Here is a 56,366-nt window from a genome sequence, read left to right on the forward strand (position 1 = left end):
GATCGAGGCGAGGATCGAGCGCGGCCTTGGCCAGCGCTGCGACCAAGGCCGCACCGCCGAGCTGTACGTAGGTCGCGGGCATGGTGAGCACGCCTGATCGCCGTGCCAGGTCATAGGGGACCGGGCTGGCGAACAGGCATGCGTCTACTCCTGGTCCGAGTCGCGTGACCTTGTCCGCGGCCTCCTGCTCGTCACGGTAGGCCGCAGCGACCAACCGGCACGGCAGTGGAGCCGCGGCATGCCCCATCAGCATGACTCGCTCGACCAGATCGTGGGGCCCGACCACGCCGATGGTGAGGTCGGGCGTCATGGACCCCGGGCGTGATACTCGGGGCGTTTCTTCGGCCCTCTCGACCAATGTTCGTCCCATCCTGCCGTCCATTGCAGTGCTCTCTTTTGGAACGATCGCTCGCGGGGGCCGTAATGTCACGCCCGACTTTTCCGGAAAGCCGTTCTGTTTGGCCTTGCTGAACGTCGTTTCCGCAGCTCAGGATGGGTTTTTAGGCGGTCAGGAAGGCGTTGAAATCTCTCGCGTAATGTCCGCTCCGAGTGCCCGCATTCGCTCGGCGAGATGTGCGTGCCCGCGATCGATGAGGTAGCCCGACTCGATCACCGTCTCGCCTTCGGCGGCGAGACCGGCGAGTACGAGCGCGATGCCCGAGCGGAGATCGTGTGCGGTCACCACGGCGCCGCGCAGAGGGGTGTACCCGTGCACGGTGGCGCTGTTGTCCTTGACCCGGACGTCGGCGCCCATCTTGTTCAGCTCGCCCGCCAGGGCGAAGCGGCCGTCGAAGATACGCTCGTGGATGTAGCTCACGCCGTTGGCCAGGCAGGCCACGGTCATCATCGGCGACTGCAGGTCGGTCGCGAAGCCGGGATAGGTGTCGGTGATGACGTTGATCGGCTTCAGCTTGGTGTCGGGATGGCTGCGCACGTGCAGCACGGCGCCCTGCGTGGCGAACTCCACGCCCATCTGCTCCAGCTTGTACCTCACCACGCCCAGGTCGAGACCGGTGCCGACGAGGCTGAGGTCGCCCCCGGTGATCGCCGCGGCCATGGCGAACACACCGGCGTCGAGCCGGTCGGGCATCACGGTGTGCTCGACGGCGTGCAGTTCGTCCACGCCTTCGACGGTGATGTAGCCGGTGCCGCCGCCGCTGATCCTGGCGCCCATCTTGGTGAGCATGTCGATCACGTCGAGGACTTCGGGTTCGAGCGCGGCGTTCTCGATCACGGTGGTGCCGTTGGCCAGGGCCGCGGCCATGATGAGGTTCTCGGTGCCGGTGTGCGAGGGCGTGTCGAGGTAGAGGGTGGCCCCGGTCAGGCCGGCCGCCTTGACGTGGATGACCGACTCGCCCTCGTCGACGATCGCGCCGAGGCGCTTGTAGCCCAGGTAGTGGAAGTCCAGGTTGCGGCTGCCGAGGTTGCAGCCGCCGACCCCCTCGACGATGGCCTCGCCGAGCCTGTGCAGCAGCGCGGGCGTGAACAGCACGCTGCCGCGGAAGCGCCTGGCGATCTCGGCGGGCAGCACGGCACTGGACAGGCGGGAGGCGTCGATGACGAGCGTGCGCTCGGCCTCGTGCAGCTCGACCGTGGCGCCGATGGCCTCGGCCAGCTCCACCGCTCGACGTACGTCCTCGATGATCGGGACGTTGCGCAGGACCGTGCGTCCCTTGGCGGCGAGCAGCGCCGCGCCGATCATGGGCAGCACGGCGTTCTTCGCACCCTGGATGAAGGCGGTTCCACGCAGTGCATTGCCACCGCGAACGCGGTAACGGACCATTCGGCGGCTCCTAGGGAAGGTATCGGTCAGGCACGATCGGCCCACAGTAGCCGCTGCGGGCCCCTGACCCAGCCGATTCGCCCCGTGACTAACCGGTAAAGGCCTTGTCAGTGAGCCGCTCGTAGGCTTCGACATATCGCTGTCGCGTGCGCTCGACCACCGTGTCAGGAAGGCGTGGCGGTGGTTCGTCGGAGGATTTGTCCCATCCTGATTCGGCCGAGGTGAGCCAGTCGCGGACATATTGCTTGTCGAATGACGGCTGGGCGTGTCCCGGCTCCCATTGGGCCGAGGGCCAGAACCTGGATGAATCCGGCGTGAGTACCTCGTCGGCGAGCGTCAGCACTCCGTTGGAGTCCCAACCAAGCTCGATCTTGGTGTCGGCCAGCACGATGCCGCGCTCGCGTGCGATCTCGGCGCCGCGCGTGTAGACGGCCAGCGTGATGCGCCGCAGCTCCTCGGCCGTGTCGCGCCCGACCAGCTCCACCACCTGCTCGAAGGAGATCGGCTCGTCGTGCTCGCCGATCGGCGCCTTGGTCGAGGGTGTGAAGATCGGCTCGGGCAGCCGGGAGCCGTCGAGCAGGCCGCCGGGCAGGGCGACGCCCGACACCGAGCCGTCGCGCCGGTAGTCGGCCAGCCCCGAGCCCGCCAGGTAGCCACGCGCCACGCACTCGACCGGAACCATCTTCAGCGGCTTGCACAGCACGCTGCGCGTGTCCGGCCCGGGTGCGGCGATGTGGTTGGGCACGACGTCGGCGAGCTGCTCGAACCACCACAGCGACAGCTGGGTGAGGATCGCCCCCTTGTCGGGGATGTCGGGCTCAAGGACGAAGTCGAACGCCGAGATCCGGTCGGAGGCGACCATGAGCAGCAGGCCGTCTTCGGTCTCGTACAGGTCGCGGACCTTGCCCGAGTGCAGGTGCTTCATCGGGCCGAGACCTCCGCGGCGATGTCGGTGCGATGGTGCGAGCCCCGCAGGCCGATCCTGGACACCAGCTCGTAGGCGTTGGCCCTGGCCGTGCCCTCGTCGGGGCCGGTGCCGACCACACTGAGCACCCGGCCGCCGTCGGAGAGCACGTCGCCGCCCGCCCGCCTGGTGCCCGCGTGCAGCACGTAGGCGCCTGGCACCTGCGCGTCGAGCCCCTCGATCACATCGCCCTTCACCGGGTTCGCCGGGTAGCCCTCGGCCGCGATCACCACGGTGACGGCCGATCCCTCGCGGTAGGTCAGCGGCCCGTGCCCGGCCAGCTCGCCGCTCGCACAGGCCAGCAGCAGCCCGCCCAGCGGCGTGCTGAGCCGGTCCAGCACGACCTGCGTCTCGGGATCGCCGAACCTGGCATTGAACTCGATGACCTTCGGCCCCTTGGCGGTCAGCGCCAGCCCCACGTAGAGCACCCCGGTGTACGGCATGCCGCGTGCGGCGAGTTCGGCGAGCGTCGGATGCACGACCGTCGCCATCACCTGCTCCGACAGCTCCTCCGGCGCCCAGGTGAGCGGCGTGTAGGCGCCCATGCCACCGGTGTTGGGCCCCTCGTCGCCGTCGTATGCGCGCTTGAAGTCCTGCGCCGGCTGCAGCGCCACGGCCGTCGAGCCGTCGCACAGGGCGAACAGCGACACCTCGGGCCCGTCGAGGTACTCCTCGATGACCACACGCTCACAGGCGGCGGCATGCGCGAGCGCCTCGTCCAGGTCGCCGGTCACCACGACGCCCTTGCCCGCGGCCAGCCCGTCGTCCTTGACCACGTACGGCGCGCCGAACTCGGTCAGCGCGGCCAGCGCCTGGGCGGGGTCGGAACACGTGCGGGCCAGTGCGGTGGGCACCCCGGCGGCCAGCATGACGTCCTTGGCGAACGCCTTGGACCCCTCGATCATGGCCGGCTCCCTGGCGGGGCCGAAGCAGGCGATGCCCGCGGCCCGCACGGCGTCGGCCACCCCCGCGACCAGCGGCGCCTCCGGCCCGACGACGACCAGGTCGGCGCCGAGTCCGGCGGCCAGGCCGGTGACGGCGGCCGGGTCGGTCGGGGTGACGGGATGGAGGGTCGCGACCTGCTCGATGCCCGCGTTGCCGGGGGCGCAGTGGAGCTCGGTGACCTGGGGGTCGAGGCTGAGGGAGCGGCACAGGGCGTGCTCGCGCCCGCCGGATCCAATCACTAGAACACGCACGTGCCCCATTGTCGCAGGCCGCCCCGGGCGACGGTCCTGGACCCTTCCGCGGACGGACTGCGGATGGTCATTGACCGGCAAAGTGCGGGAATGCCGGGCAATGTTTGTGAAGTTCTATGAGTCGGGCGAGAGCCCGGAAGAGTACAGTCAAGTGGGTTCCCGGCCCTGTGGTAAGTTGGGTCGGCTTTGCAGTGACCTGTGTGATTGGAGGTGGTCCGGGATGAATCCTGGTGATCCCAGCAGTACCTACACGCGCCCTGTCGTGGCGCGTACCCCCGACCACTCCAATTCGGCAGCCTGATCGTGCATCCACGCCTTTCCTGATTGAGGTGACGTTTCGTCGCGCGTGGATCGTGCCAGGTCGGGCGGAAAGGGACTGCCATGCGCTCGTCCACCCTCTTCCGTCGCATCAACCGCCACCCCGTGCCCAAGCAGCACAGCGCCAGGCAGCTCAGCATGCCCGTGCGTGAGCTGTGCGTGCCGCCGGTCGACTCCGTCGTCGAGTTCGGCGCGTACGTGGGTGGCAAGAAGATCGCTTCAGCCAGCATCGCCGACGCGCTGACCCGCGTCCGCGAGCACAACGCCACCGCCGACGCGGCCAAGGCCTTCGTCTGGGTCGGCCTGCACGAGCCCGCCGCGCCCGAGGTGGAGTGGCTGGCCGAGGTGTTCGGCCTGCACCCGCTGTCGGTCGAGGACGCCGTCAAGGCGCACCAGCGGCCCAAGGTCGAGCGCTACGGCGACTCGCTGTTCATGGTGCTGAAGACCGTCTCCTACGTCGACCACGACCAGCTCACGGCCACCAGCGAGATCATCGCGACCGGCGAGATCATGGTCTTTCTCGGCGCCGACTTCGTGGTGACCGTGCGCCACGGCGAGCACTGCCCGCTGACCGAGGTACGCGAGAAGCTCGAGGACAAGCCCAAGCTGATGAACCGCGGGCCCGCCGGGGTCCTGCACGCCATCGCCGACCACGTCGTCGACCGCTACCTCCAGGTGGCCGACCTCATGCAGATGGAGCTCGAAGAGGTCGAGGCGACGGTGTTCGCGGACGTGAGCTCCCGCGACATCAACCGGATCTACCACCTCAAGCGCGAGATGCTGGAGATGAAGCGCGCGGTGACGCCGCTGCAGGCGCCGCTCGCCGCACTGCCGCAGCGCCGCGTCATCCCGTCGGAGATGCGCGAGTACTTCCGCGACGTCGGCGACCACCTGTCGCGGGTGTGCGAGCAGGTGGAGGCGTCCAACGAGCTGTGCAGCTCGATCCTGCAGGCGGCGCTCGCCCGCTCCAACGCGCTCGCGAACGAGGACATGCGCAAGATCTCGTCCTGGGTGGCCATCATGGCGGTGCCGACGATGATCGCCGGTATCTATGGCATGAACTTCGACCACATGCCCGAGCTCAAGCAGGCGTGGGGCTATCCCCTGGTCCTGGGGGTCATGGTCACGATCTGCACCGTGCTGTACCGGGGCTTCCGCCGCAACGGCTGGCTGTGACCCGGCTCAGAGCGGCCGGTCGCCGGCCGCGACGAGGGGCGGGAGCACGGCCTGGGCGTCGACTCCCGCCGAGACCCACAGGCCGATGACGAAGGCGGCCATGGCTTCGAGCAGTCCCGCACGCTCCAGCCCGCCGCCCGACACCGGATCGGCGCCGACGGCACGCACCAGCGTCGCGGTCAGCGCCAGCGCCTCCTGGTCGTCGCCCACCAGAGGCACCGCCAGCGGCCTGCCGTCGAACACCGGAGGCGTCAGCCGCCACACGTCCTCGTGGCACAGGTTGAACGCCTTCACCACCCGCGCCCCCACGGCCGCCACCTGCTCGGCGACCGACGGCCCGCCCTCGGTCGTCAGTGTGAACGAGCCGAACCTGACGGGATTGGTGATGTCGACCACCACCCGCCCGGCCAGCACACCCCCCAACTCCTCCAGTACGGCAGGCACAACGTCGGCGAGTACGGCCAGCACGCTCACGTCCCCGAAGGCCGCGGCCTGCGCCCTGGTGCCCGCCACGGCGCCGTGCCCGATCCGCCCGGCCAGCGCGGCGGCCTTGCCCGGGGTGTCGCTGCCGACGAGCACCTCGTGCCCGGCCCGCGCCCACTGAGTGCCGAGGGCGTCGGCCATGTTGCCCGCCCCGATGATTCCGATCCGCATTTCTCCTCCAAAGTGCTGTAGAAACGACAGTAGGGAGGCGGATAGGTACCAAATGGTGCCTGACAGGGGGTGCTCGTGTTCGCAGCGGACTGCCGGGGTCGCATGGCGTTCGACCTGATCGGCAACACATGGAACGCGGTCGTCGTCCGGGCCCTGCGCGACGGCCCGAAACGGCCGGGCGAACTCCGCACGGAGATCGGCGGCATCAGCGCCAAGGTGCTCAACGAGACGCTGCGCCGTCTGGAGTACAACGGCCTGGTCGAACGCACGACCTACCGCCAGGCGCCGCCACGCGTCGACTACGCGCTCACCGAGCTCGGCCGTAGCCTGCTCGCCCCCATCGAGGCGCTGGGCGCCTGGGCGTTCGAGCACGGCGACGAGGTCCTGGACGCCCAGGACCGCGCCGAAAGCGCCTAGACCCCCACGGGCCGCATCGGCGCCACCCTGCGGGGTACGGCGATGCCGCGCTCGCGCCACAGCTCGTGCATGCGGTCGGGGTAGTCGGTGACGATGCCCGTGACGCCGAGGTCGATCATCCGACCGGCCAGCGCGGTGTCGTTGACCGTCCACACCACCACCGGCAGCCCGGCGGCCTCGGCCTGACGCATGAGGGCGGCGTCGACCATGACGTGTTCGGGCGAGAGCGTGGTCGCGCCCGCCTTGGCCGCGGCGGCGGGCACGTCGTCGCCCAGGCCGCCGTGCCAGTGCAGGGTGTCGGGCTCGATCAGCGCGTATCGCTGGACCTGCGGCGCGAGTCTGGCCGCGGCCTCGATGACACGCCAGTCGAAGCTCAGCACGGCCGCGCCGTCGAGCCTGCCGTGCCGGTCGAGCTCCTCGACGACGGCCTCGGTGAACTGCACGGGGTCCGGTGTGAGCTCGGGCCGCGTCGGGTCGGACTTGAGTTCGACGTGCAGTCTGACGTTCTCGGCCTCGTAGGCGCCGACGAGGGCGAGCACGGCGCCGAGCGTGGGCATCCTGGTGTCGGGGATCGGCGTCTGGGTGAGCGCGTAGGGGTCGTCGGGGTGGCGCGGCACGCGCACGCCGACGTCGAGCGTGCGCAGCTGGGCGTGGGTGAGGCTGTTGATCGGCCGCCCGACGTAGGGGAAGAGCGGGTCGCCGGGCACGGCGGGCGCGGTGTCGGCGCTGGTCACCGCCGACACGGTGAGGTCGTGGGTGAGCACGAGGCGGCGGTCGGCGGTGAGGGCGACGTCGAATTCGAGCGCGTCGACGCCCAGCTCCATCGTCCTGCCGAGTCCCGGCAGGGTGTTCTCGGGCCACAGGCCTCTGGCCCCGCGATGGCCGTGAAGCTCGACCTGGTGTGGCTGCGTGTGTCGCCGCAGCTCGGCCGCAGGGCCGTGGGTGTCGTCGCGCACACGGGGGACCCTACCTCTGTGCTCCCGCCGTCCCTCGGTGCCACGCCGCCTTGTCGTATGTGAGCTTTGTCGCTTATGCGACCGAGCTGCCCGCCGGGTAGACGTATTCGGCCTGGTCACGTGCCTCGTAGGCGTGCCAGAACTGCTCGGCCACGTCGTCGGGCGTGGTACCGGGGCCGGTGTCGAACTGCACGGTCGTGGCCACATGGGCGACGTGCACGCCCTTGGCGGCCAGCGCCTGGTGCAGGGTCTGGGCGTAGGCGCGCAGGGCCGCGCCGCCGATGCTGAAGTTCGCCGCGAAGTCCAGCGGGTGCACCGAGGTGCCGGCCGTACTGAACAGCAGGGTTCCGGCGCCTCGCTCCAGCATGGCGGGCAGTGCGGGGGTGACGGCGTTGATCGCGCCGATGAGTTGCACGTCGAGTTGTTCCCGGACGTTGGCGGGGGTGAGGTCGAGTGCCGCGTGCACGCCGTTGCCCGGGGCGAGCGTCTTGCTGACCGGCGAGTAGTGCAGCACGTCGACGGGCCCGGCCTGCTTCAGGGCGTCCTCCATGGCGGCGGCGTCGGTCACGTCGGCGCAGTGGCCGTCGGCGGTGACGCCTTCGGAGCGGAGCAGGGCGGTGAGCGCGTCGAGGTTGTCCTGGTTGCGGGAGATCAGGGCGACCCGGAAGCCGGCCTTGCCGAAACGCCTGGCCACGGACAGGCCGAGCTTGGGTCCCGCGCCGACGACGGCGATGGTGGGCATGGAGGAGTCCTTACTTCTGGGAGGAGACAGGGGTGGTGTAGCCGTCGAGGTCGGCGTCGGTGATCGCCCGGCCGGGAAGCGGACTGCCGGGCCGGGCGCGCAGGCCGTCGAGCATGACGTCGAGGAAGCGCCCGGCGACGACCTCGGCGGGTGTGCCGGGCACGCCGGGCTGCGAGACGAGCAGGCTGACGAACAGCGCCACGTCACCGGCGCCCACGTCGGCGCGCATGCTCCCTTCGGCCTGTGCGCCCTTGACCATGTCGTCGACCAGCGTGAAGTAGGCCTTCCGCGCCGCGCCGACCTCGGGACTGGTCTTGAGCAGGCCGGGCAGATCGGCGCAGATCCCGCTGTGCAGCAGGCCGAAGCGCAGGTCCTTCCAGTCGTGCAGGAAGCGGTGCAGCGCGCTCCACGCGTCGGGCCCGGCCGCGACCGCCTCGGTGGCGAGCGCGGTCAGACGTCGGTAGATGTCCAGCGTCGCCGCCTCGACCAGCGACCTGCGATCGGGAAAACGCCGGTACAGCGTGCCCTTGCCGACGCCCGCCCTTCTGGCGATCTCGTCCATCGGGATGTCGTCGCCGCCCTGCGTGCCGAACAGCTCGCGGGCGGCGGCCACGATCTGGTCGCGGTTGCGTTGTGCGTCCGCGCGCATGAACCCTCCTCAAATGGACGATCACCGTCCACTTGACCGTACCGCAAGCGGACGTAATCCGTCCACATACGCCGGAAGGCCCGTGCCGACCGGCACGGGCCTTCCACGGGAAAAGGGTCAGACCAGCGAGCGCAGCTGCACCGTCTGGGTACGGCCGGGCCCGACGCCGATCGCCGAGATCGGGGCCTCGCTCATCTCCTCGAGCGCCCTGATGTACCTCTGTGCGTTGGGCGGCAGGTCCTCGAACGACTTGGCGCCGGTGATGTCCTCCTGCCAGCCGGGGAACTCCTCGTAGATCGGCTTGGCGTGGTGGAAGTCGGTCTGCGTCATCGGGATCTCGTCGTGCCTGACGCCGTCGACGTCGTAGGCGACGCACACCGGGATCGTCTCCAGGCCGGACAGCACGTCCAGCTTGGTGAGGAAGAAGTCGGTGACGCCGTTGATCCGCGTGGCATAGCGGGCGATGACCGCGTCGAACCAGCCGCATCGCCGGTTGCGTCCCGTGGTCACGCCGTACTCGCCGCCCGTGGTGCGCAGCCAGTCGCCCATCTCGTCGGTCAGCTCCGTCGGGAACGGGCCGGAGCCGACACGCGTGGTGTACGCCTTGAGGATGGCGATCACCCGGGTGAGCTTGTTCGGCGGGATGCCCGCGCCCGCGCACGCGCCGCCCGAGGTGGGCGAGGAGGAGGTGACGAACGGGTAGGTGCCGTGGTCGATGTCCAGCAGGGTGCCCTGGCCGCCTTCGAGCAGGATGAACTTGTCCTGGTCGAGCGCCTTCTTCAGCACCAGCGAGGTGTCGGCGATGTGCGGCTTGAGGCGCTCGGCGTAGGCGAGGTACTCCTCGAGCACCTTGTCGGCCTCGATGCCGCGCCGGTTGTAGACCTTGGTCAGGATCTGGTTCTTCTCGCCCAGCACGACCTCGATCTTCTGCGCGAGGATGCCCGGGTCGAGCAGGTCCTGCACGCGGATGCCCATCCGGTAGATCTTGTCGCCGTACGCCGGACCGATGCCCCGGCCGGTCGTGCCGATCTTGGCCTTGCCCAGGTAGCGCTCGGAGACCTTGTCCAGCGCCTTGTGGTGGGGCATGATCAAGTGGGCGTTCGCCGAGATCAGCAGCTTCTCCGCGGAGATGCCGCGTTCGGCGAGGCCGTCCAGCTCGCCCAGCAGCACGCCGGGGTCGATCACGACGCCGTTGCCGATGACCGGCACCACGTCCGGCGAGAGGATGCCGGTCGGCACCAGGTGCAGGGCGTATTTCTGGTCACCGATGACGATCGTGTGTCCCGCGTTGTTGCCGCCCTGATAACGGACCACGTAGTCAACGGCGCCGCCGAGCAGGTCGGTGGCCTTTCCCTTGCCTTCATCGCCCCACTGGGCGCCCAAGACAACGACAGCCGGCATGGTTATCTCTCCCGCACACAAACGAAAACCCCTGGCGCAAGTGCGACAGGGGCTCTTGCGTAGAGAGACTACCCGAGTAGTCGCTTTCCGCCCAAGACCGGGTTACCTGGTCAGCGCGTCGTAGGCCTCCGCGCTGCTGTCCTTGAGGAACTGGATGCACCGCTCGGCCTCGTCCTTCTCGCCGATCGACTGCGCCGCGCGCGACAACGCGAACAGGCAGCGCAGGAAGCCGCGGTTGGGGACGTGCTCCCACGGGATCGGCCCATGACCCTTCCAACCGGCCCTGCGCAACTGGTCCAGCCCCCGGTGGTAGCCGGTGCGGGCGAACGCGTAGGAGGTGACGGCGTGACCGTTGGAGAAGTACTCGTCCGCGAGAGCGGCCCACGCGGCCGGGTAGGCCGGGAAGCGGGCGGCGACGTCTGCGGCCTTGGCGCCCGATTCGAGCGCCTGCCTGGCCTCGGGCAGGTCCGGCAGGTGAGTCGGGGGCGGCCCGGCGAGAAGGTTGTCCATAGACAAGTCATACCCGCCGGGCAGACCCAGGCGCTATGAGATCTTTGTCCCAGCCGACTTCAGGTCCTGGCAGGCCTGCGCCACGCGGGCGGCCATGCCGGCCTCGGCGCTCTTGCCGTAGGAACGCGGGTCGTAGGTCTTCTTGTTGCCGACGTCGCCGTCGACCTTGAGCACGCCGTCGTAGTTGCGGAACATGTGGTCGGCGATCGGCCGGGTGAAGGCGTACTGCGTGTCGGTGTCGATGTTCATCTTGACGACGCCGTAGGAGATGGCCTCGTGGATCTCTTCGAGCAGCGAGCCCGAGCCGCCGTGGAAGACCAGGTCGAACGGCTTGTCCTTGCCGTACTTGGCGCCGACGGCGTCCTGGATGTCCTTGAGCACGCTGGGGCGCAGCTTGACGTGGCCGGGCTTGTAGACGCCGTGCACATTGCCGAACGTCGCGGCCAGCATGTAGCGCCCGAGCTCACCCACGCCCACGGCCTCGGCGGTGGCCAGCGCGTCCTCGGCGGTCGTGTACAGCTTCTCGTTGATCTCGCCGACGACGCCGTCCTCCTCACCGCCGACGACGCCGATCTCCATCTCCATGATGATGTTGGCGCGGTGGCACTTGTCGAGGAGCTCCTTGGCGATCTCCAGGTTCTCGTCGAGGGGTACGGCCGAGCCGTCCCACATGTGCGAGTTGAACAGCGGGTCCAGCCCTCGGCCCACACGTTCGAGCGAGATGTCGACCAGCGGGCGCATGAACCCGTCGAGCTTGTCCTTCGGACAGTGGTCGGTGTGCAGGGCCACGGTGACGGGGAAGTTGGCGGCCACCACCCTGGCGTACTCGGCAAGGGCGACAGAGCCGGTGACCATGTTCTTCACCGTGGTGCCGGACAGGAAGTCGGCGCCTCCGGTCGACACCTGGACGATGCCGTCGCTCTCAGCCTCGGCGAATCCGCGCAACGCGGCGAGCAACGTCTGCGATGAGGTGACGTTGATCGCCGGGTAGGCGAAACCTCCCGCTTTGGCCCGGTCGAGCATCTCGGCGTAGACCTCTGGGGTGGCGATAGGCATGATTCATCTCCCTGAGAAGGACGGCTTCGCGCTGCCCAGTATTCCGGGTACCCGCCGCTCGTGGTAGAGAGCACGCGCAGGAGCCCCTTACAGGTAGGCTTCGGGCCTGATGGACGCGATTAAGAACCTTCTCGACCCCCAGTGGTGGCTCGGCATTCTCGGGCCCTTCGCCACTGTCGGCGTGCTCGGCATCATCTTCGCCGAGACGGGCCTGCTGCTCGGCTTCTTCCTGCCTGGCGACTCCCTGCTGGTCACGGCCGGGATCTTCAGCACGGCCCAGGGCGCGGCCGCGATCCCGGGGTTCCAACCGCTGTCCTTCCCGCTGCTGCTGGTCCTCGCGCCGATCTGCGCCATCGTCGGCGCCCAGCTCGGCCACCACCTCGGCGCCACGTACGGCAGGCGGATGTTCGACCGCCCCGACTCCCGGCTGTTCAAGCAGGAGTACGTCGAGAAGGCGGAGTACTACTTCGAGAAGTTCGGCCCGGCCAGGGCCGTGGTGCTGGCCAGGTTCATCCCCATCGTGCGCACGTTCCTCAACCCGGTCGCCGGCATGCTCGGCATGGACCGCAAGAGGTTCTTCGTCTGGAACGTCGTCGGCGGCATCGTCTGGACCGACGGCCTGCTGATCTTCGGCAGGTTCATCGGCACGCTGGTGCCCAATATCGACAAGTACATCCTGCCGGGCGCCTTCGTCATCATCCTGCTGTCGATCATCCCGATCGTGCGTGAGGTCTTCAAGGCCCGCAAGGAGGCCAAGCGGGCCCCGCAGCCCGGTGGCAAGCACCACCGCGTTCCGTCAAGCAGCGATAGCCAGCGGTAATCCCTTCCGTGTTCCGCCGAGGCGACGCAGGTCAGCCGCTAGTCTCGCGGTGTGGGACGCCACAGGTCTGACCCGATGGGCATCGCCCGCATCGTTCTCGTGGGCCTCGCCGTCGTCGCCATGCTGGCACTTCTCGTCGTCGGCGGGCGCGCGCTGTTCAACTCGCTCGGCTCGGGGCCGGGCCCTTCGGCCGCGCCGTCGGCCGGTGGCTCCACGACGCCGGGGCCGAGCGGCGGCGCCACCGCGAGCGTGCCGACCGTCAGCATCGAGTGCACGGCCACGGTGTGCCCGCTCGTGCTCGTGCGGGTGCCGGGAGGCGACGTGCTGCAGAGCCGCGACATGACCGAGGGCGAGCGGGTGGAGTACTTCGAGCCCGCGCTCGACGTCGTGCTCGACGACGCCTGCACGGTCAGGGTGACCGAGGCCGGCACCCCGCGCCCGCAGGGAGCCTGCGAGCGCCAGGAGTTCACCGTCGAGCGGCCTAGCCGTTGAGGCCGAGGTCGTCCTGCGTGTAGGCCGTGCGGTAGGGCAGACCGGCCTCGGCGATGCGGGCGGCGGCGCCCCTGTCCACGATGGTCGCCACCGCCACGACCTCGGCCCCGGCCTCACGCAGCGCCTCCACCGCGGTCAGCACCGAGCCGCCCGTCGTCGAGGTGTCCTCGACCGCCAGCACCCGGCGGCCCGCGACGTCGGGCCCCTCGATCCGGCGCTGCAGCCCGTGCGCCTTGCCCGCCTTGCGCACGACGAACGCGTCGAGCTTGCGACCCTGCGCCGCGGCGGCGTGCAGCATCGCGGCGGCGACCGGGTCGGCGCCGAGCGTCAGACCGCCGACCGCGTCGAAGTCGAGGTCGGCGGTCGCCTCCAGCATCACCTTGCCGACCAGCGGCGCGGCGGTGGCGTCGAGGGTCACCCTGCGCAGGTCGACATACCAGTCGGCCTCACGGCCCGAGGACAGCACGACCCTGCCGTGCACGACTCCCTTGGCCTTGATCTCGGCCAGCAACTGCTCACGCTCACTCATGCCCACAAGCTTAGGGTCGTGAGCGCGTCGCGATATCGGCGCGGGAGTCGCATCACCTCCACCGTGCCCGCCCGGCGCAGCGCGGCCACGCGTGGTCTGGCCGTCAGGGCCGCCGCCCTGCCCGGGCCGAGCCGTACGAGGGTCTCGCCGCGTGGGTAGACCTCGCGCAGCAGGGCGGCCAGGTCGAGCATGGCGGCCACGCGTCGCATCGGGTCGGCCGGGGTGAGGCACACGGTCACCAGGTGGTGCTCGGTGGCGACGCCCTCGCGGTAGAGCTCGCCGATGCGGGTACGCAGGTAGGCGGGCGAGACCAGCCCGGTCAGCGGGTCCTCGCAGCACAGTTCGGCCATGGGTGCGAAGCTCGCCTCGGTCCAGCCCGCGGCGAACGACCGCACGGCGGCCAGCGGCGGTTCGCCGCCGAACAGCACGGCGAGGTCGGTGATGCCCTCGGCTATGCCCACGCCGGCCCTGGCACGGGCGTCGCCGAGCGCGGTGCAGGCGTGGGTGAGGTCGTGGCCCCTGTGCACGGCTTCCCCCACCCGCTCCACCGCGGGCGTCCACCAGTCGCTGGGCACCGCCCAGCCGGCCTCCAGACTTCTCGTGCGCCAGTGCGCGCACAGCGATCCCGTGATCTCCTCGCTCATCTCCTCCTCCTACTGCGGCCTCCTGACGTGCACATTCACTGGGCACTTTTAAACCCCTCATAGGCAATGACGAGCTTTCGGTTTAGTTATGACGCAGCTTGCGGAATGATTTGCGCGGCAACCCCGCGTAATCGTGAGGTCACTATGAGTGTGGAATCGCCGCAAAGCGATGCTGATCTACTTGAAGCGGTCAGAGGCGGCAATGCCGTCGCTTACGGCACGCTGTACGAACGGCATGTGGCCGCGGCCCGATCCCTCGCCCGCCAGCTCGTCAGGGGCGAGGACGTGGTCGAGGACGTCGTCGCCGAGTCGTTCACCAAGATCCTCGACCTGGTCGGTCGTGGTGGCGGGCCCGAGGCCGGCTTCCGGCCCTACCTGCTGACCGTCGTACGCCGCACGGTCTACGACCGGGGCCGGGTCGAGAGCCGGCAGGTGACGACCGGCGAGATGGAGATCTTCGACCCCGGGGTGCCGTTCGTCGATCCGGCGCTCGCCGGGCTCGAGCGGTCGCTGATCGCCAGGGCCTTCCTGTCGCTGCCCGACCGCTGGCGCATGGTGCTCTGGCACACCGAGGTGGAGAAGGCCAAGCCCGCCGAGGTCGCGCCGCTGCTCGGCCTGTCGGCCAACGGCGTCGCGGCGCTGGCCTACCGGGCGCGCGAAGGGCTGAAACAGGCCTACCTGCAGATGCACCTGGCCGGTGCGCCGCAGCAGGAGTGCCGGCCGGTGCTCGCCAAGATGGGCGCCTACGTGCGCGGCGGCCTGGCCAGGCGCGAGGCCAAGGTGGTCGACGCCCACCTCGCCGACTGCGCCGACTGTCGTGGCGTCTTCTTCGAACTCGCCGATGTGAACCAGGGCATCAATGTCATCGTCGGCCCCCTCATCGCGGGGCCGGTGCTCGGCGCCTATGTCGCGGCACTCGGCAAGGCGGGCACGACGGCGGGCGGCGTGGGGCTGCTCAAGCTGCTCGGCTGGGTGCGCAGGATGCCCAAGAGCCAGCAGGCCGCGGCGGCGGGCACGGCGGTGGTCGCGGCAGCCGTCGCGGTGATCATGCTCGTCTCCGGCGAGACGCCGATCCCGCCGCCCACCCCCAAACCGGCCAAGCCGCCCGTCGCCCTTCCCGTGCCGACGCCCGAGCCGCCACCACCTCCTCCCGACCAGCCGAAACCGGCCAAGGCGAAGCCGCAGCCCGCCCCGGTGCCGCCGCCCGCCAAGCCCAAGGCCAAGTCCAAACCGAAGCCGAAGCCCAAACCGGGCAAGGCCCGGCTGACGGCCACCATCGATCCGCTCGGCTCCCTGGTCAGGGCCCAGCCGGGCATCGTCGGCATCAGGCTGCGCAACGACGGCAAAGGGCCCAGCGGCGAACTCGTGGCCGCCGTCGACCTGCCCCCCGGCGTACGGCTGGTGCCGGGCGGCGGCAGGGGCGGCAACGCGGCCACCGTCGAGCCGGTCGGCACGGTCGACGGCTGGTCGTGCCGGGCGGGCACGGCCGGGGCCAGCTGTGCGCGGGGGCCGTTGGCGGGAGGCAAGGCCACGGCCGTCTTCCTGCGTGTGCTGGTCTCGGCCGCGGCGCCCGAAGGAGCCGGCCCCGCCGTACGCATCACGGCGGGATCGGTCAGGCTCAGGGCGCGCGCGTCGGCCGGGGTGATCGCGGCCGGGGCGCCCGCCAGGTTCGCCACCGACGGCAAGGTAGCCGTGCAGGCGGTGGGCAACACACTGCTCAGCTGTCCGGAGATGCGTGCGGGCTGCGGCGAGACGCGCAAACGCGAAGGCCGCAGGCGTGACAACGACCTGTGGCCGATGCGCCCGTTCGACACCGACGGGGTCGCCTCGACGAAGAGTTCGAGCGCGGCGACGCTCAGCCTGCCCAGGGGCGGCAAGGTCGTGTGGGCCGGGCTGTACTGGTCGGCCTCGGTCGAGGCGGGCGGTTCGATCAAGTTCAGGACGCCGGGCCGCAAGCGCTACACGCTGGTCAGGCCCGACCAGACCATGCTGCGTGCCCTGCCGTCCGGCCCTGCGTACCAGGCGTTCGCGGACGTCACCAGGCTGGTGAGCGAGGCCAGGCCCGGCGGCGAGTGGTGGGCGGCGGACGCGCCGATGGGCCACGGGGTGTCGCAGCACGCCGGGTGGAGCCTGGTCGTCATCGCCACCGATCCCGCCAGGCCGTACAGCCAGGCCGTCGTGCTCGACGCCGCCGCCGTGGTCGGGATGGACGACGGGGTGCTGCGGCTGCCGCTCGGCGGGCTGCACGCCACGGCGGCTCCCGCGCGCGTGGAGCTGGTGACGTGGGAGGGCGACGCGGATCTGCGCGGCGACAGGGCACTGCTCGGCGGCGCGGCGCTCACGCCGGGAGGCGGCGACCGCGACGCGGGCAACGCCTTCGACAGTTCGGCCAACGGAGCCGAAGGTTTGACGTTCGGGGTGGACGTGGACACGTTCAGGGCGGAGCTTGGAGACAGGCCCGTTCTCACCCTGTCGACTCGGAGGGATGTCGTGATGTTCGGAGTCGCAGCCGTCAGTGTGTCGGCGAGGTCGTGACCGTGAACAGGACAAACTGGTACGGTCTGCGTGAATGTTCCGGCAGAACGTCGAGCGAGGGGCGAATCGTCGGGATTAACCCTCGCGCGATCACCTGCTTCATTACCCTGAGAGAGGGCCGCCGAGTCCGGCTCTGACGGTGCAGAGCCAGAAGGTCGGGCCACCTAGAAAGGGGCGGTGTCGCGTGGATCGCTGCGCGCTGTTCGTGGACGCTGGCTATTTGCTGGCCGACGGCGCGATGGCCGTGCACGGCACCCGTCATCGTGAAGCCGTCGCCTGGGACTACCCGGGTCTGTTGCAGTTGATGAGCAACCTGTCGCGTGAGCGCACAGGACTGCCGCTGCTGCGCTGTTACTGGTACGAAGCGACGGTCGAGGGGCGGCGCACGCCCGAGCACGACGCGCTCGCCGACATCCCCGGCCTCAAGCTGCGGCTGTCCAGGATCAGGCCGGGCCGCCGCGAGGGCGTCGACGCCCAGGTGCACCGCGACCTCATGACGCTGGCGCGCAACAGCGCGATCTGCGACGCGGTCGTGGTGAGCGGCGACGAGGACCTGGCCCAGGTGGTCTGCGACGCCCAGGACCTCGGCATCCGGGTCACGGTCGTGCACATCGCGGCCGACGGCAGCTGGGCGGTCTCACGCTCGCTGCGCCAGGAGAGCGACGACCTGATCGAGATCGGCGGCGGCCATCTGCGGCCCTACGTCAATCTGGTCACCGGCTCCTCCGACGCGGTCTCCAACGGGCACCAGCCGACGAGCAACGGTCAGGCGGGCCACGCGCTGAGCAACGGTCAGGCGTCCCTGCCGCCGTCGCCGTCGTCCTCGCGCGGCCAGCAGAGCGGCGCCAACCACATCAACCACCTGGCCAACGCGCCCACCCAGAGCCAGCCGCTGCCGCAGCAGCCCCTGCCGACGCAGACCTCGCAGCCGCTGCAGACCTCGCAGCCTGTGCAGCAGGCGCAGCCGCAGGCACCGGCACAACCGCAGGCCCAGCCGCAGCAGCAGCCGGTGGCGCAGTCGCAGGCACTGCCGTCCCAGCAGCCGCAGTCACTGCAGTCCCCGTCTCTGCCGGCCCCGTCTCTGCAGGCGCAGTCACTTCAGGGGCAGTCCCTGCAAGCGCAGTCGCCTTTGCAGTCGCCGTCGTTGCCGGTCTCGGCCCTGCACTCCGCGCAGTCGTCGCAGTCCGCGCAGGTGCAGCAGCAGAGCCAGACCTCGCAGCCGCAGGTGCAGGCGCAGCTGCCCGCGCCGAGTCCCGCGCCGGTGCCCGAGCACACGCCGCCGCGCAGTCACGCGGCTCCCGCGCTGCCCGCCTATCCGAGCTACACCTCCGAGCCGCAGGGTGGTCACGCCGCGGGCCTGCCGTCGTCGAGCCAGCAGTACCAATCGTCGGCGAGCGCCTACCAGCCCACGCAGCTCGGGCCCTACACCGGCCCGCAGGCCGCGCCCGTCGCCGCGCACAGCGCCTCGACGGGGGCGGCGACCACACTGGCCGATGCGGTGAAGGCCGCGCACAAGGAAGGCCACGACTTCGGCGACTCGGTGGCGCGTGACGCGCCCGCCCTGTGGCTGGAGGCCGTCCTGGCCCGTAAGCCCCGTATGCCCTCCGACCTGGAGGCCAGGCTGCTGCAGGGCTCGTCGCTGCCGATCGACTTCCTCCTGCACGACGAGGTACGCCATGCCCTGCGCCGAGGCTTCTGGGACGCGTTGGAGCGGGCCCGGCGCTAGGCCCTAACGTGGGGCCATGTCCGAAATGCCATCACGCGTGGACCTGTGCCCGCTCACCCATGCCGACCAGGACGAGTTCTGCTCGCTGGTACGCGCCAGCGCCGACCTGTACGGACCCTGGATGCGGCTGCCCGCGACCCCGCAGGACTTCCAGACCTGGATGCACCGCTTCGACGACGGCCTCAACCGGGGCTATCTGATCCGCATCAAGGACAGCGGCGTCGCGGCGGGCACGGTCAATATCAACTCGATCATCCGAGGCCGCTACCAGGGCGCTTCGCTGGGCTATGCGGCCTTCGCTCCTTCGGCCGGACGCGGCTACATGAAGGAGGGGCTCGCGCTGACCCTGCGCCACGCCTTCGACGACCTGCGCCTGCACCGGCTGGAGGCCAACATCCAGCCGGCGAACACGGCGTCCCTGGCCTTGGCGCAGCGCCTCGGCTTCCGCTACGAGGGGCTCTCGCCCGACTACCTCTACATCGACGGGGCCTGGCGCGACCACGAACGCTGGTCGATCACGGCCGGGCCGTCCTGGACGCCCGGCCCCACGCTTCCCGAGGTGTGAGTCGCGCTCAGGCGGTCCAGCTCGGCCGGCGGCCGACATAGCGCAGCAGGGTGGCCAGGGCGTCGTCGCCGGGCTCGGACGCCACGACCGGTGCGAAGGCGAAGGCCCGCAGCGGGTCGACGACGACCTGGGCGGCCGGCATCAGCGCCTCGGCCAGCTCCGCGCTGATCGGCGACGGCTGTCCCGTGGCCACCGCGATGTCCCAGGCGTGCACGGCGGCGTCGAGCGCGCAGGCCCCCACGCCGATCCGCGCGCTCAGTGGCCCCAGCGGCAGCGGCGTCGCCACGGCCTCGGCGTCGGCCGCGACCGTGCCCCAGGCTCGCGCGGTGGTGGTCAGCGCCCGCTCGACGAACGCGACCGGGTCCTCGTCGAGCTTGCCCGAAGGGTCGAACGGGTTGAAGTCGGGGCCGGGCTCACCGGTGATGGCCGAGGCGTAGGCGATCTGGTCGCCGGTCGCGTGCTGGAGCACCTGGGTGAGGTTCCAGTCGGCGCAGGGCGTGGCCAGCTGCCATCCGTCGGCGGGTACGCCGAGGACCGCGGTGCGCAGCGCGTTGTGCGAGGCGTCGAGCACGTCCCACGTGGTGACCTGGTTGTCGCTCATGATGGGGTCCTTCCCTTTGTGGCCCTTGCGGCGTTTGCTGCTGATGCAAGCTTAGCAGAACGGAATGATTTGTTCCACTAAATCCGCGGGCCGTCTGCACGATGGCGGCGGGACCGGAGTCCTGCTGGGGGTGCGTGAAGGACGGTGCCCGGCCTGTGCGGTCGAGGGGCGCAGGGGGTGGCGGGAGCCGTACATGAGCAGGATCAGGACATGAGTGGGGTCAGGCCAGGGCGTCGAAGCCGGAGCGGAGGTGGGTGACGCGGTCGGTCAGGTCGGACAGGGGGGCCGCGAGCGACGGGTCGGTCGAGGTGCGGGCCAGGTCGCGGATGCGGTCGAGCTCCTCCTCGACGGCGGCCAAGCGGCGGGAGAGCTCGGGCAGCACGGCGGCCTGGTCGGTGGCGTTGCCTGGCGGCAGCTCGCCCGACAGGCGCTCGCGCAGCAGGGAGGCCTGCTCGGCCAGGCGCTTGTTCATGTTGTACAGCTCGGAGAAGACCGCGACCTTGGCCCTGAGCACCCACGGGTCGAACGGCTTGGTCAGATAGTCGACCGCGCCTGCCTGGTAGCCGCGGAAGGCGTAGTCGGGCGCGCTGTCCACCACGGTGAGGAAGATGATCGGGATGTTGCGCGTGCGCTCGCGCCGCTTGATGTGCGCGGCCGTCTCGAAGCCGTCCATGCCCGGCATCCGCACATCGAGCAGGATCAGGGCGAACTCCGTGCTCAGCAGGGCCTTGAGCGCCTCTTCGCCCGACCTGGCCCGCACCGGAACCAGGTCGAGTGAGCTCAGGATGGCCTCCAGGGCGATCAGGTTCTCCTCGCGGTCGTCGACGAGGAGGATCTTCGCGCGGTCAGGCACGACGGTTCACACCCTTTCGCTCGGGTCGGCTTCGCTCGGGTCGGCGCGAGTCGCGGCTCACGCCTCTTCGCCCGGGTCGGCCGCTGCCACCCGTCCACGCCCGAGCCAGCCGCGCAGCCGTTCGAGCAGGCGGTCCACGTCGACCGGCTTGGGCACGTAGTCGGACGCGCCCGAGGCGATGCTCTTCTCGCGGTCTCCTCTCATGACCTTAGCGGTCAGCGCGATGATCGGCAGATCGGCGAACTGCGGCATCCGCCTGATCGCCGACGTCGTCGCCCAGCCGTCCATCTCCGGCATCATGATGTCCATCAGGACCAGGGCGACGTCCTCGTTGCGTTCGAGCTGTTCGATGCCCTCGCGGCCGTTCTCGGCGTAGACGACGGTCGAGCCGTGCCGCTCCAGCACGCTGGTCAGCGCGAACACATTGCGGATGTCGTCGTCCACGATGAGGATCTTCGCGCCGGACAGCGGGTCCTCGCCCTGCCAGGCGGCGGTGTCGGCAGGCTCCATCAGCTCGGGCAGCGGCAGGTCGAGCGGCTGCGCCTCGGGCAGCGCCACGATCGGCTCCTCGACCGGCTGCCTGATCGAGGGCCTGCGCACGGCCCCGCCGTCCCGCGCGGCCAGCGGCCCCGCGTAGTTCAGCGGCAGGTACAGGGTGAACGTGCTGCCCTTGCCCAGCTCGCTGTCGACGTGGATCTCGCCGCCGAGCAGCCTGGCGATCTCACGGCAGATGGACAGGCCGAGCCCCGTGCCGCCGTACTTGCGGCTGGTGGTGCCGTCGGCCTGCCTGAACGCCTCGAAGATGACCTCCAGCTTGTCCGGCGCGATGCCGATGCCGGTGTCGATCACCTGGAAGGCGATCATGGAGCCGACGCCGCGCAACGTCTCGTCGTCGTAGTCGACCTCGGCCGGAGCCGGCGTCACACGCAGCCGTACCTCGCCCTTGGGGGTGAACTTCACCGCGTTGGACAGCAGATTGCGCAGCACCTGCTGCAGGCGCTGCTCGTCGGTGCGCAGCTCATGGGGTACGGCGTCGGCGATCTCGACGATGAAGGCCAGGCCCTTGTCCTGGGCCAGCGGTGCGAAGGCCGCCTCGACGTAGTCGACGAGCTTGGGCAGCGACAGCTGCTGCGGATGGATGTCCATGCGCCCGGCCTCGACCTTGGACAGGTCGAGGATGTCGTTGATGAGCTGCAGCAGCGCCGATCCCGCGCCGTGGATCGTGCGGGCGAACTCGACCTGCTGGGAGGTGAGGTTGCCCTCGGCGTTCTCGGTGAGCAGCTTGGCCAGGACGAGCAGGCTGTTGAGCGGCGTGCGCAGCTCGTGCGACATATTGGCCAGGAACTCCGACTTGTAGCGGCTGGAGACCGCGAGCTGCTCGGCCCGCTCCTCCAGCGTGCGCCTGGCCTGCTCGATCTGGAAGTTCTGGATCTCGATGGCCCGGTTCTGCTTGGCCAGCAGCGCCGCCTTGTCCTCGAGCTCGGCGTTGGACCTGCGCAGCTCCTCCTGCTGGCGCTGCAGCTCGTCGGAGCGCTCCTGCAGAGCGCTGGTCAGGCGCTGCGACTCCGTCAGCAGGTCCTCGGTGCGGGAGTTGGCGATGATGGTGTTCATCGTGACGCCGATGGTCTCGACGAGCTGGGTCAGGAAGTCGAGGTGCACCTCGCCGAACGGGGTGAAGGAGGCCAGCTCCAGCACGCCGAGCACCCGGTGCTCGAACAGGATCGGCAGCACCACGATCTGGGCGGGTGTCGACTTGCTGAGCCCGCTGTCGACGGTGATGAAGCCGGGCGGCACGTCGTCGAGCATGATGTGCCTGCCCTCGGCCGCCGCCTGGCCGACGATGCCCTCGCCCATGGCGAAGGTGAGCCTCGGGCTGCGGCCCGATCGCACGCCGTATCCGCCGATGAGGATGAGGTTGTGCTCGCCGCCCGGGTCGACGCCGTAGAAGGCGCCGTAGCGTGCCGAGACCAGCGGGGTCAGCTCGGTCATGATGAGCTTGGCGACCTCCATCAGGTCGCGGTGGCCCTGCATGAGCCTGGAGATGCGGGCCAGGTTGGACTTCAGCCAGTCCTGCTCCTGGTTGGCCCTGGTGGTCTCGCGCAGGTTGGACACCATCGAGTTGATGTTGTCCTTGAGCTCGGCCAGCTCGCCCTGGGCCTGGATGGCGATCGAGCGGGTCAGGTCGCCCTGGGCCACGGCGCTGGTCACGGTGGCGATGGCGCGCACCTGGGTGGTCAGGTTGCCGGCGAGTTCGTTGACGCTCTCGGTGAGGCGCTTCCACGTGCCCTCGACGCCCTCGACCCGGGCCTGGCCGCCGAGCTGGCCGTCCGAGCCGACCTCGCGGGCGACCCGGGTGACCTCGGAGGCGAACGACGACAGCTGGTCGACCATCTTGTTGATCGTGGTCTTGAGCGCGAGGATCTCGCCCTGCGCGTCGACGTCGATCTTGCGGGTCAGGTCGCCGTTGGCGACGGCCGTGGTCACCTCGGCGATGTTGCGCACCTGGTAGGTGAGGTTGTTGGCCATCGAGTTGACGTTGTCGGTGAGGTCCTTCCAGACGCCCGAGACGCCCTGGACCCTGGCCTGGCCGCCGAGCTGGCCTTCGGTGCCGACCTCGCGGGCCACGCGGGTGACCTCGTCGGCGAAGGCGGACAGCTGGTCGACCATCGTGTTGAGCGTGTCCTTGAGCTGGAGGATCTCGCCCTGGGCGTCGACCGTGATCTTGCGCGAGAGGTTGCCCTGGGCCACGGCGGTCGAGACGGCGGCGATCTGGCGTACCTGGCTGGTGAGGTTGTTGGCCATGAAGTTGACGTTGTCGGTGAGGTCCTTCCAGACGCCCGACACGCCTCGGACTCTGGCCTGGCCGCCGAGCTGGCCTTCGGTGCCGACCTCGCGGGCGACGCGGGTGACCTCGTCGGCGAACGAGGAGAGCTGGTCGACCATCGTGTTCATGGTCGACTTCAGCTCCAGGATCTCGCCCTGGGCGTCGACGTCGATCTTGCGGGTGAGGTCGCCGTTGGCGACGGCCGTGGTCACCTGGGCGATGTTGCGCACCTGGTAGGTGAGGTTGTTGGCCATCGAGTTGACGTTGTCGGTGAGGTCCTTCCAGACGCCCGAGACGCCCTTGACCTCGGCTCGGCCGCCCAGTTTGCCTTCGGTGCCGACCTCGCGGGCGACGCGGGTGACCTCGTCGGCGAAGGCGGACAGCTGGTCGACCATCGTGTTGAGGGTGTCCTTGAGCTGGAGGATCTCGCCCTGGGCATCAACGGTGATCTTCTTTGACAAATTGCCCTGCGCCACGGCCGTCGAGACCGCGGCGATCTGGCGTACCTGGCTGGTCAGGTTGTTGGCCATGAAGTTGACGTTGTCGGTGAGGTCCTTCCAGACGCCCGACACGCCCTGGACCCTGGCCTGGCCGCCGAGCTGGCCTTCGGTGCCCACTTCGCGGGCCACGCGGGTGACCTCGTCGGCGAAGGCGGACAGCTGGTCGACCATCGTGTTGACGGTGTTCTTCAGCTCGAACATCTCGCCGACGGCGTCGACCGTGACCTTGCGCGACAGGTCGCCCTTGGCCACGGCGGTGGTCACCACCGCGATGTCGCGCACCTGGGCCGAGACCCTCGACGACATCGTGTTGACCGCTTCGGTGAGGTCGCGCCAGCTTCCCGACATCCCGCGCAGGTTGGCGCTGCCGCCGAGCCTGCCCTCCGTGCCCGCCTCGCGGGCCACCCTCGTCACCTCGGAGTTGAACAGCGACAGCTGCTCCACCATGCCGTTGATCGCCCGTCCGAGACGACGCACCTCGCCTCGTGCCGAGCGGTTCAGGTCGATGCGTTTGGTCAGGTCGCCCTTGGCCACCGCGTCGATGACGTCGGCCGCGCCGCTGACCGGGCTGACCAGGGCGTCGATGAGGCCGTTGACCGACTCGACGTTCTCGGCCCAGGCGCCGACGCCGATGCCGGGGGTCAGGCGTTCGCTGAACCTGCCCTCCTTGACCACCTCGCGGCGGACCCGGTGCAGCTCGTTGGTGAGGTGCTCGCGGCGGTCGGCGACCTCGTTGAGCAGGAGTCTGACCTCGCTCAGCACACCGGGGGGCGCATGCGGCACCCTTCGTCTGAAGTCGCCGTCACGCCAATGGACGAGGGTCTGCAGGATCGGCATGAGGTCGGACTCGGAATACAGTCGTTCCTCAGGCGCAGCCGTGGTCATGGGGCCTCCTTCACTCACGGGGTGCGGCCGCGAGTGATATCAGTCTGTCATGTGACGAGATCGGGTTCTGGCTCTCTGATTTACTCCATAGCTCGACGAAGTGTGGTAGGCACGAAACGATGACTTCTTCATCGCGCGCCGTCCTGGCCGCCAGTTTCGCGCCGGGCGAGAGCGCCGTTCCATCAGCGAGAAGGTTCACGCGGGAAGTGATGACCGCGTGGGCCGCCTCGCCCGTCGTGGCTGCCGCCGAGCAGATCGCCGGTGAGTTGGCGGCTCAGGTGGCCGCCGGGCCTTTCGAGATCGTGTGGAAACACCTGGGCGACGGCGTCCTGGTCGAGTTGCGTGAGCGGACCGCTCCCGCGAGGGAGCCGAGAGCTCCGTCCATCGAGGTCGAGGAGTGGGGAGTCACCTTCGCCGGCGAGTCCCGCGTCCATTGGGCAAAACTCACGCTACCCGGCGCGTCGGACTCCGTGGCGGCCGAGTGGGCCGAGGAGACCGGCAGGGGACCGCTGTGGCTCGGCTTCCTGGCCGACGCCAGCGACCTGCTGGCAGGCACGCTCGACCCCGACATGGTCCCGGCGATCGTCGCGCAGATCGTGGTGCCGAGGCTGTCCACCTGGTGTGCGGTCTACACGGCCGACTCGGGCATCGCGCCGCGCCGCCTGGCCTACCTCTGGCACGCGGACGAGACGCGCATCGACGGCCTGCGCGAGGAGCTCGACGCACTCGACCTGCCGCCGCCCGATCACCGTTCGACCGCGCTGGTGCAGCACGGCGACGCCGGGCAGGTGCTGGCCGTACCCCTGACGGCACGGGGCAGGGCGCTCGGGCTGATGTGCCTGGGGCGCACCGATCGCTTCGCCGACGAGGTCATCCAGTTCGCCGAGGACATCGGGCGCAGGGCGGCGCTGGCGATGGACAACGCCAGGCTCTACGCCCAGCAGGCGGCGGCCAACCGGGCACTGCAACGCAGCCTGCTGCCGCCGCACGAGCCGGAGGTGCCCGGTCTCGACTACGGCGTCGTGTACGAGCCCGCCGGTGAGACCAACGAGGTCGGCGGCGACTTCTACGACCTGTTCAAGGCGGGCGACGACTCCTGGCGCTTCGCCATCGGCGACGTGTGCGGCACCGGGCCGGCCGCGGCGGCCGTCACCGGTCTGGCCAGGCACACGCTGCGGCTGCTGGCCAGGGAGGGCTACGGCGTCGCCGCCGTGCTCGGACGGCTCAACCAGGCCATCCTGGAAGAGGGGGAGCGGGCCAGGTTCCTGACGTTGCTGCACGGCGACATCACGCCCGTGGAGTCCGGCCTGGAGGTGCGGCTGGTGTCGGCCGGGCATCCCGAGGCGCTGCGGCTGCGGCCGAGCGGTGTCGTCGAGGCGGTCACGACGCCGCAGTCGCTGCTCGGCGTCTTCCCCGAGGTGGTGTTCGAGGCCGACACCGTGCATCTCGACCACGGCGACGTCCTGCTGGCCGTGACCGACGGTGTGACCGAGCGCCGCACGGGCGGGCGGCTGCTCGACGACGACGGCGGGCTGGCCAAGCTGCTGTCGGAGTGCGCCGGGCTTTCGGCACGCGCGGTCGCCGAGCGCATCAAGCGCGCGGCCAACGACTTCGCCAGCGAGCCCAGCGCCGACGACCTGGCCATTCTGGTGCTCCGGGCGCGTTAGTCGCGTTCGACCGTGTCCTCCAGCACGATGCGGCCGATCATCGCGTAGTGCGCGGGCCGTCTGGCCTTGAGGAAGAGGGCGAGCACGACGCCGAGCACGGCCACGCCGACGACGATCCACGGGATCGCGGTGAAGAACGCGCTCTCGGCCGCCTCGCCCGCCGCGGCCTCCTGGTTCTGCAGCAGCAGGAGCACCACATAACCCATGGCCAGCCCGCCCGCGAGCGGCGCGACGAGGGTACGCCAGAATCCAGCCGTCTCGGGATGACGACGTCGCACGTGGAAGTACCCGACGACGGAGAAGGAGCACAGCGTCTGCACCACCAGGATGGCCAGCGTGCCCAGCACCGCGAGCAGGGTGTAGAGGTGCAGATAGGGATCCATCCCCGCGAAGAAGAACGCCAGCACGATCACCAGCGAGATACCGGTCTGCGCGAACCCCGCGATGTGTGGCGAGCCGTACCTGGGATGGGTGGCGCCGAGCGTGCGCCGGGTGCCGGGCAGCAGGTCCTCGCGCCCGAGTGCGTACAGATAGCGCGAGGCGCAGTTGTGGAAGGCCATCGCGCAGGCGAAGGACCCGGTCAGGATCAGTACCTTGAACAGCTCGACGGCCCATTCGCCGAGCATCCGGCCGGTCGGGATGAAGAAGATCTCGGCGTACTGCGTGGCCGCGACGGCCGGTGCGTTCCGGCCGTTGGCCGCGACGGTCATCCAGGAGACGAAGGTGTAGAACAGCCCGATGCCCACGACCGAGAGGAGGGTGGCGATCGGGATGATGCGCTTGGGATCGCGCGACTCCTCGCCGTACATGGCCGTGGACTCGAAGCCCACCCACGACCAGAAGCACATGAACAGCCCGAGCCCGACCGCGCCCGAGGCGAGCCCGGTGACCTGGAAGGCGCCCGCCGGGTTCAGCGTCTCGGCCATGAGGCCGTCGGGCCCGCCGCCGTGCAGCAGTGTGGTGAGCGCGACCAGCCCGAGCATGAGGATCTCGGTGACCAGGAACACGCCCAGCACCTTGGCGGTGAGGTTGATGTCGAAGTACGTGAGCACGGCGTTGAGCGCCAGCCCGAACAGGGCGAACCACAGCCAGTGCACGTCGACCCCGGCCAGCGAGGCGAAGGTGTCGTGCGCCGAGTAGGCGAAGAACCCGATGATCGACGCCTCGAACACCACATAGGCCATGGTCGCCAGCAGTCCGGCGACCATACCGGGCACCTGGCCCAGGCCGTGTGAGATGTAGCCGTAGAAGGCGCCCGCCGAGGTGATGTGCTTGGCCATCGCCGTGTAGCCGATGGAGAACACGGTCAGCACGGCCGTGGCGACGAGGTATCCGGCGGGCACGCCGAGGCCGTTGCCGAAGCCGACGACGATCGGCACGTTGCCCGTCATCGCGGTGATGGGGGCGGCCGTGGCGACGGCCATGAAGATGACGCCGACGAGGCCGACGGCGTTCTTCTTGAGCCGGTCGACCTTCTGGAGCGGGTCGACGGCGGGGGGTGTGGTGCTCAAGGTGCGCCCTTCTTCAGCTCAGCGCTGGGGATGGGCGTGATCGTGACAGGCTTGCCGCCTTTGGTGCAACAAAGGCGGATTTCAGCCGTGCGGGATGTGCTTCCTGGCGAAGTCCAGCTGGATCGTCATCTGCCGGATGCGTTCGGAGACGACGAGTGTGCCGTGCCCCGCGTCGTAGGTGTAGACCGAGTGCTCGACGTCGTGCTGGGCCAGCTTGGCGACATACTTCTCGATCTGTCGCAGCGGGCAGCGTGGATCGTTCTCACCGGCGAGGATCAGCACCGGCTTCTCCATGCGCTCCACATAGGTGATGGGCGAGCTGGCCGAATACCGCTCGGGCTGCTCCTCGGGCGAACCGCCGAGCAGCGAACGGTGATAGGCCCGCAGGCCCTCCGCCTCGTCGCGGTAGGCCGTCTCGTGACAGGCGATCGGCACCGCCGCGATGCCGCCCGCCCACAGCTTGGGCTGCACGCCGAGACCGAGCAGGGTGAGGAAGCCGCCCCAGGAGGAGCCGCTGAGCAGGATGCGGTCGGGATCGGCGATGCCCCTGTCGACCACCCACTCGCGCACGGCGGCGACGTCGGCGAGCTCGATGTGGCCGATCTCGCCCTGCAACGCGTCACGCCAGGCCGAGCCGTAGCCGGTCGAGCCCCGGTAGTTGACCCTGACGACGGCGAAACCCAGGTCGACCCAGGCGGCGACGTCGGGTGCGAAGGAGTCGTTGTCGTGTGCGGTCGGGCCGCCGTGCAGGATGAACACCGTCGGGTAGGGCGCCGTGCCGCTCTCCGGCCTGGAGATGAGCGCGTGCACCCGGCCGCCGGGGCCCGGCACGTCGATGTCCTCGACCGGCACCGACGGGGGTGCGGTCGGGCCCGCCGGGTTCATCACGACCTGGCCGTTGCTCGATCGGATCATCGGCGGCCTGGAGGCGCTGGACCAGGAGTACTCCACATGGCCGCCCGGCCTCGGCGCCGCCGCCTCGATCACGCCGTGCGGGGTGTCGATGAGGGACAGGCCGCCACCGGCCAGGTCGTAGCGGTGCAGGTAGGTGCGGGCCCGGTTGTCGCGGACGATGAGCAGGGAACGGCCGTCTTCGTACCACTCCGCGGTGAGCTCTCCGGCGTCCTTGAGCCAGATCTCGCGCTGGGCGTCGGTCACCGGGTCCCAGACGAGCGGCTCGCGCCTGCCTCGGCGCTCGTGCAGGGTGAGCAGTCTGCTGTCGCCGAGCACGGGGGCGAAGCGCAGGCCGAGCACGCCTTTGCCCTCGCCGTCGTAGAGCTCGCCGACCTGCTCGCCGTTCTGGCGGATCACGCGCAGGGCCGGGTGGCGGAAGTTGCCGTGCTCGCTGTGGTTGACCGCGAGCAGGGAGCCGTCGAGGGAGATGCCCGCCACCCACGCCGCCTCGGCGCTTTCGTACACGACACGGTCGGGCTGGCCGTCACGCAGCAGGTTGATGGTGAACGACCCGGCTCGGGCCAGGCCGACTGCCGCCTGGCCGGTCGCCGAGAGGGCGAGGCCGCCCGGGTGGCCCGGCGGGAGGTCGGGGCTCGCGGGTTCGTCCGGTCCGCCGGTGAACGGCTGGCGCATCCACACGCCCATCTCGTCACCGTCGGTGTCGGCGAACCACCAGATCCACTGGCCGCTGGGGTCGAGTGCGCCGTGTGCGGTGCCCTTGGGACGTGCGGTGACCTGGCGGGTGGCGCCAGTGGTGCGGTCCCAGGCGTAGATCTCCCAGGTGCCGGAGGCGTTGCATCGGTAGATGGCCCGGTTGGGCGCCTGTTTGGCCCAGGTGGGCAGGGTCATGCGGGGTGCACGGAACCGCGCCTGCCAGCGTTCCTCCGCCTTCATCCGGCGCGCCCCCTCCCTGTGGCTTTGCGCTGCTTTGCATGGCTCGTACTGCTGTGGCGGTCGCTGCCGCCGTGTGTCACACCGCGCTGCCCCTGCGCGGGTTGCCGTCCAGTATTACGCCTGTGTGGCGGAAATACTTCGAGAATGTGGGGGAATTTCGGACTAAATGCCCCATCAGTAACATGAGTCTCGGATGTCCGTCAAGGAACGGCCCTTGATCAGGAGGGGGTGCGAAAGGTAGAAAGTCGAAACGCGGCTCGTGTGGCGATTCGGTCTGGGTATTTCGCGATTTGCCGTCTCAACGTTTCTCCCTCCGTGTGCCAGGCGCTGGGCCCCATCGCCACGACCTCGGCCACCTCGTCGTGGGTCAGCTCCATCTCGAACTCCACGACCCGCCCGCCCGCCACACGCTCCTGCGGGCCGCTGCCATCGGCCGGGGAGGCGTCGTCGTGCGAGGAGTCGTCTTCGCTCGGGAAACCGTCGTCGTTCAGGAAGTCGTCTCGCAGGGTACCCGCCATTCGCCCCACTTTCCCAGGGTCCACGGAAAGCAGTTCGAGATCGGCGACGAGTGGGGCCAGATGCCCGGATTCCGGCGTCACCACCAGCAGCCTTCCGCCCGGCCGCAACACCCGGGCGAACTCGGCCGGATTACGCGGCGCGAACACATTCAGCACCACGTCCGCCACGCCGTCCGCGATCGGCAGCGGCTTCCACACGTCCGCGACGAACGCCCCCACCCTCGGATGCACCCTCGCCGCACGCCTCACCGCGTGCTTGGAGATGTCGAACGCCATCCCCACGGCGTCCGGCCCGGCCCGCCGCATCGCCGCCGCCAGGTAGTAGCCCGTGCCCGTCCCCGCGTCGAGCAGCACCCGCGCGTCGCCCACCGCCTCGGCGACCGCCTCGGCCAACGGCGCGTAGTGCCCCGCCCCCAGGAACGCCTCCCGCGCCGCCACCATCGCCGCCGTGTCCGCCGTCCCCGGCGCCTGCGACCCGACGAGCAGGCTCACATACCCCTGCTTCGCCACGTCGTACACATGCCCCCGCTCACACCGCACCCCACCCCGCACCTCAAGCCCACCCCGACACACGGGACACACCAACATCCCCACCACATCACCCAGCATCTCCCCATCATCCCGCGTTCCCGTGTTGCCGCGTTCCTGCGTTCCTCTGCGGGGGCGGTGGTCGTTAGCTCTTTACGGCGCCTCTCTTGTTTCCCGGCTGGCGGTGTCCTGGGCCCGGCGGCGTTTGGCCCTGCGGCGTCTTGGGCCCTTTACGGCAGGCCGTACCCAGGCCACCGTGGGGCGCTCCGCTGGGGTCCGTCCAAGCACGCTCCTCCAGCGGGACTTCGGCCGGGGGCGCTACGTGACGCTGTGGGGTGGGGCTTACGGGAAACCGGGGCTCTGCGGGAGGGCTTGGCCCTGCGACCATCCGCCGGTATGTGGGTGTGGGGCTGGGATCATCCGGCGTTGGGCGTTGGGGGTGTGCCCCAAGGCCGTTGGCCGACGAGGTGTGGTCCGGGTGACTCGGGCTGTCCAGATGAGCCGGGCTTGCGGTGCTGGGCAGTCCCGCAGCTCGACGGTCGGAGTCGGTCGGGCAGGCGGAGCCGGTCAGATGGTCGGCCCGGCAGGCCCTACCCCCTACGGCTGTGTGCTGCGGGCTTCGGTGAGGAAGGTGGCGTTGGAAGGAGTTTCGTGGAGTTTGGTGAGGAGGAGTTCCATGGCCTGGTGTTTGTCGAGGGCGGAGAGCATGCGGCGTAGGCGCCAGATGGTTTGGCGTTCCTCGGTAGTGAAGAGGGCTTCCTCGCGGCGGGTGCTGGAGGCGTCGAGGTCGACGGCGGGGAACAGGCGACGGTCGGCCAGGGAGCGGCTGAGCCTGACCTCCATGTTGCCGGTGCCTTTGAACTCCTCGAACAGGGCGTCGTCCATCCGGGAGCCGGTCTCGACGAGCGCCGTGGCCAGGATGGTGAGCGAGCCGCCGCCCCTGATGTTGCGCGCGGCCCCGAAGAACCGCTTGGGCGGGTACACGGCCGCGGCGTCGATGCCGCCGGTCAGCACACGCCCACCGCCGGGCGCGAGATTGTTGTACGCCCTGCCGAGCCGGGTCAGCGAGTCGAGCAGCAGGACGACGTCCCGCCCGGACTCCACGAGGCGCTTGGCGCGTTCGAGGGCGAGTTCGGCGACGGCGGTGTGGTCGCGGTCCGGCCGGTCGAACGTGGAGTGCGCGACCTCGCCGACGATGGACTCGCGCATCTCGGTCACCTCTTCGGGACGTTCGCCCACCAGGACGACCATGAGATGGGCGTCGGAGTGGTTGCGCGCGACGGCGGCAGCGACGGCCTGCAGGACCATGGTCTTGCCCGCCTTGGGCGGCGCCACGATGAGCCCACGCTGACCGAACCCGATCGGCGTGAACAGATCGAGCACCCGCGTGGTGAGCAGCGACGCGGTCTCCAGCCTGAGCCGCCTGTCGGGATGCACGGGAGTGAGATCCCCGAAGTGTGGCCGCTCCCGCAAGAAGCCACCACCGTCGGGCACGACGTCCGTCCGGCTGGCCGAAGTCCCGTCGACCGAGGCTCCGCCGACCGAGACTCCGCCAACCGAGGCCACGGCAGCTGGGTGCCCGGGGATCGGCGTTGCACCGGTTGGCGTGCCATCGGCCGACGTTCCATCGACTGGAGTTCCAGACGGGGCCCCTTCGAGAAGCGGCGTCTCAGGAAGCGGCGTCTCAAGGCCCAGCGCGCCAGAAGGCACTGCCCCAAGGGGCGACGTCATGGAAGGAGACCCCGCGAGGCCAGCCTCCCCAGAGGCGGGAGCCTCAAGGCCCGCCACAGAGACAGCAGCCTCAAGGCCAGGCGCCCCCTGGACGGACGCCCTGTGTACGGACGCACCCCGGACCGGCGCTCCATGAGCCGCCCCGCCAAGGACAGGCGTCCCGTCGAGTGTCATCCCGTTGACCGAAGTCACCGAGACGAGCTTGTCCGTGTACTCGCCCACGACAAGGTCGCCGGCCCGCAGGCCGTACTCGGCGAGTTGTCCCTGTGGGATGCGCACGTCGTTCGGGCCGGGCAGGAAGCCGGAAGTGCGAAGGAAGACGGCCTTGTCGCGGACGTCGACGATGCCGCTGATCCGGCGCAGAGCGGCGGTCTGCTGCCCACGCCCGGTGCCTGCGGCCTGCCGCTCACGCCCGGCGCCCGAGGCTTGGCGATCACGGCCTGCCCCAGAGGTCTGGCGTTCGCGGCTCGATCCAGAGGTCGACCGATCACGACGCCTGCGGGCGGTCGAGGTCGTGGCTGACGTCTCGTCGACATGGCGGTCGGCTTCGGTCTGTTCGTGGCGGGCGTCGGTGGAGTTCTGTTCGTGGCGGGTGTCCGTGGAGCTCCGTTCGGGGCGGGCGTCGGTCGCGCTCTGTGTGTGCTGAGCGTCCGCAGTCGCGCCCTGTTCGAGTTGAGTGTCCGCAGCCGCCCCGTCGGCCGATCGGCGTTTGGCGGAGCCCGGCTGGGTAGGTGTTTTGCGTGGGTGAGGGATGGTTTGGGTAGTCATGTGACCCTCCTTGAGGGCATGCCGGAACGACCGGCGGAAGAAGCGTGGAAATGATGGTTGAGCGACGTCCTCAACACGGACGTACTCGGAGGAATGTGGCGGAGCCTGAGCTACAACGCCACTGCGACGGTAACACACGAAGCACGCAAGTCATTCCCCAGAACCCGTCGAAGTACCGGATTCGAGCGCGTCGAAGGCCACAGAGCGTGCATCCTTTTGGCGACATCGTGTCAAGCGAGATGCAGGAGCACTGCAATCACCGCAGGCTTTCATGGAGAAAGAAACCCGAGGGGGAGAAGAAAAGATGAAGATCATCGCCCGATGCCCGGAATGTCGGACCAAGCTCGACGAGGGACCGATCCTCTACCGCTGCCCGTGCTGCCAGAAGGCCGTCTACGCGGCCGACGTCTCCAACGAGTACACCCCGCGCCGTCACGCCCTCGCCGCCTGACCAATCCGACACCATCCGACACCATCCAGCGCCATCCGGCACCATCCAGCGCCATCCGGCACCATCCGGCACCATCCAGCGCCAACCGGGAACCAAAACCCGGGAGCAACCCGGCATCCCCCCAACGTCCCCCCAGACGCCAGGATGCCCGGAACACACCACCCGGACCCGATGCATCGCCCTCTAGGCTGGGCGAATGCCGCACACGTCGCGAATGATTGCAGGGATCGACGTCACCCCTCTCTGTGACGCCGTCGGCCCGATGGGAGAGGCGCTGCGCCGCCCGCTTCCCGAGCTGTTTCCCGGTTCGGGAGTCGCCGACGAGCCCTGGATCCTGCACTTCCACTGCTTCCTGCTGCGTGCTCCCAACGGCCAGGTGACGCTGGTCGACACGGGCATCGGCACCGACCAGGCGGTGGCGACCAGCTGGCCGCTGCCGGGCCGCCTTGAGCACGAGCTGGCCGCCGTGGGGCTGACCAGGGACGACGTCGACACCGTCGTCCTTACCCACATGCACAGCGACCATGTGGGCGGCGCCGTGGCACAGGGTGTGGTGCTGTTCCCCAACGCCTGGCACGTCGTGCAGCAGGCCGAGCTCGACTGGGTCTCGCCCGCCGTGCGCGAACGGGTCGTCGAGCCGTTGCGCGAGCGGCTCAGGGTGGTGCCGAACGGCTCGGCCGAGGTGGCGCCGGGTGTGCACGTGCACCATACGCCGGGGCACACGCCGGGCCACCAGATCGTCAGGGTGGGCGAGCTGGCGCTGAGCGGCGACATGTTCCAGCACCCGGTGCAGCTGGCCGATCCCGCCGTGCCGTACCTGTACGACGATGATCCCGTGCTGGCGGCGAAGGTACGGGCCGAGCTACTGCACGGGCTCAGGGCCGAGGGCGCCGTGCTGGGCACCGGGCATCTCGCCGATCCCTTCATCGAGCTGGGCAGCTGACCTGCGAGCCTTGGCGCGGTAGCGCAGGACCTGCGCGAGACCGAAGGCCCAGAACGGGAACTGCCCGGCGAGTGCCCAGCGGAAGTCGCCCGTCAGGTCCTTCGTGACGCCGATCAGCGCGATGAGCAGGACCGCGAAGAAGAACCCGCCCCCGTTGACGATCCCGGTCGCCGCGCCGACACGCGAGACCGGATTGAACGACCTGGCGAAGTCGAAGCCGATCATGGAGCCGGGCCCGTTGGCCGCGAGCACCGCGACGAGTACCACCAGCAGCCACAGCGGCGCCCGGCCTGGCCAGGCCAGGACGAGCGCCCAGACGAGCGCGGTGCCGGAGACGATGCCGAGCACCAGCCACGAACGCCGGCGCGGATGGCGTCCCGACAGCAGGCCGATGACGGGCCCGCAGACGATGCCGACCGCGGTCAGCGTCGACAGCAGTACGCCGGCGGTCGTCGGACTCAGCCCTTGCTCCTGCACCAGGAACGGATAGCCCCACAACATCAGGAACGCGTTCGCCGAGCACTGCGTCGTCGCGTGCGTCCACATGCCGAGCCTGGTCCCGGGCGAGGCCCAGGCCGCCCGCAACGCCGGAGCCCGTACGGCGAGCCGTACGGGCCGCTGCTCGCGCAGCAGGGTGAGCAGCGCGACGACCATCGCCACGCCGATCCCGGCCGCCCCGGTGAAGGTGGCGCTCCAGCCATGGGCGTGCAGCGCGGCGATCAGCGGCACGGCGGCGGCGATCGCCCCGAGCTGCCCGAAGAGCGCGGTGAGCTGGACGAGGAAGGGCACACGCGGCGCCGGGAACGACAGGGTGACCAGCCTGATCACACTGATGAACGTCATCGCGTCCCCGCAGCCGACCAGCATCCTGGCCACCAGCCCGAGTGCGAGGTCGTCGGCGAAGGCGAAGACGAGCTGGCCGCATGCCATCACAGCGGTGCCCGCGAGCAGCATGCGCTTGGAGCCCAGCCGGTCGACGAGCACGCCGACGGGCAACTGCATGGCCGCGTACACGAGGAGTTGGAGCATGGCGAGCGCGGACAGCCCGGCCGCGCCGATGTCGAGCCTGATCGCGGCCTCGATGCTGGCCACGCCGAGCGACTGGCGCTGGAAGACGGCGACGAAGTAGGCGAGGACCCCGACGCTCCAGTAGACCAGAACGCGCTTCGATCCCCCTGTCATGGGATGAATCCTAGCTTTGCTGGCATTTTGCCTGGAGGCGGGTAGCATCCGATTCAGGCGGCTCTCCGCGCCCGACCCTCTTCATCCGGTGCTCACGCCATCGGGCCAGTGAGGGTAAAGGGGACCTTGTGTTCTCGGAGGCGCAGGTCGGTATGCCCCACTCCGGCGGGGCGGCGGGAGCGTGAGTCCCGGCGTCGACGCCGAGTGACGGAGCATCGGATGACCGCGAACAAGTCGTTCAAGTCCCGCGTCAGGGCTCGCATGGACAAGACAGGCGAAAGCTATGCGGCCGCACGCAGGCACCTGCTGCCCTCGCCTGAGGAGCCGCTCGCCAGGAACTCCCTTGAGCAGGTCGGGATCGAGGCCACGACCGGGCGGACCGGCCGTACGCACGAGGAGTGGTTCGCCCTGCTCGACGGCTGGGACGCGGCCGAGCGCCCGCATCGCGAGATCGCACGCTGGCTGGCGGGCGAACACGGCGTGCCGGGGTGGTGGGCGCAGAGCATCACGGTGGCATACGAGCAGGCGCGTGGGCTCAGGGTGCCGGGGCAGAGCTGCGACGGCGACTTCCAGACGAGTGCCGGCAAGACGGTCGGCGTGCCGGTCGAACGGCTGTCGGCGGCGTTCGCCGATCCCGAGGTGCGTGAGCGGTGGCTGCCGGGAGCGCCGTTCGAGATCAGGACGTACCGCGAGGGCCGGTCGCTCACGGCCAACTGGGAGGGGCGGGCCGCGATCTCGGCGACGTTCACCGCCAAGGGCGAGAGCAGGTCCCAGGTCGGCCTCGGCCACGGCAAACTCCCCGATGCCGAGACGATGGCCGCATACAAGGCGTTCTGGCGTGAACGGGTAGCCGTGCTCAAACGCCTCCTGGAAGCGTGACCGTGCTCAGGCGTCTCCTGGAAGCGTGGCCGTGCTCAAGCGTCCTGATGGAAGCCTGAGCACGGCGGGCCGCGAGCCTGAGAAGATCACGGCGTGAAGAAGATGATGAAATCGCCCACCCGTGTACTGCTGGGAGTAGGCCTGGGCGCGGCACTCGTCGCGCCCGCCTCTCCCGCCGCCGCGCAGGGCTTCGCCCCGATCAGCGGTGTCGCCGTCTACTTCGGCTACGACACCGGCAAGGTGGTCAGGCACCAGCCGGGCGCCAGGCCCGTGACGGTGGCGCCGCTGCCGGGCGCGCAGTTCTCCGTCTCGCCCGACGGCCGCAAGCTGGCCTGGATCAACGACAAGGGCGTCGTCCGGGTCAAGGACGGCGCCAAGGTGACGACCGCGGGCAAGGCCGCGTCGGGCACCCCCTGCCTGACCCCCGTGTGGTCGCCCGACTCCAGGCGCGTTGGCTTCTTCGGCTCGACGGGCGCCTCGGCCCTGCCCCTGACGATCGCCGCGACCGACGGCAAGGGCGCCCGTACGGCGGGCAGCACGCGCGGCGTGTGTCATCTGGCCTGGTCGGCGAACGGCAGGTACGTCGCGGGATACACCGGCGAGGTCGACGGCGTGCACCGCCTCGACGTGACCACCGGCAAGTCGGCCAAGGTCAAGGGCCTGCCCCTGGTCAACCATGTGCAGAGCCTCTCGCCGGACGGCCGCAGGGTGGTCGTGCACGTCATCGGCAGGAACGATCCAGGCGGCGACGGCAGCTGGCCGACCTCGTTCACCCCGACCGTGGTCGACACGGTCACCGGGGCCAAGGTGCCGATCGGCGTACGGGGCACACTGATCGGCGCGACGTACCTGCCCGACGGGCGCCTGGTCGTCCGCGTGCAGGGCAAGAAGGCCAACATGCTGGTCGTGCTCGACCGGGCGGGCATGGAGCTCCAGCGCCTGGCCGAACCCGCCTGGGCGAAGGAGCAGGGCCTGCTCCGCGTCGTCGGCTGACCCCGGCCGCGCCCGCCCGAGGTCAGCTGCTGCTCAGGGCGGGCTGTTCGCCGGGAGTACGGGCCGGCCACGTGTCCGCGGTGGCGAGGTCAGCTGCTGCTCAGGGCGGGCTGTTCGGCCAGCAGCGAGGCGGGGATCATGACGACGGCGGTCAGGCCCCCGTACGGCGAGGGCCGCAGGACGACCCGGACGCGGTGGCGGGCCGCCAGCCGGCTGACCACGAACAGGCCGAGCCGGTCGCTCTCGGCCAGGTCGAACTCCGGCATGTCGCTCAGCCTGCTGTTGAGCTCGTCGAGATCGGGCCTGGGCAGGCCGAGGCCCCTGTCCTCGATCTCGACGGTCAGCCCGTACGGCCCGGCCTCGCAGCGCACGTCCACGCGGGTCTGCGGCGGCGAGAACAGCGTCGCGTTCTCCACCAGCTCGGCCACCAGGTGGATGAGGTCGGTGACGGCCGCTCCGGCGATCGCGGCCTGGGGCGGCCTGCCGACCTCGACCCGGGAGTACTCCTCGACCTCGGCGACCGCGGCGCGCAGCACGTCCACGATCGGGACCGGGTTGCGCCAGCCCCGGCCGGGAGTGGCGTCCGACAGGATGATCAGGCTCTCGGCGTGCCTGCGCATGCGGGTGGTGAGGTGGTCGAGCTTGAACAGGTCGTCGAGCGTCTCGGGGTCGTCGCTGTTGCGCTCCATCGTGTCGAGCTGCAGGAGCTGGCGGTGCAGCAGCGACTGGTTGCGCCTGGCCAGGTTGACGAAGACCTGGCTGACGCCGTCGCGCAGCTTGGCCTGGCCGATGGCCGCCTCGGTCGCGGTCGACTGGACGGAGTTGAACGCCGAGACGATGTCGCGTACCTCGGTGGTCTTGGCGTCGATCTCCAGCGGGGGCACGGGCTCGGCCGACTTCGAGCCCTTGCGCAGCTGCTCGACCAGGGCGGGCAGCCGGATGTCGGCGAGCTCGACCGCGGCCGTGCGCAGTCCGGCGAGCTCGCGTACCAGGCGGCGGCGGAAACGCACCGAGAGCATCACGGAGGCGACGACGGCGACGAGGCCGAGCCCGCCCGCGATGCCGATCTTGAGCAGAATGCCGACCGCGGTGGGCGTCACGCGTTCGATCACGCCGGCCACGACCTCGACCTGGTCGCGTTCGACGGCCGTCCACAGCTCGGCCGTCACCTCCGGCCAGGTGCTCGCACTGGCGGGCAGGCCGGAGACCGTGGCCCGGCGCATGGCGTCCTCGATGCCGTGGAAGCGCTGGTACACGGTCGTGGAGGACAGCTGTTCGTAGGAGCCGCGCAGGGCCGAGTCGAGATGGGCGAGGGCCTGGCCGTAGAGCAGGCGCCTGGTGCTCGACATCTGGGTGAAGGCCGATCGCTCGGCGTCGGTGGCCTTGCCGTTCGCGACGATCGCGACGATCAGGGCGCGCTCCCTGGCCAGGATCTCCTTGGCCTCGCCGAGGATGGTGACCGCTCTGGCCTGCCGATAGAGCGACATGTCCGGGACGAGGATCATTTTGTCGTACATCCGGAAGGAGGCGTCGACGATCCGGCTGTAGGTGTTGATGACGTCGAGCGTGCTGGATGTGCGGTTGTCGACGCGGCCCCTGATGTCGCCGATCAGGTCGAGCTCGCTGAACAGCGCCTTGAGCTGGGCGGACATGTCGGCGCTGATGTACTGCTGCTCGCCCGAGAGCTTCTTGAAGCGCTGGATGGCCTGGTCGGTGACGGCGCGCTGGGCGCGGATCTGGTCGGGCGTCTGGCCGGAGGTGACGTACTTGACCGAGGCCAGGCGTTCGTTCTGCAGCTGGATGTTGACCTGTTCCGACGGGGTGGCCAAGTTGGTGACCAAGTTATTGATCTCCATGAGCCGCATGCCGTCCCCGGCTGTCAGTCCGGCCGCGAAGGCCCACAGACCAGCGAGTGAGAGCAGCGGCACCAACAGCAGCACGAGGATCTTGAGGGCGATCGGGCGGCCACGGGTGTCCATGCGACCTCGTCGGGAGCTCGTCGGGGGAGGGGGATCATGATGAGATCGCTCCGCACACTACACCCCCCTTTCGGAGGATTTCTCCCCTATGCGGCTCCCTCGCTCCGTCTCCGGTTGGACGATCGCCGTCTTCGGCTTCCTCGCCTTCGCGCTCGGGCTGCTCGGGTTGCTCCGGCCGGACGTGCTGCTGGCGATGCTCGGCTTCGAGGTCGTCGAGGTGCGCGGGGCCGGGGACTACACGAAGGTCTACATGGCGGCCTCGTCGATGGCCGCGGTCAACATGGGGGTCTACTACGTGCTCGCGGCGGCGGCCGACTTCACGCCGTTCTTCCGGTGGACGGTGCCGTTCAGGCTGGTGACGTTCGCGGTGTTCACCACGCTGGTGGCCACGGGGGCCGCGCCGCCCGAGTTCGCCGGGGTGGGCATCTGGGAGGGCGTCGGCGCGCTGGCCACGGGGATCGCCCTCTGGCGCGAGGGCAGACTCCTACCAAAGCCCGAGCCCGCCGCAGCCACGCCCTGAACACGAAGCCCGAGCCCGCCGCAGCCACATCCTGAAGCATGAAGCCCGAGCCGGCCGCAGTCACGCCCTGGACATGGCGGCGGCCGGGCTCCCGTGACCTCGGGGGAGCCCGGCCGCGCGCCGGTCGTCAGGCCTTCGGGTCCTCCGGCCTGCGCCTGGCGGGGCCGCCCGCGACCAGGTGGTCGTCGGGCTCGGACGAGGCCGGGGTCCACTCGCGCGAGCCTGGCTGCGCGGGAACCCGAGCCTCCACCTTGGCCGGAGCCTCCGCGACCGCAGGAGCGGGAGCGGAAGCAGGAGCGGGAGCGGCGGCGGGAGCAGGCGTGGGCACAGGCGTCGGCTCAGGGGCCGGGGCCTCCTGGGCGCGTCGCAGCGTGCGCAGTTCGCGCCTGCGCATCGCGGTACGGCGCGAGCCCGACCCGATCATCGCGAGCCCGAGCAGCATGACGGCCGCCGTCACCGCGCCGAGCAGGAAGAACTCCAGGTGGTTCGGCTGGAAGGTCCAGGTGTCGAAGATGGTCAGCGACGCGGTCGAGGCAGTGGTGCTCTCCTCCGTGGAGATCAACACGATCGTGCCCCCGGCCACGAGAATCAGTAGCAGGCCCAGAACGATCATTTGCAGCACCCTTCCGTGTGGATGCCCCCTCCGCTGCCCCGATCGCGGCCCTTCATGCGCGCCGATCCCGCCCGTACGGCTTGTCGGCTTGGGGGTCGGTCCTCGCAGCGGTCATCATGGGGGGAATGAGGCCGGATGCCGGGCAGGTTCTGCATTTTTCGGAAGACCCGACGATCAAGCGGTTCGTCCCGCACGTCGCTCGGACGTCGGTGCTGCGCGAGCCCTACGTCTGGGCGGTCGCGGGTGACCGCTGCCCGGACTACTGGTTCCCTCGCGCGTGTCCGAGGGCGATGGCCTGGCGGGGGCCGTACACGACCGCTTGGGATTTCGAGCGGATCATGGGGTCCGGCGGCGGTGAGCGGGTGCACGCGATCGAGTACTGCTGGCTGCGGGCGTTCATGGACGTGCGGCTCTACGCCTATCGGCTGCCCGCGGGGCACTTCTCGCCGATCGGGGAGCCGCCGCACGCCGTGGTCGCCACCGTGCCGGTCGAGCCGCTCGGGCCGCCCGAGCCGGTGACCGACCTGGTCGAGCTGCACGAGGAGGCGGGCATCCAGCTCCGGGTGCTGAACGACCTGCGCCCCTTCTGGCACAAGGTGACGGCCAGCACGATGGAGTTCAGCGGGATACGGCTGCGCAACGCTCGTCGATGAGCGCGCCGAGTTCGGCCACGCTCGTCGAGCCGGGCTGCCTGCGGGCGGCGGCGGCCAGGTTGGCCTCGCGCTGCAGCACCTCGTTGACCGGCGCGTGGCCGCCGTGCAGCCTCGCGAGCAGGACGATCTCACCGTTGAGGTAGTCGGCCTCGATCGAGCCGCTGGCCCTGGCCAGACTCTGCCAGGACGACCCTCCGGCCCTGGAGGTGCCGGTGATCTCGCCGATGCCCACCTGATCGCCCCGGCGCGCCGCCTCCTCCTCCGCGCTCGCGTGGCCGATCCCGGCCGCGTCGAGCACCTGCCTGCCCTCGGCCCTGGCCCGTTCGTAGAGCCCGGCCGCGCCTTCGGCGTGACCGCACAGCGCCTCGACGGCGTTGCCGAGATTGCCGATCAGCTTGGCGTACTTCCAGCGCATGACGTCGCTCTCGGCATAGGCCGCGAACCTGCTCTTGGCCAGATCGGCGGTGAGCGTTTCGACAAGGTTGTCCACAGCCTGTGGATAACGTCCGACCGCCAGCATGCCGGACTTCGGCGTGCCGTGCGCGGCCACCAGGCCCGGCTCCAGATGCGAGGCGGGCAGCCACACGCACATGCCGTAGACCCGCTCGAACCTCCGCAGCGCCATGCGCTCGTTGGCCACGCCGTTCTGCGCGCACACGACGGGCAGATGCCGGGGCCACGGCTCCAGCGCGGCCAGGGTGTCCTGCGTCTTGGTCGCCACGATCAGCACGTCGTCGTCGCGTACGTCGTCGGGCCCGTCCGTCGCGGGCACCGCGAGCCGCACGTCCTCATCGGGGGTGAGCAGGCGCAGCCCGTCACGCCGCAGGGACTCCAGATGGGCGCCTCTGGCCACCAGTAGGACGTCGTGCCCCGCCTGGAAGAGTCGCCCGCCGATCGTCCCGCCGACCGCACCCGCCCCGATCACCACATAGCGCATGACCCAAAACTAGCGGTTCCCTAGACGGCGACGGAGGGCACACTCGCCTCCGCCCTGCGCGGCCTGCTCCTGACCCGCTCACGCACGATCGTCCTGAGCACACGCCAGCCGTCGCGTACGGCATGCAGATTGCTCCGGCCGTGGATGCGGCAGCGTTCGTGGCTGGCGACCTCGCGCACGGCGAGACCGGCCTTGGCGACCCTGATGTTCATCAGCGTCTCGACCTCGAACCCGTCGCAGTCCAGGTCGAGCACGTCCAGGTGCTTGGCCCAGAAGGCGTTGTAGCCGTAGCACAGGTCGGTGTAGCGGGTGCCGTACATCAGGTTCGTCGCGCCGGTCAGCAGTCTGTTGCCCAGGCCGCGTACGGCGCTGATGTCGTCGGAGCCGCCGCCGGGGGCGTAGCGCGAGCCCTTGGCGAAGTCGGCGCCCTCGACGAGTGCGGTGACGAATGCGGCGATCTCCCTGCCGTCGGTCGAGCCGTCGGCGTCGAGCATCACGATGATCTCGCCGGTCGCGGCGGCGAAACCCTCGGCGAGCGCATTGCCCTTGCCCCTGCGCGACTGGGTGACGACACGCAGGCCGGGTCTCAGTGCCCTGGCCACGGCCACGGTGTCGTCCGCCGAGTTGCCGTCGACGAGGACCACTTCGTCGATCCAGTCCGGCAGTGTGGCGAACACGTGGGGCAGATTGTCGGCTTCGTTCAGTGCGGGGACGACCACACTCACGGTGGCGGTGAACGGTGCCTTTTCGGTCATGGCTGCAAGGTCACCCGACCTACCTGCAAGCGACTTGACATCTCCTTGCACTCTGTGAAGTCAAGGTCACACTTTTATGGTGAAACAGCAGGACAAGACGGCCAAACCTGTCGGGATTCGATCAGCTCGCACGCTTCCGTACCCGAGCAACAGCCCCTCCGGCGCGCCCGGCTCGGCCGAATATCTGGCCAGCGACTCGGCATTGACACCCCGCTCCCTGGCCAGATCGAGGTCCAGCCGTAGGCCATCGGCCAGCAACGCGCACACGTGCAGCCCGGCCGCCGAAGGCACCACGCTCAGCCTGCTCTCCGATGCCAGCCAGTCGAGCACGGCCGCCCTGCGCCCGGCGTAGACCTTGCTCGCCCTGCGCACATGCCTGGCCAGCAGCCCCTCGTCGATGAACGCGGCCAGCGCCGCCTGGGTCGGCAGGTCGCCGTACCAGTCCGACAGCTGCTTGGCCTTGCGCAGGGCCGGTTGCAGGGAGGCGGGGGCGACCAGGAAGCCGAGGCGCAGGATCGGCAGCAACGTCTTGGAGAACGAGCCCACGTAGATCACCCGGCCGGTCCGGTCCAGGCTCTGCAGCGGGTCGAGCGGCCTGTCCTCGAAACGGAACTCGCTGTCGTAGTCGTCCTCGACCACGACCGCGCCCCTGCGTTCGGCCCAGTCGAGCAGCTCGGCCCGCCTGGCCAGCGACATCGGCGGCCCGAGCGGGAACTGGTGCGAAGGCGTCACGTACACCAGGCGCGCGGCCCTCGGGATGGCCGAGACCACGATGCCCTCGGCGTCGACGGGCACCCCCGCGACCTTCGCCCCGAGCGAGCGGAACAGATTGCGCGCCGGAGGATAGCCGGGCTCCTCGACCGCGACCCACTGCCCCGGCTCGATCAGCACCCGGCCGACCAGGTCGAGCGCCTGCTGCGCACCGCTGGTGACCAGCACGTCCGCGGCCGTCGCCCGCACCGCCCTGGCCACCCCGATGTGCCTGGCGATGGCCTGGCGCAGCCCGGCGTGCCCGGCGGGATCGGTGTACGGCGAGTCGGTGACCAGGCCGGTGCGCAGTTCCCTGGTGAGCAGCCGCCGCCAGGTCGGCAACGGGAACAGCCGGGGATCGGGCGTGCCGACCCGGAAGTCGTGTGCGAAGGCGCCGCCCCCGGTCTCGACCGCCGTCACCTCCTCCCACACCGCCCTCGGCCGCACACTGCCCAAAGGCGCGCCGCGCCTGGCCCTGGTGACGGGCGGCGAGCACACGAACGTGCCGGACCCGACCCTGGCCGTGAGATAGCCCTCGGCGGTGAGCCGGTCGTACGCGATGGTCACGGTGTTGCGCGAGACGTCGAGGCGCAGGGCGAGCTCACGGCTCGGCGGCAGCCGCTCACCGCTGCGCAACCGGCCGTCGAGTATGGCGTCGAGCAGCTGCCTGTAGATGCTCGCGGCCAGGTCACCGCAGCCTGACAGGCTGATGTGCAGGTCCACATTGGCCTCATCGAACTCAGCGTTGTTGGCTCTAACGTATGACCAATCCTGGCCCTAGATTGGCCCCATGACGCAACGGATGAACATCCTGACCGGCGAACCCGCCGCCTACCAGGCCATGAGCGGCCTGGAGGCCTACCTCGACCAGAGCAGCCTGCCCACGGCCCTGCTGGAGCTGGTGAAGGTGCGCGCGAGCCAGATCAACGGCTGCGCCTTCTGCGTCGACATGCACACCGACGACGCCAAGAAGGGCGGCGAGAGCGACACCAGGCTGCATGCCGTCGCGGTGTGGCAGGAGGCGCCGTTCTTCACCGACGGGGAGCGTGCCGCGCTCGCCCTGACCGAGGCCACCACCAGGCTCTCGGACGGCGCGGGGGTGTCGGACGAGATCTGGGACGCCGCGAGCGCGCACTTCGACGAGCACGAACTGGCCGCGCTCGTGGTCGCCATCGCCACCATCAACGCCTGGAACCGCATCGCCGTCGCCACCCGGCTCACCCCGCGCTCCTACCGGGCCTGACCTGTGATCATCCCACCCCCCGGACCGGCCAGGCGGCTGGCCGTCGCACAGCTCGCCAACGCGGTCGGCGACGGCGCGTACCTGGTGTGCTCGGTGCTCTACTTCACCAGGATCGTGGGCCTTTCGGCGACCGAGATCGGCCTCGCCCTGACCGTGGGGTGGGCCTGCGGCTTCTTGGCCGGGGTCCCGCTCGGCCATCTGGCCGACCGCAAGGGGCCGCGCGGGGTGGCGGTCGCACTTGCCGTGGCCACGGCGGCGGCCATCGCCTCGTTCCTGTTCGTCAGGTCGTTCGTGCCGCTGGTGGTGGCGATCGTGCTGTTCGCCTGCTGTCAGGCCGGGCTCGCCGCCGCCAGGCAGGCCCTGCTGGCCGGGCTCGTCGCTCCGGCCGAGCGCACCAGGACCAGGGCGTATCTGCAGTCCACGCTCAACGGCGGGCTGGCCGTCGGCGCGGCGCTCGGCGGTCTCGCGCTCGTCGTCGACACGCGTGCCGCCTATCTGGCCGTCTTCGCGCTCGACGCGCTGGCGTTCGTGGTGGCCGCGCTGGTCCTGCGCGGGCTGCCGTCCGTCGCCCCGGCGCCCGTCGTCGTGGGGGAGCCCAGGCTGGCCGTACTGCGTGACCGGCCCTATGCGGTGATCACGCTGCTCAACACCGTGATGTTGCTCTACATGCCGTTGCTCAGCCTGGTCGTGCCGCTGTGGATCGTGCAGCGCACCTCGGCGCCGGGGTGGACGGTGTCGGCGTTGCTGGTGCTCAACACGCTCAGCGTCGTGCTGTTCCAGGTGCGGGTGGCGCGCGGGGTGAAGGGGCTGGACTCGGCCGCACGGCTGGTCAGGTACGCGGGGCTGGTCATGCTGGCCTCGTGCGCGGTGTTCGCGTGCTCGGCGTTCGGGGTCTCGCCGTGGGCCGCTGTGCTCGTGCTGGTCGTCGCCACGGTGTTGCAGGTGCTCGGCGAGATGATGCTGGCGTCGGGCGCGTGGGAGATCTCCTTCGGCCTGGCGCCCGCCGACCGGCAGGGGCAGTACCAAGGCTTCTTCGGCACGGGTACGGCCGTGGCCAGGATGCTCGGGCCGCTCTCGCTCACCACGCTCGTCATCGGCGGTGGCACGGCCGGTTGGCTGGTGCTCGGCGCCCTGTTCGTCCTGGCGGGCGCGGCGATGGGCCCGGCCGTGCGCTGGGCGCTGCGTGAGCGCGACAGGGGGCCGGGCGCGGTCGCCGGTCCGGGAAAGGACGCTGAGGCGCAGACCCCCGCCGATCGTGTATCAAGGTCGGTATGAGCCTGCCCTTTGACGCCGTGCTGTGCGACCTCGACGGCGTGATCCGCTTCTTCGACACCACTGCCCTGTCCCAGCTGGAGCGCGAGGCGGGCCTGGAGGAGGGCGCGACGTCGGAGGTGGCCTTCTCCGCCGATGTGGACGGGCCCGCGCTGGTCGGGCGCATCGACGTGGCCGAGTGGACGGCCAAGATCGCCTCGGTGCTGGCGGAGTGGGTGCCGGACGAGGTCGCGCGCAAGCTGGCCGAGACGTTCACCTCGGTGCCGGTCACCGTGGACGAGGAGGTGCTGGAGCTGCTGCGCCGCACGCAGGCGCTGGTGCCGATCGTGCTGGTGACCAATGCGACGCTCTCCCTTGAGGACGACCTGGCCTACCTCGGGCTCACGCACTTCGCCGACGAGGTGGTCAGCAGCGCCAGGGTGGGCGTGGCCAAGCCGGACCGGCGCATCTACGAGCTCGCGGCCGAGCGCGCCGGGGTGGCGGCCGAGCGCTGCCTGTTCGTCGACGACCGGCTGGAGAACGTCGAGGCCGCGGCGGCGCTCGGCATGACGGCCGTTCACTACCGAGGCGTGGCCGACCTGCGTGCGGCGCTCGGCCACGAGGAGTCCTCGGCCAGATAGCCGCTGACCAGGTCGAAGAAGGCGTCCGGCTGCTCGAAGAACGCCACGTGCCCGGTGTCGAGCTCGGCATGCGTGCTGGAGCGGATGGCCTCGTGCAGGGCGAGCGCGTTGGCCGCGGGAACCGTGGCGTCGTGCCTGCAGCCCACGACCAGCGTCTCGGCCGTGACGAGCGGCAGCAGGGCGGTGAGGTCGAGCCGGATGTTCAGGTCGAGGTGGCGAAGGGTGCCCGGCGTCGGCGGCAGGTTCGGCACCAGGCGTTCGACCTCGTCCCTGCCGATCAGATTGAGGAAGGTCCGGCTGAAGCCGGTCAGTGTGATGATCCGGCCGAACGCGTCGGCGTCCGACGACAGCGCCTGCCACACGGCGAACAGATTGCGCATGTACTCGTCGTCGCCGGTCCGCCTCCAGCCCGCGACCAGGATCAGCCGTCGCACCAGGTCGGGCCGCAGCGCCGCCACCGCGGCCGACACACCCGCGCCGAGCGAGAACCCGAGCAGGTCGACCGGCCCGCCGCCGCTGTCCTCGACGACCGCGACGACCTGACCGGCCAGTTCCTCGACGGTGAGCGGCCCGCCCGCGTCGACGGTCCTGTCGGTGCCCGACAGGTCGGGCGTGATCACCCGGCGACCGGCGGCGGCGAAGCGGGGGGTGAGCGCGCCCCAGGTGAGCTCGGCCCCGGCCGAACCGGTGCCGTGCACGAGCACGAGCGGCGGCCCGTCGCCCGCCGTGGCGTAGTGGACCTGGGCCTGACCTGCGGTGACGACGGGCATGGTGGGACTCCTCGCATCCGGTGTTCGCCGGTCAGCCTGCAGCCGTACGGCCGGTGGCGAAAGAGGAGCGTCGTGCAGGGGATCGGCGGTCCCTGGTTGCGGCGCGTCCGTTTTGGGAGGATCGGCGCTATGAATCGCCGCGACCTGGCCGACTTCCTGCGCCGATCACGAGCCCGAATCGGCCCGAGGGAGGCAGGACTGCCCGAAGGCGCGCGCCGCCGTACCCCTGGGCTCAGGCGGGAGGAGGTCGCGCAGCTCGCGGGCATGTCGGTCGACTACTACGGCCGTCTTGAGCAGGCCAGAGGGCCGCAGCCGTCGGTGCAGACGCTCGCCGCGCTGGCCCGGGCGCTGCGCCTGGACCACGACGAGCGCGACCACCTGTACCTGCTCGCCGGGCATCGGCCGCCAGCCGGACGGCAGGCGGGCGAGCACGTGCGTCCCGGGCTGCTGCGCCTGCTCGACAGCCTGACCGACACGCCCGCCCAGGTGCTGAGCGACCTCGGCGACGTCCTCGCCCAGAACGCGGCGGCCGAGGCGCTGCTCGGCGGCGTCTGCACGGTCTCCGAGCACGGCCGCAACGTCGTGTGGCGCTGGTTCACCGACACACGGGCCCGCTCGGCCTACCCCGAGGACGAGCACGCGCACCACAGCCGGGTCCACGTCGCCGACCTGCGCGCCGCCGTCGCCCGCCGCTCGGCGGACCCGGCGTCGGCACGCCTGCTGACCAGACTGCTCGCGGCCAGCGAGGAGTTCGCCGCCCTCTGGGCCAGACACGAGGTCGGGGTACGGCGAGCCAGTCGGATGCGCCTGATCCACCCGCTGATCGGCCCGATCGAACTGGACTGCGAGACGCTGCTCACCCCCGAGGAGGACCAGCGCCTGGTGGTGTTCACACCGCCGCCGGGCGGCCGGGCATCGGCCGGGCTCGACCTGCTGCGGGTGCTCGGCGCCGGGCAGTTCGTCAGGGCCTGACGGACAGGATCACCGCTGCCGTACGACGGGCAGGTGGTCGCGCAGCAGCATGCCGCCGACGAGATCGGCCACGGCGTCGACGGGAGCACCGGCCGCGTCGAGCACGGAGGCGGTCAGGTCGCCGTTCTCGTAGTCGACGCACGCGGCGGCCCGAGCTCGCCGAGCAGCCGATGCGAACGCGACCTGGACACGCCGATCACCCGCAGCCCTTCGGCGGCGGCGAGCTGCACGAGAAAGGTGCCGACGCCTCCGCTCGCGCCGTACACCAGCAGCGAGGCCCCGCGTGGCCGGCACCCTGTCGCCGGGCGCGAACTCCGTCACACCGGGCCGACCTGGTCGACCACACCCGCCACGTCGCCGAGCACGCAGCCGGGTTCGAGCCCGGCCCACTCGCCGTCCTCGCGGTTCTGCGCGTCGACGGGATTGGTCCCGGCGGCGTGCACGGCGATGCGTACCTGGCCGGGCTGCGGCACCGGATCGGCGACCCGCACGACCTGCAGCACATCGGGCGGGCCGAACCCCTCGCAGACCACAGCTCTCACCCGCCGATCGTGTCACGGCGAAGGCGTGAAGATCTCGCGCAGTCCCGAGACGAGCAGGCCGAGAGCCGGTTCGAAGGCGTGGTCGGCGGGAGTCGCGTAGCCGATGACCAGCGCGGGCCACGGCGAGAGCCCGCCTTCGTGGAAGTCGCCGAGCCCGGTGACGGCCAGCCCGTCCGGCGGCAGCCGCAGCACGGCGTGCAGCCCGGCCGCGATGCCGTCGAGCCGCGCTCCGGGCACGTGCGTGCGCAGGGCACGGTCGAGCTGGTCGAGGCGGCGGGCGTACTTCACCCGGCAGCGCCGCAGATGGCGGTCGACCTCGCCCGAGGTGATGAGGTCGGCCAGGACGAGCTGGTCGATGACGCTGACACAGGCCTCGTCGGCGACCGTCGTCTCGTGCACGGCCTCGGCGATCGAGGAGGGCACGGCCAGCCAGGCGATGCGCAGGCCGGGCGCGAGGCTCTTGCTGGCGGTGCCCGCAAAGGCGACGCGGCCGGGGTCGAGGCCCTGCAACGCGCCGACGGGCTGACGGTCGTAGCGGAACTCGCCGTCGTAGTCGTCCTCCACGACGAGCGCCCCGGTGCGCGCCGCGAGGTCCACCCCGCGCATTCTCGCTAATGTCCACGGCATGCGACAGGTTGCCATGGCGATCGGCCTCACGGTATTCCACCTCGGCCGGGAGCGGGGCGAGTCGCGGAGAATGGCCGCAGATCCGCCCCGCAGACTCCTGCAGCGTTATCGGAAGTCGCGGTAAAGCGGAAAAGCACGAACGGAAAGGCCGTCGCGGGGGTTCGCGACGGCCTTTCTTGTTTTCCCGGATCCCGCATCCCGAATATGCACACCGCATATGCGGGACATGTGCGGGACATATGCAGCGCCCCTGACACTCTCGATTCCGCACCGCACGCGCACGGAACGGATCAGGGGTGGGGAACATTGCGACCTCATGTGCACCGCTGGGTCGGCGGGAGCCTCGGGCTGAGCCTCGCCGCGTGCCTGCTGCCCGCCATCGCCGATGCGCCCGGCGTCAAGGAGCCGGGCGGTGCGCGACGAGCCCTCGACACGCTCACCGCCGTGCTCGCCAGGGCCACGGAGCTCGTGCGCACGGCCGACCGCATCGCCTCATGACGGAGGACCCATGGAAACTGCCCGGCTTGTCCACGATCTGGTGGAGGAGCATGCGAAGGTCAGGCCCGACGCCGTAGCCGTCTCGTCGGGCGAGGCGTCGCTGACCTACGCACAGCTGAACACCTCGGCCGACCGGCTGGCCCGGCTGCTGGCCAGGAGGGGCGTGCGGGGCGGTGTGGTCGCGGTGTGCCTGCCGCGCTCGCCCGACCTGGTGCTCGCCGTACTGGCCGTGCTCAAGGCGGGAGCCGCCTATCTGCCGCTCGACCCGGACCAGCCCGCGGGCAGGCTCACCGCGCTGGTGACGGGGGCGGGAGCCGCGCTCGTGCTGACCACGACCGAGCACGCGGCCGGGCTCAACGGCTCGGGCCTCGACGTCGTCGCCCTGGACGCGATCGACCTGCCTTCGGCCGATGCGGCGGCGCCGGAACCGGTCACCGGGCCCGGCGACCTGGCCTATGTCATCCACACCTCGGGCTCGACCGGTGTGCCCAAGGCCGTGATGATCCAGCACAGGGCGCTGGCGAACCTGGTGGGCTGGCACACCAAGGCGTTCCGGCTGACCCCGGCCGACCGCACCACGCTCGTCGCCTCGCCCGGGTTCGACGCCTCGGTGTGGGAGATCTGGCCGACGCTCGCCGCCGGTGCGGGGCTGCGCATCCCCGACGACGAGACCAGGGTGTCGGGCGAGGCGCTGCAACGCTGGTACGAGCGCGAGCGCATCACGGTCAGCTTCCTGCCGACGCCGCTCGGGGAGGTCATGCTGGCCAGGCCGTGGCCGCCGGACGCCGTGCTGCGCACCCTGCTCGTCGGCGGCGACAGGCTGCACGTGCGGCCCGCGCCCGGCCTGCCGTTCGAGCTGGTCAACAACTACGGGCCGACGGAGAACACCGTGGTCTCGACGTCGGGGGCGGTGCCGGCCGCAGGGGGCGAAGCGGCACTGCCCGACATCGGCAGGCCCATCGAGGCCACCGTCGCGCACGTGCTCGGCGCCAGGCTCGAACCGGTGCCCGACGGTGAGATCGGCGAGCTGTACGTCGGCGGCGCCGGTCTCGCGCTCGGCTATCTCGGCCGCGCCGACCTCACCGCCGAACGGTTCGTGCCCGACCCTTTCGCCCCGGCGGGCGCACGCCTCTACCGCACGGGCGACCTGGTCAGGCGCACGCCTGAGGGCACACTGGAGTTCCACGGCCGATCCGACCAGCAGGTCAAGATCAGGGGCCACCGCATCGAGCCGGGCGAGATCGCGGCACGCCTGGCCGAGCATCCGCTGGTCGCAGCCGCGCACGTCGTGGCGGGCGGCGACGGCAGGCTCCTGGCCTATGTCGCGCCGCACGACGCCCAGCGGGTGCCGGGCGTCACCCGGCTGCGCGAGCACCTGGCCGAGCACCTGCCCGCATGGATGGTCCCGCAGTCCTACATCGTGCTGCAGCGGCTGCCCACGACGCCCAACGGCAAGGTCGACCGCGACGCGCTGCCCGACCCCGGGACGCACGGCATCGGCCTCAGCACCGAGCACGTGGCGCCGCGCGACGACCTGGAGCGCGAGCTCGCCGCGATCTGGCAGGAGGTGCTACGCACCGAGAAGGTGGGCGTCGAGGACGACTTCTTCGAGCTCGGCGGCCACTCCCTCATCGCCGCGCAGCTCGGCGCCAGGATCAAGGACGCCTACGGCGTGGAGCTGCCGCTGCGCGAGGTGTTCGCGGCCCCGACCGTGGCCCGGCTGGCCAGGACGGTCGACGCGGCACGCGCACGCGGCGGCGGCCCGGCCCCGCTGCCGCCGATCAGGGCGCGTCGCGGCGGGGGCAGGGCGCCGCTCTCGGTGCCGCAGGAGCAGGTGTGGTTCCTCGACAGGCTGGCGCCGGGCAGCATCGCCTACAACGCGCAGATGACGATCAGGATCAACGGCCATCTCGACCTGGACGTCCTCGAACGCACACTGGGCGAGATCGTGCGCAGGCACGAGATCCTGCGCACCACCTACGAGGAGCACGAGGGCACGGCCTGGCAGGTGGTGCACGACCCGATCCCCGTGCACGTCGCCGAGTACGACCTCACCTGGCTGCCGCCGAAGGCCAGGAAGGCCCGCACGGCCGATCTGGTCGAGCAGGAGCTGCGCAAGCCGTTCGACATCGGCAGGCTGCCGCTCAACCGGTGGTCGGTGGTCAGGCTGGCCGCCGACGAGTACGAGCTCATCCTGGTCGAGCACCACCTGGTCCACGACGGCTGGTCGTTCGCCGTGCTCATGCGCGAGCTGGAGGCGATCTACAACGCCTTCGCCGCCGGGCTGCCGTCGCCGCTGCCCGAGCTGCCCGTGCAGTACGCCGACTACGCCGGGTGGCAGCGGGAGGCGCTCGACTCCGATGCCATGCGGGCCCGGCTGGAGTTCTGGCGCGAGCGGCTGGCCGGAGCGCCCACGGTGCCGTCGCTGCCGACCGACCGGCCGAGGCCCGCCGTCCAGACCTACAACGGCGACCAGTACCGCTTCGAGCTGCCGGGCGCGTTGCCGGGCGCGCTGCGGGCGTTCGGCCGCGAGCAGAACACGACGTTGTACATGACGTTGTACGCGGCCTTCGTCGCCCTGCTGCATCGCTACACCGGCGAGCGTGACGTGTGCGTCGGATCGGCGTTCGCCAACAGGACGCGGCGCGAGAGCGAAGGGCTCATCGGCATGTTCGTGAACATGGCGGTGCTGCGCTGCGAGGTGTCGGACGACGTGGACTTCGGCACGCTGCTGCGCCGGGCCAAGGAGGTCGTGCTCGACGCCGCCGCGCATGCCGACTACCCCTTCCCCAAGTTGATCGAGGCGCTCGGCGTCAGACGGGATCCGGCGGTCAACCCGCTGGTGCAGACCATGTTCAGCTTCCACGACTCGGCCGTGCGCGAGCCGGAGCTGGCCGGGGCCTCGACGACGGTGTTCGAACGCGGCAACGGCTCGGCCAAGGTCGACCTGGACGTCGTGGCCATCCCCAGGGCGGAACGCCACATCGGCGACCACGACCGCAGCGACAACCGCATCACCATGTTGTGGGAGTACAACACCGACCTGTTCGACCGCTCGACCGTCGAACGCATGGCCGCGCAGTACGTCAGGCTGCTGGAGGCCGCCGTCGCCGACCCTGGCCGCACGGTCGGCGACCTGCCGTTGCTGAGCGCCGCCGAGCAGCGCGCGGCCCTCGCCCGGGCGACCACACCCGACCGCACCCCGGCCGACGCGGGCGGCGTGCACCTGGCCGTCGCCGAGGTGGCCGGACGCACCCCCGGAGCCCCCGCACTGCGCGAGGGCAGAACCGAGATCGGGTACGGCGAGCTGACCGAACGCGCGGGACGCCTGGCAGCGGGGCTGCGGGCACTGGGCGCGGGCCCGGACGCGATCGTCGGCGTCCTGCTGCCGAGGAGCGCCGACCTGGTGGTGGCCGAGCTCGGCGTGCTGACGGCGGGCGCGGCCTTCCTGCCGCTCGACCCCGAGCATCCCGCCGAACGGCTGGCGTTCACGGTCGCGGACGCGGGCGTATCGCTCGTGGTGACCTCGGGGCCCCACGCCGATCTGGTGCCGGGCGGCGTGCGGCCGGTCCTGCTCGAAGAGGCGCACGACGAGCCCATCGGGCCCGTGCCCGTCGCACCGGGGAACCTGGCCTACGTCATCTACACCTCCGGCTCGACCGGCAGGCCCAAGGGCGTCCTGGTCGAGCACAGGGCGATGACGGGACTGGTCGGCTGGCGGCGCGCCGAGTTCGGCTACGGGCCCGGCGACCGGGTGAGCCTCGTCGCGGCGCCCGGCTTCGACACCTCCGTGGCCGACATCTGGCCGGCCCTGACCTCGGGCGCGGCCGTGCACATCCCGCCGGAGGAGACCCGCCTCGACCCGGAACGCCTGCGGGCGTGGCTCACCGCATCCGGGATCACGATCGCCGACCTGCCGACCGCGCTCGCCGAACGTTTCCTCGCCCTGCCCGGCGGCGACGGCGCCCTGCGCGTGCTGTTCACCGGCGGCGACCGGCTGACCGTGACCCAGCGCGAGGACGCGGGCCACCGGCTGATCAACGAGTACGGCCCGACCGAGACGACCGTGGTCTCGACCTGGCACGAGGTCAGGCCCGCGACCGGCAGGCAGGCCCCGCCCGGCATCGGCACGGCCGTCGACGGCGACGCCGCCTACGTGCTGGACGCGGCGCTGCGCCCGGCGCCTCCCGGCGTGGTGGGCGAGCTGTACCTCGGCGGCAGGGGAGTGGCCAGGGGGTACCTGAACCGGCCCGACCTCACCGCCGACCGTTTCGTCCCCGACCCTTTCGCCGGAGGCGGCGCGCGGCTGTACCGCACGGGCGATCTGGCGCGCCGTACCGCTGACGGTGTCCTGCACTTCGCGGGGCGTGCCGACGGGCAGGTGAAGTTGCGCGGGTACCGGATCGAGCTCGGTGAGGTCGTGGCGGCGCTGCGCGGCCATCCGGCGCTCGCCGACGCGCATGCGGCCGTGCGCGTCGACGCCGGGACGGGGGACAGGCGGCTCGTCGGCTATCTCGTGCCGCGCCTGGCCGGACAGGCGCCGACGGCGGGACAGCTGCGTGAGCACCTCGGCGAGGAGCTGCCGAACTACATGATCCCCACCGGCTACGTCGTGCTCGACGCGCTGCCGCTGACCCGCAACGGCAAGGTCGACCACGCCGCGCTCCCCGATCCCGAACGCGGCGGCGGCGCCGACCACCGGCCGCCGAAGACCGAGCTGGAGATCGAGATCGCCGAGCTCTGGCGTGACGTGCTGCGGCTGGAGCGGGTCGGGCTGCACGAGAGCTTCTTCGACCTCGGCGGCCACTCCCTCCTGCTCGCCGCCGTGCACAGACGGCTGACCGCCAGGCTGCGGCGCGACTTCCCCATGATCGCGCTCTTCAGGCACCACACGGTCCACGGCCTGGCCGCCTACCTGGAGCAGGGCGAACAGGGCGAGCACGACGACGGCACGGCACTGGAACGGCGACGCGGCGGCGCGGCCAGGCTCCAGCGCAGGCGCGAGCTGAGCAGGAAGGAGCCGGTATGAGCGAAGACCTCGGCACCAGGATCGCCGTCGTCGGTATGTCCGGCGCCTTCCCCGGCGCCGCCGACCTGGAGGAGTACTGGGACAACCTGGTGAACGGGATCGAGTCGATCACTGTCCTCGACGCGTCGGGCGAGCACGTCGCCGCGGCGGGTGTGCTCGGCGGCGCGGACGCGTTCGACCCGGCGTTCTTCGGCTACTCGCCGCGCGAGGCCGTGCTCATCGACCCGCAACAGCGCCTGCTGCTCGAACACGGCTGGCTGGCCCTGGAACGCGCGGGCTACGACCCCTCGGCGTACGAAGGGCTGATCGGCGTCTACGCGGGCTGCGCGGAGAGCTCGTACGCGGCCTTCCTCGAAGCCAACAGGGACAGGCTCGCCTCGGTGAGCGACTGGCAGATCAGACTGGCCACGGGCGCCGACCTGCTGGCCAGCCGGGTCTCCTACAAGCTGGGGCTGAGCGGTCCCGCGATCACCGTGCTGACCGCGTGCTCCACCTCGCTCGTCGCCGTCCACCTCGCCGCCCAGTCGCTGCTGGCGGGCGAGTGCGACATGGCGCTCGCCGGCGGCGTCACGGCACACGTGCCCGCGAGGGCGGGCGTGTACAGCGAGGGCGGTGTCGTCTCGCCCGACGGCCACTGCAGGGCGTTCGACGCCTCGGCCGCGGGCACGGTGGCGGGCAACGGCGTCGGGCTCGTGCTGCTCAAGCGCCTGGAGGACGCGCTCGGCGACGGCGACCACATCCATGCGGTGATCATCGGCTCGGCCGTGAACA

At 70.5% G+C, this 56,366-nt stretch carries 50 protein-coding genes and 2 pseudogenes (2 of these 52 only partly in view); 21 read left to right on the forward strand and 31 right to left on the reverse strand.

The genetic code is table 11. From position 1 onward, the window contains the following. The 4 genes from ACTWNK_RS03135 to purD form a co-directional block, all read right to left on the reverse strand. Positions 1 to 310 carry the beginning of a GTP cyclohydrolase IIa gene (locus ACTWNK_RS03135; protein ID WP_474301979.1) on the reverse strand. Its footprint begins 980 nt before the window's first position, so the window shows 310 of its 1,290 coding nt (coding positions 1-310); its start codon is at positions 308 to 310; its stop codon lies off the left edge, out of view. Positions 311 to 508: 198 nt separating this feature from the next. Further along, positions 509 to 1,783: a UDP-N-acetylglucosamine 1-carboxyvinyltransferase gene (gene murA, locus ACTWNK_RS03140; protein WP_474301980.1), complete on the reverse strand. Its 1,275-nt coding sequence runs from the start codon at positions 1,781 to 1,783 to the stop codon at positions 509 to 511. Between the two features lie 88 nt (positions 1,784 to 1,871). Further along, positions 1,872 to 2,708 carry a phosphoribosylaminoimidazolesuccinocarboxamide synthase gene (locus ACTWNK_RS03145; RefSeq protein ID WP_474301981.1) on the reverse strand — a complete coding sequence of 279 codons (837 nt, stop codon included), beginning with the start codon at positions 2,706 to 2,708 and terminating at the stop codon, positions 1,872 to 1,874. After that, positions 2,705 to 3,943 (reverse strand): phosphoribosylamine--glycine ligase, encoded by a 1,239-nt coding sequence (purD, locus tag ACTWNK_RS03150; RefSeq protein ID WP_474301982.1) that lies wholly within the window; start codon positions 3,941 to 3,943, stop codon positions 2,705 to 2,707. The genes ACTWNK_RS03145 and purD overlap by 4 nt, the downstream gene beginning before the upstream one ends. Positions 3,944 to 4,324: 381 nt before the next feature. Between purD and corA the strand changes: the two genes are divergently transcribed. Then, complete coding sequence (gene corA, locus ACTWNK_RS03155) at positions 4,325 to 5,437, forward strand: magnesium/cobalt transporter CorA (protein WP_474301983.1); 1,113 nt, start codon at positions 4,325 to 4,327, stop codon at positions 5,435 to 5,437. A gap of 6 nt (positions 5,438 to 5,443) precedes the next feature. On the opposite strand, the gene ACTWNK_RS03160 is transcribed toward corA, so the two are convergent. Next, the gene (locus tag ACTWNK_RS03160; RefSeq protein ID WP_474301984.1) at positions 5,444 to 6,091 is read right to left on the reverse strand and encodes an NADPH-dependent F420 reductase; all 648 of its coding nucleotides are present in this window, start codon (positions 6,089 to 6,091) and stop codon (positions 5,444 to 5,446) included. A gap of 75 nt (positions 6,092 to 6,166) precedes the next feature. On the opposite strand from ACTWNK_RS03160, the gene ACTWNK_RS03165 reads away from it, so the two are divergent. After that, complete coding sequence (locus ACTWNK_RS03165) at positions 6,167 to 6,508, forward strand: winged helix-turn-helix transcriptional regulator (RefSeq protein ID WP_474301985.1); 342 nt, start codon at positions 6,167 to 6,169, stop codon at positions 6,506 to 6,508. Here ACTWNK_RS03165 and ACTWNK_RS03170 read toward each other — a convergent pair. The 6 genes from ACTWNK_RS03170 to fbaA form a co-directional block, all read right to left on the reverse strand. Further along, positions 6,505 to 7,464, reverse strand: a complete 960-nt coding sequence (locus tag ACTWNK_RS03170; protein ID WP_474301986.1) for a glycerophosphodiester phosphodiesterase family protein — start codon at positions 7,462 to 7,464, stop codon at positions 6,505 to 6,507. The two genes, ACTWNK_RS03165 and ACTWNK_RS03170, sit on opposite strands and share 4 nt — an antisense overlap. A 73-nt stretch (positions 7,465 to 7,537) precedes the next feature. Next, on the reverse strand, positions 7,538 to 8,206 hold the full coding sequence (locus ACTWNK_RS03175) for an SDR family NAD(P)-dependent oxidoreductase (protein WP_474301987.1): 669 nt from the start codon (positions 8,204 to 8,206) through the stop codon (positions 7,538 to 7,540). Positions 8,207 to 8,216: 10 nt separating this feature from the next. Further along, entirely contained in the window at positions 8,217 to 8,855 is a 639-nt protein-coding gene (locus ACTWNK_RS03180; RefSeq protein ID WP_474301988.1) for a TetR/AcrR family transcriptional regulator, read from the reverse strand. Between the two features lie 117 nt (positions 8,856 to 8,972). Further along, positions 8,973 to 10,256, reverse strand: coding sequence for an adenylosuccinate synthase (locus ACTWNK_RS03185; RefSeq protein ID WP_474301989.1), 1,284 nt, complete (start codon positions 10,254 to 10,256; stop codon positions 8,973 to 8,975). A 102-nt stretch (positions 10,257 to 10,358) separates the two neighbouring features. Beyond that, on the reverse strand, positions 10,359 to 10,766 hold the full coding sequence (locus ACTWNK_RS03190; RefSeq protein ID WP_474301990.1) for a DUF3151 domain-containing protein: 408 nt from the start codon (positions 10,764 to 10,766) through the stop codon (positions 10,359 to 10,361). A gap of 33 nt (positions 10,767 to 10,799) precedes the next feature. After that, the gene (fbaA, locus tag ACTWNK_RS03195; RefSeq protein ID WP_474301991.1) at positions 10,800 to 11,822 is read right to left on the reverse strand and encodes a class II fructose-bisphosphate aldolase; all 1,023 of its coding nucleotides are present in this window, start codon (positions 11,820 to 11,822) and stop codon (positions 10,800 to 10,802) included. Between the two features lie 109 nt (positions 11,823 to 11,931). Here fbaA and ACTWNK_RS03200 point away from each other — a divergent pair, with 109 nt between their 5' ends. Both ACTWNK_RS03200 and ACTWNK_RS03205 read left to right on the forward strand, forming a co-directional pair. Then, a complete protein-coding gene (locus ACTWNK_RS03200) occupies positions 11,932 to 12,642 on the forward strand; it encodes a DedA family protein (RefSeq protein WP_474301992.1) in 711 nt (236 codons plus the stop codon). Between the two features lie 51 nt (positions 12,643 to 12,693). Further along, positions 12,694 to 13,134, forward strand: coding sequence for a hypothetical protein (locus ACTWNK_RS03205; RefSeq protein ID WP_474301993.1), 441 nt, complete (start codon positions 12,694 to 12,696; stop codon positions 13,132 to 13,134). On the opposite strand, the gene pyrE is transcribed toward ACTWNK_RS03205, so the two are convergent. Both pyrE and ACTWNK_RS03215 read right to left on the reverse strand, forming a co-directional pair. After that, positions 13,124 to 13,663 (reverse strand): orotate phosphoribosyltransferase, encoded by a 540-nt coding sequence (pyrE, locus tag ACTWNK_RS03210; RefSeq protein ID WP_474301994.1) that lies wholly within the window; start codon positions 13,661 to 13,663, stop codon positions 13,124 to 13,126. The genes ACTWNK_RS03205 and pyrE overlap by 11 nt on opposite strands. Further along, on the reverse strand, positions 13,660 to 14,307 hold the full coding sequence (locus ACTWNK_RS03215; protein ID WP_474301995.1) for a hypothetical protein: 648 nt from the start codon (positions 14,305 to 14,307) through the stop codon (positions 13,660 to 13,662). The genes pyrE and ACTWNK_RS03215 overlap by 4 nt, the downstream gene beginning before the upstream one ends. A gap of 144 nt (positions 14,308 to 14,451) precedes the next feature. Here ACTWNK_RS03215 and ACTWNK_RS03220 point away from each other — a divergent pair, with 144 nt between their 5' ends. From ACTWNK_RS03220 to ACTWNK_RS03230, 3 genes are all read left to right on the forward strand, one after another. Next, positions 14,452 to 16,842, forward strand: a complete 2,391-nt coding sequence (locus tag ACTWNK_RS03220; protein ID WP_474301996.1) for a sigma-70 family RNA polymerase sigma factor — start codon at positions 14,452 to 14,454, stop codon at positions 16,840 to 16,842. A 184-nt stretch (positions 16,843 to 17,026) separates the two neighbouring features. Then, a complete protein-coding gene (locus tag ACTWNK_RS03225; protein ID WP_474301997.1) occupies positions 17,027 to 18,568 on the forward strand; it encodes an NYN domain-containing protein in 1,542 nt (513 codons plus the stop codon). 16 nt (positions 18,569 to 18,584) lie between these two features. Continuing rightward, complete coding sequence (locus ACTWNK_RS03230) at positions 18,585 to 19,133, forward strand: GNAT family N-acetyltransferase (RefSeq protein ID WP_474301998.1); 549 nt, start codon at positions 18,585 to 18,587, stop codon at positions 19,131 to 19,133. Between the two features lie 7 nt (positions 19,134 to 19,140). Here the strand turns inward: ACTWNK_RS03230 and ACTWNK_RS03235 are convergent, their stop codons facing one another. The 3 genes from ACTWNK_RS03235 to ACTWNK_RS03245 all read right to left on the reverse strand — a co-directional run bounded on the left by ACTWNK_RS03235 (position 19,141) and on the right by ACTWNK_RS03245 (position 24,796). Continuing rightward, entirely contained in the window at positions 19,141 to 19,734 is a 594-nt protein-coding gene (locus tag ACTWNK_RS03235) for a TIGR03086 family metal-binding protein (RefSeq protein WP_474301999.1), read from the reverse strand. Between the two features lie 220 nt (positions 19,735 to 19,954). Continuing rightward, a complete protein-coding gene (locus tag ACTWNK_RS03240) occupies positions 19,955 to 20,587 on the reverse strand; it encodes a response regulator (protein WP_474302000.1) in 633 nt (210 codons plus the stop codon). Positions 20,588 to 20,644: 57 nt separating this feature from the next. Next, a complete protein-coding gene (locus ACTWNK_RS03245) occupies positions 20,645 to 24,796 on the reverse strand; it encodes a HAMP domain-containing protein (protein WP_474302001.1) in 4,152 nt (1,383 codons plus the stop codon). Between the two features lie 119 nt (positions 24,797 to 24,915). Here ACTWNK_RS03245 and ACTWNK_RS03250 point away from each other — a divergent pair, with 119 nt between their 5' ends. After that, a complete protein-coding gene (locus tag ACTWNK_RS03250) occupies positions 24,916 to 26,463 on the forward strand; it encodes a PP2C family protein-serine/threonine phosphatase (RefSeq protein WP_474302002.1) in 1,548 nt (515 codons plus the stop codon). Here the strand turns inward: ACTWNK_RS03250 and ACTWNK_RS03255 are convergent. The 5 genes and pseudogenes from ACTWNK_RS03255 to ACTWNK_RS03275 all read right to left on the reverse strand — a co-directional run. Beyond that, a complete protein-coding gene (locus tag ACTWNK_RS03255; protein WP_474302003.1) occupies positions 26,460 to 27,974 on the reverse strand; it encodes an APC family permease in 1,515 nt (504 codons plus the stop codon). The genes ACTWNK_RS03250 and ACTWNK_RS03255 overlap by 4 nt on opposite strands. 81 nt (positions 27,975 to 28,055) lie before the next feature. Further along, positions 28,056 to 29,822, reverse strand: a complete 1,767-nt coding sequence (locus ACTWNK_RS03260; protein WP_474302004.1) for a S9 family peptidase — start codon at positions 29,820 to 29,822, stop codon at positions 28,056 to 28,058. Between the two features lie 218 nt (positions 29,823 to 30,040). Continuing rightward, positions 30,041 to 30,949, reverse strand: coding sequence for a methyltransferase domain-containing protein (locus ACTWNK_RS03265; RefSeq protein WP_474302005.1), 909 nt, complete (start codon positions 30,947 to 30,949; stop codon positions 30,041 to 30,043). A gap of 516 nt (positions 30,950 to 31,465) precedes the next feature. Further along, positions 31,466 to 32,338, reverse strand: a pseudogene (gene rho, locus ACTWNK_RS03270) (transcription termination factor Rho); the annotation flags it as partial. Between the two features lie 441 nt (positions 32,339 to 32,779). Next, positions 32,780 to 33,367 (reverse strand): annotated as a pseudogene (locus tag ACTWNK_RS03275) (hypothetical protein); the annotation flags it as partial. 304 nt (positions 33,368 to 33,671) lie between these two features. Here ACTWNK_RS03275 and ACTWNK_RS03280 point away from each other — a divergent pair. Beyond that, entirely contained in the window at positions 33,672 to 33,818 is a 147-nt protein-coding gene (locus tag ACTWNK_RS03280; RefSeq protein WP_474302006.1) for a hypothetical protein, read from the forward strand. Between the two features lie 214 nt (positions 33,819 to 34,032). Beyond that, positions 34,033 to 34,761, forward strand: coding sequence for an MBL fold metallo-hydrolase (locus ACTWNK_RS03285; protein WP_474302007.1), 729 nt, complete (start codon positions 34,033 to 34,035; stop codon positions 34,759 to 34,761). Here ACTWNK_RS03285 and ACTWNK_RS03290 read toward each other — a convergent pair. After that, positions 34,681 to 35,943: an MFS transporter gene (locus ACTWNK_RS03290; RefSeq protein ID WP_474302008.1), complete on the reverse strand. Its 1,263-nt coding sequence runs from the start codon at positions 35,941 to 35,943 to the stop codon at positions 34,681 to 34,683. The two genes, ACTWNK_RS03285 and ACTWNK_RS03290, sit on opposite strands and share 81 nt — an antisense overlap. Positions 35,944 to 36,162: 219 nt before the next feature. Here ACTWNK_RS03290 and ACTWNK_RS03295 point away from each other — a divergent pair, with 219 nt between their 5' ends. Then, complete coding sequence (locus ACTWNK_RS03295; RefSeq protein WP_474302009.1) at positions 36,163 to 36,822, forward strand: DUF4287 domain-containing protein; 660 nt, start codon at positions 36,163 to 36,165, stop codon at positions 36,820 to 36,822. A gap of 93 nt (positions 36,823 to 36,915) precedes the next feature. Beyond that, on the forward strand, positions 36,916 to 37,815 hold the full coding sequence (locus ACTWNK_RS03300; RefSeq protein ID WP_474302010.1) for a hypothetical protein: 900 nt from the start codon (positions 36,916 to 36,918) through the stop codon (positions 37,813 to 37,815). Positions 37,816 to 37,904: 89 nt separating this feature from the next. Here the strand turns inward: ACTWNK_RS03300 and ACTWNK_RS03305 are convergent, their stop codons facing one another. Beyond that, positions 37,905 to 39,794: a sensor histidine kinase gene (locus ACTWNK_RS03305; protein ID WP_474302011.1), complete on the reverse strand. Its 1,890-nt coding sequence runs from the start codon at positions 39,792 to 39,794 to the stop codon at positions 37,905 to 37,907. Between the two features lie 88 nt (positions 39,795 to 39,882). On the opposite strand from ACTWNK_RS03305, the gene ACTWNK_RS03310 reads away from it, so the two are divergent. Further along, a complete protein-coding gene (locus tag ACTWNK_RS03310) occupies positions 39,883 to 40,314 on the forward strand; it encodes a hypothetical protein (RefSeq protein ID WP_474302012.1) in 432 nt (143 codons plus the stop codon). A gap of 127 nt (positions 40,315 to 40,441) precedes the next feature. On the opposite strand, the gene ACTWNK_RS03315 is transcribed toward ACTWNK_RS03310, so the two are convergent. Continuing rightward, positions 40,442 to 40,927, reverse strand: coding sequence for a hypothetical protein (locus ACTWNK_RS03315; RefSeq protein ID WP_474302013.1), 486 nt, complete (start codon positions 40,925 to 40,927; stop codon positions 40,442 to 40,444). A gap of 125 nt (positions 40,928 to 41,052) precedes the next feature. On the opposite strand from ACTWNK_RS03315, the gene ACTWNK_RS03320 reads away from it, so the two are divergent. Next, positions 41,053 to 41,580: a DUF6886 family protein gene (locus tag ACTWNK_RS03320; RefSeq protein WP_474302014.1), complete on the forward strand. Its 528-nt coding sequence runs from the start codon at positions 41,053 to 41,055 to the stop codon at positions 41,578 to 41,580. Here the strand turns inward: ACTWNK_RS03320 and ACTWNK_RS03325 are convergent. The 3 genes from ACTWNK_RS03325 to pdxR all read right to left on the reverse strand — a co-directional run bounded on the left by ACTWNK_RS03325 (position 41,546) and on the right by pdxR (position 44,745). Further along, positions 41,546 to 42,517, reverse strand: a complete 972-nt coding sequence (locus ACTWNK_RS03325) for a ketopantoate reductase family protein (RefSeq protein ID WP_474302015.1) — start codon at positions 42,515 to 42,517, stop codon at positions 41,546 to 41,548. The genes ACTWNK_RS03320 and ACTWNK_RS03325 overlap by 35 nt on opposite strands. A 20-nt stretch (positions 42,518 to 42,537) precedes the next feature. Then, a complete protein-coding gene (locus ACTWNK_RS03330; RefSeq protein ID WP_474302016.1) occupies positions 42,538 to 43,272 on the reverse strand; it encodes a glycosyltransferase family 2 protein in 735 nt (244 codons plus the stop codon). Positions 43,273 to 43,338: 66 nt separating this feature from the next. Next, positions 43,339 to 44,745: a MocR-like pyridoxine biosynthesis transcription factor PdxR gene (gene pdxR / locus ACTWNK_RS03335; protein ID WP_474302017.1), complete on the reverse strand. Its 1,407-nt coding sequence runs from the start codon at positions 44,743 to 44,745 to the stop codon at positions 43,339 to 43,341. Between the two features lie 67 nt (positions 44,746 to 44,812). On the opposite strand from pdxR, the gene ACTWNK_RS03340 reads away from it, so the two are divergent. The 3 genes from ACTWNK_RS03340 to ACTWNK_RS03350 are packed head-to-tail and all read left to right on the forward strand — an operon-like array spanning position 44,813 to position 47,157. Beyond that, positions 44,813 to 45,265, forward strand: a complete 453-nt coding sequence (locus ACTWNK_RS03340) for a carboxymuconolactone decarboxylase family protein (protein WP_474302018.1) — start codon at positions 44,813 to 44,815, stop codon at positions 45,263 to 45,265. Positions 45,266 to 45,268: 3 nt separating this feature from the next. Beyond that, complete coding sequence (locus ACTWNK_RS03345; protein ID WP_474302019.1) at positions 45,269 to 46,540, forward strand: MFS transporter; 1,272 nt, start codon at positions 45,269 to 45,271, stop codon at positions 46,538 to 46,540. Beyond that, positions 46,537 to 47,157, forward strand: a complete 621-nt coding sequence (locus ACTWNK_RS03350) for an HAD family hydrolase (RefSeq protein WP_474302020.1) — start codon at positions 46,537 to 46,539, stop codon at positions 47,155 to 47,157. Before ACTWNK_RS03345 ends, ACTWNK_RS03350 begins: the two co-directional genes overlap by 4 nt. Here the strand turns inward: ACTWNK_RS03350 and ACTWNK_RS03355 are convergent. Beyond that, positions 47,097 to 47,927, reverse strand: a complete 831-nt coding sequence (locus ACTWNK_RS03355; protein WP_474302021.1) for an alpha/beta fold hydrolase — start codon at positions 47,925 to 47,927, stop codon at positions 47,097 to 47,099. The genes ACTWNK_RS03350 and ACTWNK_RS03355 overlap by 61 nt on opposite strands. 129 nt (positions 47,928 to 48,056) lie before the next feature. Here ACTWNK_RS03355 and ACTWNK_RS03360 point away from each other — a divergent pair, with 129 nt between their 5' ends. Then, positions 48,057 to 48,899: a helix-turn-helix transcriptional regulator gene (locus tag ACTWNK_RS03360; protein WP_474302022.1), complete on the forward strand. Its 843-nt coding sequence runs from the start codon at positions 48,057 to 48,059 to the stop codon at positions 48,897 to 48,899. Between the two features lie 113 nt (positions 48,900 to 49,012). On the opposite strand, the gene ACTWNK_RS03365 is transcribed toward ACTWNK_RS03360, so the two are convergent. The 3 genes from ACTWNK_RS03365 to ACTWNK_RS03375 are packed head-to-tail and all read right to left on the reverse strand — an operon-like array spanning position 49,013 to position 50,047. Further along, positions 49,013 to 49,165, reverse strand: coding sequence for a hypothetical protein (locus ACTWNK_RS03365; protein WP_474302023.1), 153 nt, complete (start codon positions 49,163 to 49,165; stop codon positions 49,013 to 49,015). Between the two features lie 51 nt (positions 49,166 to 49,216). Beyond that, positions 49,217 to 49,441, reverse strand: coding sequence for an alcohol dehydrogenase catalytic domain-containing protein (locus tag ACTWNK_RS03370; RefSeq protein WP_474302024.1), 225 nt, complete (start codon positions 49,439 to 49,441; stop codon positions 49,217 to 49,219). 12 nt (positions 49,442 to 49,453) lie between these two features. Then, positions 49,454 to 50,047 carry an aminotransferase-like domain-containing protein gene (locus tag ACTWNK_RS03375; protein ID WP_474302025.1) on the reverse strand — a complete coding sequence of 198 codons (594 nt, stop codon included), beginning with the start codon at positions 50,045 to 50,047 and terminating at the stop codon, positions 49,454 to 49,456. 339 nt (positions 50,048 to 50,386) lie between these two features. On the opposite strand from ACTWNK_RS03375, the gene ACTWNK_RS03380 reads away from it, so the two are divergent. The 3 genes in view from ACTWNK_RS03380 to ACTWNK_RS03390 are tightly spaced (at most 10 nt apart) and all read left to right on the forward strand, a layout consistent with a single transcriptional unit that may run on beyond the window. After that, entirely contained in the window at positions 50,387 to 50,566 is a 180-nt protein-coding gene (locus ACTWNK_RS03380) for a hypothetical protein (RefSeq protein ID WP_474302026.1), read from the forward strand. A gap of 10 nt (positions 50,567 to 50,576) precedes the next feature. Then, positions 50,577 to 55,595: an amino acid adenylation domain-containing protein gene (locus ACTWNK_RS03385; protein ID WP_474302027.1), complete on the forward strand. Its 5,019-nt coding sequence runs from the start codon at positions 50,577 to 50,579 to the stop codon at positions 55,593 to 55,595. Further along, a protein-coding gene (locus ACTWNK_RS03390; RefSeq protein WP_474302028.1) for a type I polyketide synthase crosses the window boundary here: on the forward strand, positions 55,592 to 56,366 show its 5' end (the start). The gene runs 2,123 nt beyond the window's last position; the window shows 775 of its 2,898 coding nt (coding positions 1-775); it begins with the start codon at positions 55,592 to 55,594; its stop codon lies off the right edge, out of view. The genes ACTWNK_RS03385 and ACTWNK_RS03390 overlap by 4 nt, the downstream gene beginning before the upstream one ends.

The sequence above is a fragment of the Nonomuraea sp. IBHARD001 genome (assembly GCF_056106265.1).

Bases quoted from the DNA above. Each gene is read 5' to 3' on its own strand.
- murA (WP_474301980.1), bottom strand. From the start codon at position 1,783: ATGGTCCGTTACCGCGTTCGCGGTGGCAATGCACTGCGTGGAACCGCC.
- ACTWNK_RS03145 (WP_474301981.1), bottom strand. From the start codon at position 2,708: ATGAAGCACCTGCACTCGGGCAAGGTCCGCGACCTGTACGAGACCGAA.
- corA (WP_474301983.1), top strand. From the start codon at position 4,325: ATGCGCTCGTCCACCCTCTTCCGTCGCATCAACCGCCACCCCGTGCCC.
- ACTWNK_RS03160 (WP_474301984.1), bottom strand. From the start codon at position 6,091: ATGCGGATCGGAATCATCGGGGCGGGCAACATGGCCGACGCCCTCGGC.
- ACTWNK_RS03175 (WP_474301987.1), bottom strand. From the start codon at position 8,206: ATGCCCACCATCGCCGTCGTCGGCGCGGGACCCAAGCTCGGCCTGTCC.
- ACTWNK_RS03180 (WP_474301988.1), bottom strand. From the start codon at position 8,855: ATGCGCGCGGACGCACAACGCAACCGCGACCAGATCGTGGCCGCCGCC.
- ACTWNK_RS03185 (WP_474301989.1), bottom strand. From the start codon at position 10,256: ATGCCGGCTGTCGTTGTCTTGGGCGCCCAGTGGGGCGATGAAGGCAAG.
- ACTWNK_RS03190 (WP_474301990.1), bottom strand. From the start codon at position 10,766: ATGGACAACCTTCTCGCCGGGCCGCCCCCGACTCACCTGCCGGACCTG.
- fbaA (WP_474301991.1), bottom strand. From the start codon at position 11,822: ATGCCTATCGCCACCCCAGAGGTCTACGCCGAGATGCTCGACCGGGCC.
- ACTWNK_RS03200 (WP_474301992.1), top strand. From the start codon at position 11,932: ATGGACGCGATTAAGAACCTTCTCGACCCCCAGTGGTGGCTCGGCATT.
- pyrE (WP_474301994.1), bottom strand. From the start codon at position 13,663: ATGAGTGAGCGTGAGCAGTTGCTGGCCGAGATCAAGGCCAAGGGAGTC.
- ACTWNK_RS03215 (WP_474301995.1), bottom strand. From the start codon at position 14,307: ATGAGCGAGGAGATCACGGGATCGCTGTGCGCGCACTGGCGCACGAGA.
- ACTWNK_RS03220 (WP_474301996.1), top strand. From the start codon at position 14,452: ATGAGTGTGGAATCGCCGCAAAGCGATGCTGATCTACTTGAAGCGGTC.
- ACTWNK_RS03230 (WP_474301998.1), top strand. From the start codon at position 18,585: ATGTCCGAAATGCCATCACGCGTGGACCTGTGCCCGCTCACCCATGCC.
- ACTWNK_RS03235 (WP_474301999.1), bottom strand. From the start codon at position 19,734: ATGAGCGACAACCAGGTCACCACGTGGGACGTGCTCGACGCCTCGCAC.
- ACTWNK_RS03245 (WP_474302001.1), bottom strand. From the start codon at position 24,796: ATGACCACGGCTGCGCCTGAGGAACGACTGTATTCCGAGTCCGACCTC.
- ACTWNK_RS03250 (WP_474302002.1), top strand. From the start codon at position 24,916: ATGACTTCTTCATCGCGCGCCGTCCTGGCCGCCAGTTTCGCGCCGGGC.
- ACTWNK_RS03260 (WP_474302004.1), bottom strand. From the start codon at position 29,822: ATGAAGGCGGAGGAACGCTGGCAGGCGCGGTTCCGTGCACCCCGCATG.
- ACTWNK_RS03265 (WP_474302005.1), bottom strand. From the start codon at position 30,949: ATGCTGGGTGATGTGGTGGGGATGTTGGTGTGTCCCGTGTGTCGGGGT.
- ACTWNK_RS03280 (WP_474302006.1), top strand. From the start codon at position 33,672: ATGAAGATCATCGCCCGATGCCCGGAATGTCGGACCAAGCTCGACGAG.
- ACTWNK_RS03285 (WP_474302007.1), top strand. From the start codon at position 34,033: ATGATTGCAGGGATCGACGTCACCCCTCTCTGTGACGCCGTCGGCCCG.
- ACTWNK_RS03290 (WP_474302008.1), bottom strand. From the start codon at position 35,943: ATGACAGGGGGATCGAAGCGCGTTCTGGTCTACTGGAGCGTCGGGGTC.
- ACTWNK_RS03295 (WP_474302009.1), top strand. From the start codon at position 36,163: ATGACCGCGAACAAGTCGTTCAAGTCCCGCGTCAGGGCTCGCATGGAC.
- ACTWNK_RS03305 (WP_474302011.1), bottom strand. From the start codon at position 39,794: ATGGACACCCGTGGCCGCCCGATCGCCCTCAAGATCCTCGTGCTGCTG.
- ACTWNK_RS03310 (WP_474302012.1), top strand. From the start codon at position 39,883: ATGCGGCTCCCTCGCTCCGTCTCCGGTTGGACGATCGCCGTCTTCGGC.
- ACTWNK_RS03315 (WP_474302013.1), bottom strand. From the start codon at position 40,927: ATGATCGTTCTGGGCCTGCTACTGATTCTCGTGGCCGGGGGCACGATC.
- ACTWNK_RS03320 (WP_474302014.1), top strand. From the start codon at position 41,053: ATGAGGCCGGATGCCGGGCAGGTTCTGCATTTTTCGGAAGACCCGACG.
- ACTWNK_RS03325 (WP_474302015.1), bottom strand. From the start codon at position 42,517: ATGCGCTATGTGGTGATCGGGGCGGGTGCGGTCGGCGGGACGATCGGC.
- ACTWNK_RS03330 (WP_474302016.1), bottom strand. From the start codon at position 43,272: ATGACCGAAAAGGCACCGTTCACCGCCACCGTGAGTGTGGTCGTCCCC.
- ACTWNK_RS03340 (WP_474302018.1), top strand. From the start codon at position 44,813: ATGACGCAACGGATGAACATCCTGACCGGCGAACCCGCCGCCTACCAG.
- ACTWNK_RS03350 (WP_474302020.1), top strand. From the start codon at position 46,537: ATGAGCCTGCCCTTTGACGCCGTGCTGTGCGACCTCGACGGCGTGATC.
- ACTWNK_RS03355 (WP_474302021.1), bottom strand. From the start codon at position 47,927: ATGCCCGTCGTCACCGCAGGTCAGGCCCAGGTCCACTACGCCACGGCG.
- ACTWNK_RS03360 (WP_474302022.1), top strand. From the start codon at position 48,057: ATGAATCGCCGCGACCTGGCCGACTTCCTGCGCCGATCACGAGCCCGA.
- ACTWNK_RS03375 (WP_474302025.1), bottom strand. From the start codon at position 50,047: ATGCGCGGGGTGGACCTCGCGGCGCGCACCGGGGCGCTCGTCGTGGAG.
- ACTWNK_RS03385 (WP_474302027.1), top strand. From the start codon at position 50,577: ATGGAAACTGCCCGGCTTGTCCACGATCTGGTGGAGGAGCATGCGAAG.